Origin of the sequence: Pseudoalteromonas sp. S327 (genome assembly GCF_005886415.1) — a bacterium.
GTDB classification, from domain to species: domain Bacteria; phylum Pseudomonadota; class Gammaproteobacteria; order Enterobacterales; family Alteromonadaceae; genus Pseudoalteromonas; species Pseudoalteromonas atlantica.
Genome location: NZ_PNDP01000009.1, coordinates 57,672 through 107,479, shown reverse-complemented (window position 1 = coordinate 107,479; position 49,808 = coordinate 57,672). Strand labels below are relative to the sequence as shown.

Here is a 49,808-nt window from a genome sequence, read left to right as displayed (position 1 = left end):
GTAACAACCGAGCAACAAAGAGTTTATCGCCCCTAGGCAGAACCCGAAGGGCAGCGCATGTTTGGCATTTATGCTGCGTTATCGCCTATTTATGGGGAGTAACCACACTTCATAGGCTCTGCCTTGCCTAAAAACCAAACATACTGCTGCAAATTCAACCATCAAAGATCAACACGCCCTAGCATTACCATACGCTACAAAGAGCTAAATAGTTCTTTTAGCCGTAGGGCGTTTACCTTGTTATATAAAAACAAGGTAAACGCATTATTTGCTATGCTGCGGTTACTAACGGTTTTATTGCTCAGGCTCAAGGCGTTTAATTCCTTGTCCGTCAATGCCTAAGTAAATATAGCCATCACTGCCTTGTGCTAAGCTGCGGACGCGGCCTATTCCTTCTAAAATTTTATATTGCTTTGAAACACCTTTGTTAGATATTTCCAGTGCACTTAAAAACGAAAATTTCATAGACGATAGCAAAAGCTTGCCTTTTAATTGCGGGTACTTATCGCTGCTAACCAATAACATGTCAGAAGGGGCTATGGAGGGGGTCCAATGCAGTACGGGCGATTGCATGCCGTCTTTTTCTTGTATGTCGGTAAACGAAGTACCGCTGTAATTAATCCCATAACTAACCACAGGCCAGCCATAATTAGCGCCCGCTTTAATTATGTTTAGCTCATCGCCGCCACGTGGGCCGTGCTCATGAGACCATAACGTTTGTGTTGTTTTATCAAACCACATGCCTTGCGGGTTACGGTGTCCGTATGACCATATAGCGTGTTTAGCGCTGTTTTGATTTACAAACGGGTTATCTTTAGGAATATGGCCATCAGTGTGTAAGCGATAAATTTTACCGCCATCACGGGTTAAGTCTTGCGGGTTTTTATCGCGCGAGCCGCGATCGCCAATCGAAAAGTAAACATACCCTTGGTTATCAAACACAATACGGCTTCCGTAGTGCTGGCCTTTTGTGCTGTTATGCTCACCTTTGTATAGTAATTGTGTGTTTAAAAGCTCAGTGCGATCGTCACTAAGCTTGGCGCGCATTAGGGCTGTATTACTGCCACTTTTAGCGCCTTGGGTACTTGAGTAAGTTATGTAAAGCCATTGATTATTGTTTGCGTCGCTATGTAGGGCTAAATCTAGTAAACCGCCTTGCCCATTAGCATCAATTTGTGGCAAACCCGAGAGCTTAGTTAAGTTAGCTGAGTTTTTAGGCAGTAAATAAAGTGTGCCGCTTCGCTCGGTTATAAGTAAATCACCGTTACTTAACGGCTCAATAGCCCAGGGGATAGTTACCCCTTTAGCCACACTGACGGCCTTTACATTGAGCGGTAACACATCAAGGGTTTTGTAATCTACAGCTGCCACCGGCGTTGAAACGAGTACAGCTATAAACGCCGTTGATAATGTTTTAGCAATCGTTTTTATAGGTAAAAACACAGTTGTTGTCCTGTCCAATAAATAAGCAAGTAATACCTACATTAGCATGCTGTTGATGATTTTGCTAAATGTAGCGCTTTAATAAAAACCATATATATTTCAATCATAAAGAGTTTACCCGCAGTGCTGTATGGCTGTTTTTAATATTTTAAACAGCTATTTATTACACCTTAATTGAGGCTTTAGTACAGCGCTTTAAATTAGAGGGATGCGTAAAAATTGCGCTAAAAAACTGAATATTTACTCTAATACTATTGAAATTAATTTTTTTGGGCGTACACTTGTGCGCTGAAGTTTGAGCGTACACATGTAAGTTCAAATTCAATATTTAATATCCAAGAGATTAATAGTGATGATTACTAAAGTATTAGACCAATTTTCGAAGTGGTTTTTACACCATCAAAGCTTTGCAGGCTACATTGAGCCCATAATGCAAATGGTTAAGCCTGCGTGGCGTGCTGGTCTTTATAGAGCAAAAATAGAAGAGCTGACGCAGCACAATGGTGATTTTTTAAGTATTACCTTAAAGCCTACTCAGCACTGGCAGGCACACAATGCTGGCCAACATATTAGTTTAACGGTAGAAATAAACGGGCGTTTATTAACTCGTGTGTTTACGGTTGCCTCAAGCCCTGAGCAATTTAAAAAAACGGGCTTGGTGCGTTTATTAATTAAAACTAATGAGCAAGGGCGTTTTACAAGCCTTTTAAGCAGTGCTTTACGAGTCGGTGAGTGGTGCAATGTTTCAGCGCCTAGTGGCGACTTTGTTTATAAAAACACCCAAAACAATGCAACGTTTATAGCTGGCGGCTCGGGTATTACACCTATGCTTGCCATGATTAGTGAGCATTTAAAACATACCACACAAAAAGTATCGCTGATTTATTATGCCAAAGCCGCAGCGCACCAATGTGTAGACGAGCTAAGCGCATTAGCAAACCAGTTTTCGCATTTTTCGTTTTTACTGCTCACACGCGAGCAATCAGATGATATTACTCGCCATGTAAATGTATGGGAAAACCCAGATATATACTGCTGTGGGCCTGCAAACTTTATGAAAACGGTGTGTGACTTTGCTAAAAAACACCATTTAAATTACTACCAAGAGGCATTTGGTTTAACGCTGCCAAGCCAAAATGACGACAGCCTGTTTAACGTACAGATTAATAGCAGCGCTCATATCGTAAATGCTAACAATGCATTGTTAGCACAGTTTGAGGCAAAACAATTACCGGTTAAACGCGGGTGTGGCATTGGTATTTGCCACCAGTGCCAGTGCATTAAAAAGTCAGGCGTGGTGCGTAATCTAAAAACTGGTGAGTTGAGTGATAACGGCGAGCAGTTAATTCAACTGTGTGTAAGTCAACCTGTTAGCGACTTGGAGTTACAGCTATGAAAAACATAAACTTTGATCAGTTAGCCCACGATTTAGATAGCATAAAAATGGATACGCTAGGCAAAGTAGGGCAGCAAGATGCAAACTACATTCGCTCGGTTGTTAAAAAGCAGCGGCTATGTGAGTGGAGTGGCCGTATTTTACTTATGCTGGGCTTTATTCAGCCACTTTTATGGGTTGCGGGTGTACTGTTATTAGCGCTGGCAAAAATTTTAGACAACATGGAAATTGGCCACAATGTTATGCACGGCCAATACGATTGGATGAACGATAAGCAGCTTAACTCGCAGCATTATGAATGGGATATTGCTTGCGATGGGCAAAGTTGGCATCGCGTTCATAACTTTGAGCATCATACGTATACTAATATTATTGGTAAAGACCGCGACTTTGGTTATGGCTTATTGCGTTTAAGCAATGATTTTAAATGGCGCTTAAAAAATGTGTGGCAGTTTATTACATATATAAATTTAAGTGTGCTGTTTCAGTGGGGTGTGTCGTATCACGAGCTGGCAGCGGAACGCGTGTTTATTGGTAAAAAGAAAGAAAACCGCGAAGGGGGTGTATCGCATTCTACCCTAAAGCAGCGCTTTTTTAGTAAAGGTGCGCGCCAATTAATAAAAGATTATGTGATATTTCCTTTATTGGCAGGCCCTTTGTTTTTATGGGTATTAGCAGGCAACTTACTGGCAAATTTAATCCGTAATTTATGGACCTCAACCATTATTTTTTGTGGCCACTTTACCGAGGACACCGAAACCTTTAAACAAGAGGACTGCATAAACGAAACGCAAGGGCAGTGGTACTATCGCCAAGTTTTAGGCTCATCAAATATTAAAGGCCCGCACTGGTTTCATGTTTTAACTGGGCATTTAAGTTGCCAAATTGAGCATCACTTATTTCCTGATATGCCGTCCTCTCGCTATCAAGAAGTGGCCCCGCAAGTGCAAGCCGTTATGCAAAAACACGGTATTGATTATCATACAGGTGGTTTTTATAAACAGTACAGCTCGGTATTAAAACGTATTATTAGGTACTCGTTTAAATAAATTAGGTACTCGTTTAAATAAATAATGTGCCTTTAAAAAGCCGATTAATGAAGGTGCATTAATCGGCTTTTTTGTATGTGCTTAGCAATATGGCCAATTTATAAACAGCAGTTGCAAAAATTTCTTTTTGATAATTAAAAAAGCCTCAGTTTTGCTATGGTTAAATGATGCATGAATGTCATACAATGGAGAAAAATAGACCACACAAGAGAGATTAAAATGGCCGCATTCGGTACCGTGTTTATGCCGCAGATGATTCAAGCTCGTTTTTCTGATAACCAATGGAGCGAAAGCTCAATCGTCCCTTCCGATAAACTTGAACTTCATGCGGGCGCGCACGTCCTTCATTATTCAAGCACGTGTTTTGAAGGCTTAAAAGCTTTTCGCCACGAAGATGGCTCTATTTATATTTTTAGAATAGATGCAAACATTGCGCGTATGCAGCAAAGCTCTGCGCTATTAAGCTTACCAAGCTTTGACGGTCAAATGCTAAAAGACATGATTATCGAGATTGTTAAAGAGTATGCTGATGAAACGCCATTGCCACCGGGCTCTATGTACATTCGCCCAACTCACATAGGAACAGAGGCTGCCATTGGTAAAGCGGCTGCACCTTCAATGAGCTCGTTGTTATATACGCTTTTATCGCCAGTTGGCGATTACTTTACCGGCGGTGCTACTGCGCTGCGGGTATTACTTGAAGAAGATGGCATGCGCTGTGCCCCGCACATGGGCATGGTAAAAAGTGGCGGTAACTACGCCAGTGCACTTGCACCAATTAGCGCAGCACGCGAAAAATACCAAGCCGATCAAATCTTGTTTTGCCCTGGCGGCGACGTACAAGAAACAGGTGCTGCTAACTTTATTCTGATCGATGGTAACGAAATTATTACCAAAGCGCTTGATAGCACGTTTTTACATGGCGTAACCCGTAATAGCATTTTAACCATTGCAAAAGACTTAGGCATGACGGTAAGCGAGCGTAACTTTAGCGTTACCGAGCTTTTAGAGCGTGCTGCAAAGCCAGGCACAGAAGCTGCACTTTCAGGCACTGCTGCGGTGTTAACGCCGGTAGGCACGTTTATTCATAACGATAAAGAATACAAAGTAGGCAGTGGCGAGCCAGGCCCTACAACAGCGCGATTACGCCAAGCATTGAACGATATTCAATGGGGTAAAAGTGAAGACAAACACGGCTGGTTAACTAAAATCTAATTGATTTGAGCAGTTCGCAGTAAAAAGCCACCGACTAGGTGGCTTTTGTGTTTTTGAGTACATTTTGAAATGTTTAGCGCTTAAAACTTCATTTCTATTTTGCCGTACACGTAACGGCCATTAAATCCGTAGGGCGAAAAGCTCGAATAAGCAAACAAGCGAGAAAAAGTAGAGACTTCTTCTACATTTTCGCGGGTAGGATCTGGGTATACATCAAAAATGTTATTGGCACCTAAACTAAGCGTTAGGTTATCGGTAGCGGCATAGGCTACATCTAAATCAGTGATCCACTTAGGTTTTAATACCTCGTTTAGCTCGGGCGTTGATGAAGGGTCTTGGGTTTCACCATAACGCGTAGTTCTAAGTGTGGTACGCAGCGCATCATGGGTCCATGTAGCACTTAAATTGTATTTATTGCGCGGGGTGCTTACTTCAAAGCGGCGCAGCTCTGTACCTGAGAACAAGTTGTCTTGATCAAACCCAGCACCTTGCAGTTCAGCGGGCGGGTCAATAATATCAGTGACTTCATTTTTGCCGTAGTTATACCCTAAGTTAAAGGCAATATCGCCATAGCCATCGGTGATTAAGTTGTACGAGGCAACCACATCAACACCGCGCGTTTTACTATCTATAGCGTTTAAGAAAAAGCGGCCTTGGTTAGCGCCCGTGCCTGCTAGCAACTCTTCTATTGCTGCGCCCGATAAATTGTTAGATAAAACAATACGGTCATCAATTAGTATTTGATAGTAATCAACCGATAAGCTGAAATTAAAGTCGGTAGACCAAGTAAAGCCAACCCCGTAGTTAGTGGCTTCTTCGGCATCAAGGCCCGGTGAGCCAAGCGCTTTGGCTACATCGCTGCTTGGTGCAAAGGTGCCGGTTTCGGTCGGAACGCTATCAACAAATACGGTAGCAACCGAAGTAAAATATTGCTGTTGTAATGAAGGCGCTCTAAACCCTGTTGAGGCTGAGGCGCGTATGGCTAAATCTTCGGTTAACGAATAGCGCGTTGCAATTTTGCCGTTAAGTGTATCGCCAAAATCTGAGTAATCCTCATAACGGGCTGCCACAGCTATGTTCCAATCATCTGTCAGGTAGGTTTCTAAGTCTATGTAAAAGCTTACATTATGGCGGCTGTTGTCACCTTCTGATTCAGGTGTAAAGCCTGGAAATACCTGCGCACCTGCTGCACCAAATGGGCCATCTTCGCCTGTGACTACGCCACCTGGGCCAAATGAGCCTTGTGCGTATGAGGCTTCTTCGCCAGCTTCTATTTGATAGCCTTCTGTGCGGTACTCAGCCCCAATGGCAACACTTACCGCGCTTTCTAAAAAGCTGACATCCACTTCGCGGCTTAAATCAACATTTAAAGTAAGTTGATCGTATGTCAGCGTACCGGCATCAAAGCGTGTTTGGCTAGTGGGGCCGTACGACGTATTTAAACTATTGGTTACACCAAATTCGAACGCATCTTCACCATACACAGCCGATACATCGTAGTTCCAATCACTTATAAAGCCTTTAACACCTAACGCGAGTGAGTAGTCGTTTATATCTGAGGTGATCACAGGTAAAAAACCGTCGGGGTATATTTCTTCTATATTACGGCTATCGCTTGCGCGTCTATAAAAACCAGCGCCTTCACCTTCACGTTTAGAGTAAGAGCCAAATGAATACAAATCTGCATCGTTAGCTAGTTGATACCCTGCATTATAAAAAACCGATAGGTCTTCTACATCCCCATTACCAAAGTTATGGTTATAGCGGTTAACTGTAAACTCGCGAGGGTCGAGTGAGCCATCTTCTAATCGGTTGTAGTTTTCGCGTTGATCGTAATCGGCACGGTTAGTTGAGTGGCGGTCGCGGTATTCAGTCGAAATGTTTAAAAAGCCATTATCACCAAGCTCTAAACCAATATTACCTTGCAAAGTAAGCGTTTGCCCATCGGTTAAAGAGCGATCGCCGCCTTCGGTAAATGCTAGGTTGCCATCGCTACCCTCAGATACCGATTCAAGCTGAGGTACACCATCCATCTCGGTGACATTTGCCCCATAAATAGCCGCAAGGGAGCCGCCGCTGCTTGCGCTTTTAAGTACAATATTAATCACACCCGCTATAGCATCAGAGCCGTATTGCGCCGCAGCGCCATCGCGTAAAACTTCAATGCGTTCAATAGCATTAGCTGGTATTGCATTTAAATCTACAGAAGATGAGCCACGCCCCGTTGAACCATTTAAATTAAGCAGTGCGCTACTATGACGACGCTTCCCATTAACCAGCACTAAGGTATGATCGGGTGCTAAACCACGAAGTTGTGCAGGGCGTACATGATCACTGCCATCGGTAAGCGATGCCTGTGGAAAGTTAAAACTAGGTAACAAATTGCTCAGTAGCGCGTTTGTTTCCGTAAGGCCTGAACTGGTAAGCGCCTCAGCGCCAATAATATCAATAGGTACGGCGCTGTCTTCAACTGTGCGCCCTAAACGGCGTGAGCCAATAACGCTTATTTGCTCTATATCTTCTTGTGCTTGAGGTGTTTGCTGTGCCGCGTGGGCAGTAAACGCACCAAATAGCGAAAGCGATGCGCCCACAGCCACTGCTGTACTCACTTTTAAGTTATTTAACCTAAACGGTAGGCTTTTATTCATGTTGTTAATCCTCATTTGATCACCCATTGATTTAAAATTTTTGTTTTTATAGCTGCTACTTTTTAATGGAGCTGCTTTGAGAACATAAACCGCATTAACAAAATGAGTCAATTGAATAACATTCAATTAAAATTAAAGGGTATATAGTTACAAGGTTTAATTAACAAGACTAAATGAGGTAAAAGCTATAAATAGGCAGGAGTTTGTAAGTAACTGATGGAGCTTAAAATAATTGGCAACCATGAAGTTTACTTTTAGTTAACAGGTAAGAGCAGTGTGTACGCCTTTAATAATGGCTGTTACTCAGTGTTTTTTTAAATTAAGTGTATAACCCACCTTTTATATGTTAAATAAATTAACATATAAAGAGCAGATTATTTAAGCTGAAATTTGTATAGCGTTTAAAAAGGTTGCGAGTGATTTTTATAATAAAATAATATAAAAATTAAAATTTTATTTTACCGGTAAGTATATCCTTAAACATGACCCAATCTCCCCATAAGCTATAAAGAGGGTGTTTAAAAGTGGCGGGGCGGTTTTTTTCAAAAAAGAAATGCCCAACCCAAGCAAATCCATAGCCAATAATCGGTAATAACCACAGCAAGCTATATTGCTGCTTGATTAATGCAATAAAGATGACTGCAAGTACTAGCGTGCTGCCAATAAAGTGAAGTCTTCTGCAGGTTACATTGCGGTGCTCTTTTAAGTAATACGGGTAAAACGCTTTAAAGGAGTTAAAAGTGTGTGGTGTGTTCATAGTCAATGCTCTTATTTTTATAGTTTATTAAATATACAAGGGCCTGCTAGATTTTGCAGGAAAAATTTTTGCAAACAAGGGGCTATTTAATCGCGGCACTAAGTTTGTAACCGAGTGGGCTCGATAACGGCTTTTGCAAACGCCTATTTATTTGCAATAACCCCTTACACAGGCTCTACCTTTACCTAAACGCTTTACAGGATGTGCTCTTCGCTTTTTATTGTACTGGTGAGAATAACCGCTGATAGGTTTTATAAGCGTACTCATCGCTCATGCCGCTTAGGTAGTCGCATATTATGCGCATCCCTTGGTTTTGTTTTTCAGCGTCTATGTAAAGAGCTTGCGTTGTTTCGGGTAATAAACGCAGAGGGTCACTGGCAAAAGCGGTAAATAATTCAATCAGTAAGTTTTGACCTTTAAACTCTATTTGCTGCATTTCTGGGTCGCGTATTAAGCGATTAAATACAAAATGTTTGAGTATTTGTAAAACGCGCTCGTACTGTGGGTCTAGCTTTGCAGTGTACTTTAAAATAGGGCACTCAAAATCACCATGCTGAACATCTAAATGAATATGAATAATAAACATATTTACCAGCTCGCCAATGGCATCTTTACGTTCAAAATCGTTTTTTGAAAACAAGCGTTGGGTAAGCGAGTCTAATTTAGTGTTTAACCAATCGTAATTAAGCGCGTTTAAGTGGGGTAATGCATGTGTTTGCCAATCATCTAGTGTGAGCACTTTAGTGGCTATGGCATCTTCTAGGTCGTGCACTGCATATGCTATGTCATCGGCATGTTCCATTATGGCGCTATCTAACGATTTATAACGGGTTTTTGCACGGTACTGATCTACTGGCGTATGGCTTGTTAATAGGGCTTTGTCGTTGTCGCTTAAAGGGGCAATGATCCATTCAAATATTTGTGCATCGTCTTTGTATAAGCCTTTAGCGGGGCGCCAATCATCTGCTTTTATAAATGAGCGTGTGTTATTTACCTTCGGAATGGTGTGCCATAAATCGTCTATAAATGCGGGGTATTTAATAAAGCCAAGCAACGTGCGGCGCGTTAGGTTCATGCCGTGGCCGTTAGAGTATGGCTCAAGTTTAGCGACTATACGTAATGTTTGTGCGTTGCCTTCAAATCCACCGTGCTCACGCATCATATAATTTAAGGCTATTTCGCCGCCATGGCCAAACGGCGGATGGCCTATATCGTGGGCTAAACATAAGGTTTCTAATAAACCAGTAGAGGGGAAGTGTTCAAAATCGCTGTGCTGTGCTTTTAAATGCCGTAATATGCCGGTACCAATTTGCGATACCTCCAAAGAATGCGTTAAGCGTGTGCGATAAAAGTCGTTTAAGCCTATCCCCATAATTTGGGTTTTTGCTTGTAAGCGCCTAAAAGCTGCGGCATGAATTATACGAGAGCGGTCTACCTGCCAGGGGGAGCGATTATCATTAGGGCGATTTTTATACTGTTCTATTATTCGGCTTTGCCATTGCTTATCCATACTGCTTACTCACAAAACGTTGTTATACACGGTATAAGCTCAGTATACCCATGCCCTAATAAATTGCGAATGAACAAGTACATAACCTTAGCTGGTGGATAATATATTTATCGCAAGCAGCCACTTTAGCATTTTTTAGCAAAGCGTGGCCCTTAAAGGGTTACACACAGGGTGTTATTCGCGTTTATATAGTGGCTTAGGTATAATGGGGTTTCGTATGTGTGTGTATTACCCATGCATAATTGTTGTTTGAAAGAGAGACTACATGCTAAAAACCATTTTAAAGCTGTTACTAAGCGTATTTTTTTTATGGGCGCTTGCATATCCGTTTATGCAAAGTAATGAGCAAGAGGTTGAAGAACAAACCACAGGTGAACAACCTAAAAAAGTAAAGAAAAAAGAAAAACCCCTGCACAATGTTACTTTACCTAAATTTTCTGAATTTGCTGATGTAAAAGAGAAAAAACAGGCATTTTTTGATTTTATTCGCCCACATGTTGAGGCTGAAAATAAAAAAATATTACAGCAACGCGCTAAGTTAGAAATTGCGCGTATGATGCTTGAATACAACGAACCGCTCGAGAAAAAACAACAGCGCGACATCGTTAATATTTTAAAAGCCTATGGCTTACCTGAAACAGTAAACACCCTAATTTTAAGCCAAGCGCTGCGCCGTGTTGATATTATTCCTAAAGAGCTTGCGCTAATGCAAGCGGCGAATGAGTCGGCGTGGGGTACATCACGCTTTGCACGCATAGGGCTCAACTTTTTTGGCCAATGGTGTTATTCAAAAGGGTGCGGTATGGTGCCAAGACGCCGCAATAGCGGAGCGGCGCACGAAGTTGCTGCATTTAAGTCGGTACGCGCAGCAGTAAGCTCGTATTTTAGAAATATAAACACGCATAATGCCTACAAAGATTTACGCCTTATACGCGAAGATTTACGACAACAGCAAAAGCCCATTGCGGCAACGGCACTAACGCATGGTTTAATGTCGTACTCAGAGCGCGGCGAGGCCTACATAGAAGAGCTAAACACCATGATTAACCAAAACAGAGCTTACTTTGATGAATAAAAAACGACTTATAAATATTAACGCCATACTCATTTTATTAAGTTTGGCGGCAAGTACCGTCAATGCCAAAGAGTTTGTTATGTCGTACGATGGCTTTTACGATAGATTAAAAGTGGTTAACAAGGGCGACTTTCAATATGCACGGGTTAACTTTTACATTAGCGATATTGCCACAAACGAGGCATGTGCTATTAAAAGCGGCACAATTTTAACTGAAAATAACGAATACCCGCTCAACTTTACCGATAAAGCACAGTTACTTTTACCGTTTGATAAGCAGCTCGATACGGATAAAGCCGTTATTGTTGTAGAGCCACAAAATCCTGATCACGATTGTCAGTTAAAATTGCAAATTGAGGCCAGCGAATTTGAAGGGCTTAGCTTAACTAAAGATTCGTTGTACACAATTAATAACGAGTTAGATGAACTTTTAACAGATTTATCGGGCTTTTTTGTTAGTAAACTCATGTGGTTTTTATTGCCTGAGCAAAAAGGCGTTGCTGTGACATTTAAAGAGCCTGTGACCTTTAATAACCCACATATACAGTGCGAAAAATCAATCTGCTACTTTGCAGTACAGGATAACTGGGAAGATGACGTAAATCTGCTTGGTGATATAGAAAACGTAGTTAAAGTAACTCCCTGGATAGCAAAATAAGTTGCAGGGTTTAATAAAAACGGCGCTTAATATAGCGCCGTTTTTTTATGCGTTATTTTGGCAGTGCTTGTGTTGAGTCACGTTTTATAAGGGTGGGTTCAAACACGCGGTTTATGTGTAAGTTTTTATACTGATACACATCTTGTAGCACCATTTTTGCAGCCATTTCACCCATTTCTTCTACGGGGTTATCTATGGTGGTAAGTGTAGGGTAAAGATAATTGGCAAATATAACGTTATCAAAGCCAATAACCGACAAATCGTTTGGTAAATTAAAGCCATGTTCACGGGCGTATTTCATAGCACCTGATGCCATTTCATCGTTGGCACACACTAAAGCACTAAACGGAATACGCGTGTTGAGTAGTTTTTCAAGGCCTTTACTGCCGCCAATTTCGTTAAAATCACCTTCGTAAAACAGCGCCTCATTAAAAGGGATGTTTTTTTCGTGCAGTGCTTTTTTATGGCCTTTTAAACGGTTTCTGGCATCGGCTTTAACTTGCGGCCCCGCGATATAAGCTATATTTGTGTGGCCTTGTTCAACAATAGATTTACTGGCTAAGTAGCCGCCGAGTTCGTTATCTAGGCTAATGCAGTTACTTTCAAGTGAATGTACGTATCGGTTAATAAGGTAAATAGGGGTTTTACCTTTACTTAGCTCAATTAGGTAGTCATCACTGACTGACTCTACATGTAAAATTAGCGCATCGCATTTGCGGCTAATTAAAAATTCAATGCCGTCTTTTTCTTTATCGTCTTCACTGTGACCGGTGGTAATAATAACGTGCTTACCCGCAGCGCGTAGGGCTGACTCGATGCCTGCCATCATTTGAGCAAAGAAAGGACCATGAAGCTCTGAGACCAAAATACCCACGCTGTTGGTTCTGTTTGAGGCAAGCGATTGCGCAATAGAATTGGGCTTATAGCCCAGCTGCTGCATTGCATCGAGTACTTTTTTAGTGGTTTTTTCACTTACGCGGGTGTTTTTATTCATTACCCGTGACACTGTAGCTAACGATACGCCAGCAAGCTCCGACACTTCATAAATTGTGGCCATGTTATTGTTAACTCACTTATATCCTTTATTTTGGCGGGCAAATAATACCGTACCCACCAAATGTTAACTAGCACTAGTTTTTAGCGATGCCTGTATAGAGGCTAACTGCGCGTTATTGAGCGTGTATTTACGCATAATAAAAGCAACAAACAAAGAGCCAAACGCCGGTATAATAGTAAACGATAATAAAATACCCTGTTGCGTATCAAGGCTCTGCATTGTTTGCGCTTGGTAATTATAAAAAGACAGCAGCCAGCCTGCAATTGCACCGCCTAACGCCACACCCATTTTTATAAAAAATATAACGCCCGAATATACTAGGCCAGTAATTCTTACCCCAGTTTTGTGGTGCCCGTAGTCTATGGTGTCGGCCATTTTTGCCCATAGTAGCGGGGTGGCCATATCTAAAAAAAACTTCCACAGAATAAAGGCGGCAAATGCCAAGGTAATGTTATCAGGGGAGATAAAATAGCTCGCAATACATATGCCCGCAGCGATTAACTGCAAACTAATATAGGCTTTTATTTTACAAAATCGCTTAGCCAACGGCTGAGCACACGCACACCCAACCATACTGGCAACCACTCCTAGGGTCATAAAGGAGGTAATTAAATCTTCTTGCCCTAAATAGTATTTAACGTAATAAACCCCTAAGGTTAAACGTAATACTTGGCCAGTGAGTAAAAATAGCGCGGCAGCGCACAGGACTCGCCATTGATCGTTTTTAATCAAGGTTTTTAAACTTTTAAACAACGACAGGTTTTGCTCAGGCGGTTGCTCTACGCGCTCTTTGGTACCAAAAAAACACAGTAAAAATAACACTAAGCCAAGCAAGCTCATTGCCGTCATGGTGTATTGGTAGCCTTTGGCGTTATCGCCTTGGCCAAAGTATTCAACCATTGGCATTGTACAGCCCGCAACAATAACGCCGCCTAACATACCAAACACAAAACGATACGATTGCACGCTAACACGCTCTTTTACATCGTTAGTGAGCACGCCACCTAATGCGCAATAAGGAATATTTATGGCGGTATACGCCACCATAAGCAAGGTGTAGGTAGTAAAGGCGTAAATAATTTTATCAGTGCCTTCAAGCTCTGGCGTGGTAAAAGCTAAAATACTAATAAGCGCAAAGGGCAGGGCAAGCCACAACAAATAGGGCCTAAAATGGCCAAAGCGCGACTGGGTTTTATCGGCTAAGTTGCCCATCACTGGGTCGGTGATGGCATCAAACAACCTAACCACTAAAAACATGGTGCCTACCACCGCTGGAGAAAGCCCTACTACATCTGTGTAGTAAAGCATTAAAAACATCATAACTGTTTGAAAAATAATATTACTTGCCGTATCGCCAAGGCCATAGGCTATTTTTTCTTTTACACTTATCATGATGTTAGGTTCTCGCTTTTTGATTTTTATTTATGCGATTAATCGAATAGCTTTTATTGACTATTTACGGCTTTGTATCAAGCTTTTATAAGCTTGGCCACTGGCTTTTATAGTACGTTGCTGAGTTTTATAATCAACGTAAACAATACCAAAGCGTTTTAAGTAGCCCTCAGCCCATTCAAAATTATCCATTAAGCTCCACGCAAAGTAACCAATAATATTAACCCCTTGCGCTGTGGCATCGTGCACGGCATTTAAGTGGCTATGATAATAGTTTAGGCGATCTACATCGTTTACCTCGCCATTTTTAATGGTGTCGGGCATAGCCGCGCCGTTCTCGGTAATATAAATAGGCGGTAAGGTGTAGGTGTTATTAAGCGTTACAAGTAAGTCGGTAAACGACTGCGGGTAAATTTCCCAGCCCATGTCGGTTAAAGGCCCTTGTGGTGCAAGTGGCTCGTATATATCGCTAGGGTGCGCTTTGTATACTTGGCGCGTATAAAAATTAATGCCTAAGTAATCAATAGATTGTGAAATTATGTCCATATCGCCAGGGTGGATTTCAGGCTGCTGATTGCTAGGAAGCTGTTTTATAATTTCGGGGTATTGGCCATCCATTATTGGTTTCATATACCATTGATTTAAGTAATCATCGGCGTAGCGAGCTGCATTTATATCCTCTGCTGACTGCGTTAATGGGTAGCAAGGTGTAAAATTAAGCACAATACCATTTTGAGTATTAGGCGAGGTGTGTTTTAACACATCCATTGCCAAACCATGGGCAAGCAATAAATGGTGCGCTGCTTTTTTACCGTACTCTTTGCCCACTAAACCTGGGGCATGTATGCCTACTTCGTAGCCTAAAAAGGCACTGCAAAATGGCTCATTTAGGGTCGCGTACGAAAATACCCGCTCGCCAAATGCTTGGCTAATAAGCTTTACATACCGAGCAAATTCATAAGCTGTATCGCGATTTAACCAGCCGCCTTTATCTTCTAAATGTTGAGGTAAATCCCAGTGATATAGCGTTACAAACGCTTTAATGTTGCGCTTATTAAGCTCATCAAGAATATTAGTATAAAACTTTACGCCCTCAGGGTTTAGCTCGCCCGATAAGGTAATAACGCGCGGCCAAGAGATAGAAAGTCTATATGCATCTACGCCAAGCGAGTCTATTAATTCAATATCGTTTTGCCACTGATTGTAATGATCGCAGGCAACATGCCCATTTGAGCTGTCGGCTATTTTGTTGGGTGTATCGCAAAAGGTATCCCATATACAGGGCAGGCGATGCTCATACCCGCCTTCAATTTGAAATGATGCCGTAGCCACACCATAAACAAAGTTTTTTGTTAATAGAGGTGAATGAGATGGTAACGATAATTTTGTCATTAGTAACAAACCTTTTTAAACCTTAAATGCATAAATAGCCACTGTATTTACTGCGATGAAGCGTAAGGGCGCGTTTATAAAAAAATAAAACTTGTTGAAATATGTTACATGTTCGTATTTAATTACACGTGAAAGCGCTTACATTTTTAGATTAGTGTTAATTGATACGAAGGTCAACTCTTTAATGTTGCTGGGTTACACGGCAATTTTTAATAACGACTTTTGCATTAATTTATAATAATAAATTGCGGAGAGCCCATGGCCAGTTCAGCACCACTGACGACACACACACAGTCGCAAAACTACCAAGATAAAAACTATGGTTTTGCATTAACTTCTTTAACTACTTTATTTTTTATGTGGGGATTTATTACCTGCTTAAACGATATTTTAATCCCGCATTTAAAAGCGGTGTTTAACCTAACTTATGTTCAGGCAATGCTGGTTCAGTTTTGTTTTTTTGGGGCTTATTTTTTAATGTCACTGCCAAGTGGCTATATAGTTAAAAAATTAGGGTATAAAAAAGGCATTGTAGTGGGGTTACTTATAGCGGCATGTGGTTGTGTGCTTTTTTACCCAGCCGCGGCGCTACATAATTACCCGGTATTTCTGTTTGCTTTATTTGTACTGGCAAGCGGTATTACCTTGTTGCAGGTTTCTGCAAACCCTTATGTAAGTTTATTGGGCGCCCCTAAAACAGCGTCTTCTCGCCTTACCTTAACGCAAGCATTTAATGCGCTAGGCACGACGGTTGCCCCTACATTTGGTGCATTTTTGATTCTTGATTCTGCCTCTGAAGCGTTTTTAACACCGGCACAAAATGCAGAATCGGTACAACTTCCTTATTTACTATTAGCAGGCATGCTTATTTTACTAGCCGGTATTTTTGCATGGCTTAAATTACCAGACATAATGAATGAGCAAAAAGAAGCCGCTGAAAAGTCAGAGACAATTGAAGGTAGTGCATGGCAATACCGCCACCTAACACTCGGTGCTGTGGGTATATTTATGTATGTAGGTGCAGAGGTTGCGATTGGCAGTTTTTTAGTTAGCTTTTTAGCCCAAGAAAATATTGCTGGATTAAAAGAGCATGTTGCCGCTCACTACATCACATATTATTTTGGCGGAGCTATGGTGGGGCGTTTTATTGGTGCAGCGGTAATGCAAAAATTACCCGCTGGTAAAGTACTTGGCTTTAACGCAAGTATGGCTATTATTTTGGTGGTTATTGCTATGAGCACGTCGGGCCAATTAGCGATGTGGTCAATACTACTGGTTGGTTTATTCAATTCTATTATGTTCCCAACTATTTTTAGTTTAGCGTTAAATGGCCTTGGTAAGCATACCGCGCAGGGCTCTGGTATTTTGTGCTTGGCGATTGTAGGGGGTGCAATAGTGCCTCTTTTACAAGGTGCACTTGCTGATAGTGTGGGTGTTCAACTTTCGTATGTTTTACCTATTTTTTGTTACTTATTTATCGCGTTTTATGGTTTAAGCGGAAGCAAACCAGTTCAAGCTCAGGAGACTCTATAATGAAAACCCCTTTTTCACTTAATAAAATAGCACGTGCCTCATTAATTGCATCACTAGGCATTTTAGCGGCTTGTTCAAATGACGCGACAACCACTCCTGAAGCTAATAATGCGTTGTCTAAAACAGAGAAAATTTGGCCAAAACTTAATATTGCCGTAAAACAAAACCCAAAAATTGAAGCTAAAATAGCAGATTATTTAAAAACGATGACACTTGAGCAAAAAGTAGCTCAAATGATTCAACCAGAAATTCGTGATATTACCGTTGAAGACATGCGCAAATATGGCTTTGGCTCATACCTAAATGGGGGCGGCGCCTTTCCTAATGGTGATAAACACGCAACACCAATGGACTGGGTAAAATTGGCTGAAGATTTTTATCAGGCATCGGTAGATGATTCTATCGATGGCAGTAAAATACCCACAATGTGGGGCACTGATGCGGTACATGGTCACAATAATGTAATTGGCGCGACCTTATTTCCGCATAATATTGGTTTAGGTGCGGCAAACAACCCTGCATTGATTGAGCAAATAGCAGCTATCACTGCGGTTGAAGTAATGGCAACGGGTATTGATTGGGTATTTGCACCTACAGTGGCAGTTGTGCGTGACGACCGCTGGGGCAGAACCTATGAAGGTTATTCAGAAGACCCTCGCATTGTACGCGATTATTCTGCTGCCATTGTAAATGGTTTACAGGGCAAGGCCGATGGCGACTTTTTAAGTGATAAACGTGTTATTAGTACCGTTAAGCACTTTTTAGGTGATGGCGGCACAGTCAATGGCGATGACCAAGGTAATAATATCGACAGTGAGCAAGATTTGTTTGATATACATGCCCAAGGTTATGTAGGTGGCTTATCGGCGGGAAGTCAGTCGGTTATGGCATCGTTTAATAGCTGGCATGGGGTTAAAAACCACGGCAATAAATACCTGTTAACCGATGTGCTTAAAACCCGCATGGGCTTTGATGGTTTTGTGGTAGGGGATTGGAACGGCCACGGTCAAATTGAAGGCTGTACAAACGAAAGCTGTGCACAGGCTGTTAACGCGGGACTTGATATTTTTATGGTGCCAACGGGCGCTTGGAAGCCGCTGTACGAAAACACCATAGCGCAAGTCAAAGCTGGCGAAATTAGCATGTCGCGCATTGATGATGCAGTAAGTAGAATTTTACGCGTTAAATTGCGTGCTGGTTTATTTGATAAACCAAGCCCGGCTAAGCGTCAGTTTTCGGGTAAAACTGAGCTAATTGGGGCGCAGCAGCACCGCGAAGTTGCGCGTCAAGCAGTACGTGAATCACTTGTTTTACTTAAAAACAAAAACAATATTTTGCCTCTTGATGCAAACCAAACTGTACTTATTGCCGGCGATGGAGCCGATAACATAGGTAAGCAGTCGGGTGGTTGGAGTATTACTTGGCAAGGGACAAATAACAAAAATGCTGATTTTCCTGGTGCCACGTCTATTTACGCAGGTCTTGAAAAACAAATTACGCAGGCGGGTGGTCGTGCCATTTTAAGCGTGGATGGCTCATATGAGCAGCGCCCAGATGTAGCCGTTGTGGTATTTGGTGAAGAGCCTTATGCAGAAGGCCATGGCGATAGAGATAACCTTGAATTTGAGCGTGGTAATAAAAAATCGCTCGCGTTATTAAAGTCGTTAAAAGAGCAGGGTATTACGGTTGTATCGGTATTTATTTCGGGTCGCCCAATGTGGGTTAACAGTGAATTAAATGCCTCAGATGCATTTGTTGCAGCATGGCTGCCAGGTACAGAGGGCGGCGGTATTGCCGATGTTATTTTAAAAGGTAAAGATGGCAGTATTCAACATGACTTTAGCGGCAAGCTTTCGTTTTCATGGCCTAAAACAGCAGTACAAGCAACGGTTAATAAAGGCGATGACGATTACAGCCCATTATTACCGTACGGCTTTGGTTTAACTTATGGCGATAAAAATGTATTGGCTGATAATTTAGACGAAGACTCTAAATTAGATAACTCAGCACTCACTAGTATGGATATTTTAGTTGGCGCACCGGTTGCTCCGTGGCGTTTATTACTTAAATCTGGCGATGAGCTATTAGATGTATCAAGCAGTACTCATCAACTGGGGGCACTTAAATACCGTACTGAAGATAAAACAGTTCAAGAAGACGCGCGCCAATTTAATTTTAGTGGCGAGCAAAAGGCAAGTGCTGAAATAGTCACAAGCTTTGCAGAAGATACCATTACGTATTTAGAGGCTAATGGCGTTATTAGTTTTGATATTAAACTCAATGAGCCACTAACCGATGACGTAAACCTTGCTATGACTTGTTCAGGTGAGTGTGGTGGTGCGATTGCCTTGAGTAAAATGGTTGATCAATCAATCAAAAATAAATGGCAGTCGGTGTCGGTAGACTTACGTTGTTTTGCTAACCAAGGCGTAGACTTTGCTAGCCTTACAAGCCCGTTTAGTTTACATGCAAGCAGCAAAACCTCAGTGTCGGTAGCAAACATTCAGTTTGTGCCTAATAAGGCAGACTCTGCTGGGCTTAAATGTCAGTAATCATTTTGTTTTAGTGTGTATGTCAAAGCCCTTCAATTGAAGGGCTTTTTTATGTGCAAACCGGTTTGCTATTTATAAAAGGGTTTTGTGCAGATTCATATATAACTTTGTCGCGTCCTGTGGTTTTAGCAATATACAAGCGCTTATCTGCCGCACTAAGTAGCGATTTAAAAGAGCTTGTTTGAGTATCGCTGCATGCCACTCCTGCGCTTATTCTTAAATAAATGGTGTTGCCGTAATAGCTAAAGGGCTTGTTTTTAATGTTTTTTCTGAGGGTGTTTGCCGCGCACTGTGCCTCATTTAAAGTGCAGTGGCTAAGTAAAATTGCAAACTCTTCGCCGCCTACACGTGCGGTAACTGCGCTGTTAGAAAAAAGCGCTGCAATATGCTGCGAAACCCATTTAATTGCCTCATCACCTGCATCGTGTCCGTATTCATCGTTAACGCGCTTAAAAAAGTCTATATCGACCATAATAATGCTAAGGGGATGCTCGGCATTATTTTTATTAAATAACGTATTGGCCACTGCATTTAAACCGCGTTTATTTAATAGCTGGGTTAATGGGTCGCGATTAGCAAGGGAGTTGAGCGTATGCTCTGTATTGGCAAACACTAAAAAAGGCAGCAATAGGGCGGCGCTAGTGGCAAGTATTAAGTGTACAGCCAAAGTAAATTGCAAAACAGAGGCAAAATTAAAGTTGAGCGCAGTAAAAAACGGCAACAGTAATAAAACTCCCTGTATTAGCATAACGAGTGCATGCAGTAATAGGCAAAGCAATAGCATACGTTGCTGTAATTTTGCTATAAAGCGGGTGCTTAAAACAATATACGAGGCATACAAAAATAACCCTGCCACAGTTAAACTAACCAATACTTGCTCTGCTGCGGTGTTGTAAACTACGAGTAAAAAAACCGCAGCCACGATGAGCAAATAGCTAACTTGCCTGCATATGCTTTTATTTAAAGGGCTGAGTGCTTTTAATCCCATAATTAAAAAAAGTGGGCAAGCAATAATAAATAGACTGGCAAAGTAATGGGTAATAAACGGCCATGCAATGATCACGCGTAAGCTTGCGCATAGTATGGCGAATGTAAAGGTGGTACAAGCTAGGCCAAAATATAAAAAACTAGTTTGTTTTTTATATTGATAAATAGAGATAAAATACAGCCCAATTATAAGGTTTAAAATAAAAGAAAGGCTTATAACGGTTGGTAAGTGCAGCATAGAAAGGTTCTTTTATTATAAAACGACTATTTTAATGGAGACTAGATACTAAAGCTTATATTAATTACAGTAACCTAGCTTAAAGTAGTATTTTTATAACCTTTAGTAGGTGTATCTATGCTGAATACACCTACTTTATTAAACTTCTCAGAGCCGAATCTATATCCGTAAAATGAAAACGGTAATTATGCGCTAACGCTTTTTTGGGTATTACATATTGCCCAGTAGTGAGCAAATCAGACATTTCACCCATTAACACTTTTAACACAGGGCTTGGCATGGTTAGGGCCGCAGGGCGAGACAATGCTTTACCTAAACTTTTGCTAAATACTTTATTGCTAACAGGGGTGGGTGCAGTGACGTTAATTGGCCCGCAAAGCGACGTGTGTTTTATAATAAATAAAATCAGTTGAATCATGTCATCAATATGAATCCACGACATACCTTGCTCCCCATCACCAATGGGGCCACCTGCAAAAATTTTAAACGCAGGAAGCATTTTACTTAAAGCGCCGCCGTTTTTGCTAAGTACAATTCCCGTGCGTAATAAACACACCCGTGTTTTATCACTTTGCGCTTTTAGTGCCGCATGCTCCCACTCTTTGCATAGCTGATGGCTAAATTCATCATTTACATCGTCGGTGTCCTCATCTACAGGAGTATCGCCTTGGCGGCCATAATAGCCAATAGCACTGCCAGATATAAATGTAGCAGGGGGCGTGCTGCAATTTAAAATAGCATCGCTGATTTGCGTGGTAAGGTTTATTCTGCTGTTTTTAATTGTTTGTTTTTGTGTCTGCGTCCAGCGTTTGTTAACGATAGGTTCGCCGGCTAAATTAATCACAGTATCTACATGGTTAAAATTAACCTCATCAACGCTGCTTACTACATCAATATTATGACCAAGCAATACATGGGCTTTGGTTTTATTTCGGCTCAGTACGGTTACTTTATGATGATGCAGCAAAAAAGGCGTTAAGTGTTTACCTATTAGGCCTGTAGCGCCTGTAAAAAAAATATGCATAAAAATCTTACCAATTTTAAGTGTACGATTTGTTTAAAATGTATACTATTTAAACTATCTTAATGCAAATTATTACGTTAACTAAAAAACAACGATCACTTTGTAAATATTTCATTTAATTAGTTTTTGCCTTACACTAAAGCGAATTTCATAAGAAAAGGATTGGCGCGTTGGCAAGTTTAACTGGCGTAAATAAAAGCTTAATAATATTTGCAGCCCTGGTGGTTGTATTAGCCGGTATTAAGGCCGCAAGTGTTATTATTATTCCCTTTATTTTGGCGGCGTTTATTGCCATTGTATGCAACCCGCTGATCACATTTTTTGGTCGCTATCGGATCCCTAAAGGGGTTTCTGTTGTTATTGTGGTGCTTATCATTGTGGGCTTAGGTGTAAGCTTAGGCGGCCTTGTAGGACAATCAGTTAACGACTTTTCTCAGCAACTTCCTGAATATAAAGCCCAGTTACAAGAAGAGTTTGTTTGGCTGGTCGATCTTGCATCGCAATACAATATCTTAATCGATAGAGATCAAATTCTCTCTATGTTTGACCCAGGTAAAATGGTTGATGTAGCCACGAATATGCTTACCGGCTTAGGTGGCGTAATGGCAAACATGTTTTTAATAATTTTAACTGTGGTGTTTATGCTTTTTGAAGGGCCTGCATTAAGCAAAAAAATTCATATGGCACTTGCCGACCCAGATAGAAAAATGGAGCAAATTGACCGCTTTTTGGTTTCTATTAATTCGTATTTAGCAATTAAAACATTGGTGAGTTTAGCCACCGGTATTATTGCAGCATTTTATTTATGGATTTTAGAAGTTGACTACTTTGTGTTGTGGGGCGTGTTGGCCTTTATGTTTAATTATATTCCTAATATAGGTTCTATTATTGCCGCAGTACCAGCTGTATTGTTAGCACTGATCACACAAGGACCATTAACAGCCGGGCTTGTAGGTGCAGGGTATTTAATTATTAATACGGTAATGGGTAACATTGTAGAGCCTAAATTTATGGGTAAAGGGCTTGGGCTTTCTACCTTGGTGGTGTTTTTGTCGTTAATATTTTGGGGTTGGTTATTAGGCACTGTAGGCATGTTGCTATCGGTACCTCTTACCATGATTGTTAAAATAGCCCTAGAGGCAAGTGATGAAGGGCGCTGGGTTGCCACGCTACTTGGTACTGGAGAGTCGATAGACGATAAATAATATCAATTGGTTTTCATAGCTTAAAATTGCGTATTTGATTAAATATTTGATACAAAAAAAGCGATTAATTCACAGTATTAATCGCTTTTTTTGTAGGGGTTAATCCCCGTTTAAAGTGGCTTTTTAAGCACTTGAGTAAACTGTTCAATAAGTGCAAGTTCACATAATTTGTAATCAATAGCGGCTTGGCTGGCATTTGGCAGTTTTAATATGTAGCGCCATTGGCAGCTTGCTTCAATATACTTTTGGTGGTTGTCGACGCTGCGCTTAAACAACATCAGTATTTGCGTATTTCCGCTTTGCTCTTCTAATTTAGTGAGTTCATATTTACGTTTTTGAACCCAAGTACCCTGATTGTATTTAGCCTGATTTATTTGGGTGTCTAAACACTGCGTATAGCGTTTAGTTTGGCTTGGCGTTGCGTTTTGCTCAAGCGTACACTGTGCTTGCGCACTGACATTAGCACTTAGTGCTAATAGGCTCGCAAGTGTGATTAAAAGGCTATTTTTTATCATTGTAATTAAACTCTAAAATAAATTGTGCGCCGCCCAAGGTGTCCGACTTATTAATCGTTAAGTGTCCGTTATAAGATTTAACCAAGTCCGAGACTATCGCCATACCAACACCGTGGCCGCTTTCGTAAGTATCAAGGCGGGTACCACGGGTTAATAAAGACTCGCGTTTATCCTCGGGTACACCGGGTCCATCGTCACTAATGCCTATGCACAGTGTTTTACTTTGAATGACTTGTATTTCTACTTGTGAGCGACACGCTTTACAGGCGTTATCAATTAAATTACCCAGTAATTCCATTAAATCTGTTTGGTCACCTAAAAAGTAATCTTTATCGGTCACGGTACAATTAAATATAATGTCTTTATCGCGGTATACCTTGGCCATTGCACTTAAAATAGAATCAACCACAGGTTTAACTGGGGTTTGTTTTTTCCATGTATCTGAGGCGCCAGTAGCTGCACGCTTTAACTGATGCTCGATCATTACATTTATTCTATCAAGTTGCTCTTGGGCATCGGCATCATTAGCAAGCGGGCTTGATTTTAATACCGCAAGGGGCGTTTTTAATGCATGTGCTAGGTCACTTAAAGAGGCTCTGTAGCGCTCTTTTTGACGTTGCTGCGACTCTAGTAATAAGTTTAGGTCTGATTTAATTGTTTGTAGCTCTACAGGGTATAAGCCTTTAATTTCTTGAATATCGCCCGACTCAATGGCTTTTATTTCTTTATCAAGACGTTGTAACGGCCGGCCGCTCCAAATAAATCCAATTGCCATTAAGCCGGCAATCGCAATACCCATTATAAACATCCAATCGACTAGGGTTTGCTTAAAGCCATCCATTAATCTTATCAATGCATCGTTTCGTTTGAGTAATATAAAACGTGCCTGCTCAGATTGGTCAATATTATTTAAAATGACCGTTAGGCTTAATTGCCAGTAAACCGCATTGTTGTAAACCACACGTCTAAAGTCGGCCGCACCTGCTTTAGGCTCTATGTACTCGGGTTTAAAGTTTACGTTTACTGCCGACTCTGAGTGCCACACAGGTACATCATCGCGGTAAATCATGGCGTAGGTATCTGAATTTAAGTTATTAAGCTCAGGCGTTAAAATTGTGCTGGGCATAATAATGCCGCGCTCAGTAAAGTCGACTTCAGAAATAAGGGAGTATAAGTGGGCTTCTAGATTTTTTTCGGTGGTTTCGACTAATGAGGCGTAATACGCTTTACCAATCGAGTAAAACAAAATAGGCAGTGCCACCAATAAAACAAAGACAAGGATAAATCCTTGCCTTATTTTAAGCGATATTTGCGATGCTACCACTGACTTTTAAGCCTGTAACCACGCCCACGTAGTGTTTCTACTGGGTTTAATGTGCCTTCAGGGTCTAATTTTTTACGCAGACGAAGTACAAATACTTCGATAACGTTAGAATCAAGATCGAAATCTTGGTCGTAAATGTGCTCAGTAAGTTCTGATTTAGAAATTACTTTTTGCGGGTTAACCATCAAATACTCAAGTACTTTGTACTCATAAGCCGTAAGGCTAAGTTCTTTGTCGTTAACCCAAACTTGTTGTGAGCGAGTATGAATTTTAATTGGACCCGCTGTCATTTCAGGGTTTGCTTTACCCGCACTGCGGCGAATAAGTGCGTTACAACGCGCAATTAATTCTTCAACATGAAACGGCTTGGTTAAGTAGTCGTCGGCACCAGCATCTAGGCCTTCAACTTTGTCTTGCCAGCGGTCGCGCGCCGTTAAGATTAAAATAGGGATCGTCACGCCTTGTGCACGTGCTTTATTGATTAGCTCAATACCGTCAATTTTTGGTAAGCCTAAATCAACCACCGCCATATCTAGCGGGTATTCTGTAATATGGAATAGGCCAGCTTCGCCATCGTGACATAAATCAACACTGTAACGTTCTTTCTCTAAAGCATTACGTAGGTTGTCTGCTAAGTGTAAATCATCTTCTATAACTAAAATTCGCATTTGCTAATCCTTTTTCACTTCGCCGGTTTTTTTATTTATATGTAAATCAACGACGTGGCCGTCAGATTTGAGTATACGTACAGTATAAAATTTTGCTTGTTCTGTAATTTTTAAGGTTTTACCGTCAGTTTCTTCTTTTGCAAGTATTACGGCTTTCTTTTTGCTGATCTCAGTTTTTTTAACTGCTTTGGTAACAGTCGTACTTGCGTGTACGGCGCCACTGACGCTAATACAGGCAATTAAACCAAGGGTTAATAATACACGCATGACGGGAACTCCTAGATCAAACCCAGCTATTCTAATTAACTAAGCTACTAAAACTCAAGTAAAAACGTCCAATATGCGCTTTTACGTTCGCCAGCTTAATTAATTAGCAGTGAACCAACCCTGAATTAAATAACGTTTTAAATTCAGGGTGTTCGTTACGCTGGTAATACTTTTTTATATGGTTTTACAACGGTGTTTGCGTAAACGCCGGCTGCAACGTATGGATCAGAGGCTGCCCATTCACGTGCTTTTTCAAGTGAATCAAATTCGGCAATGACTAATGAGCCTGTAAATCCAGCATCTTGCGGGTCTTCACTGTCGATTGCAGGCAGTGGGCCGGCAACAAATAAACGGTTTTGAGAGTCAAGTTCGCTTAAACGTGCTAAGTGGGCGGGACGGACTTCTTTTCTAAGCGGTAAGCTGTTTTCAACGTCGGTTGAATAAATCATGTACAACATAGTAATTCTCAAAAAAATGTTAAGTTTAATAACGCAAATACTAGCACAACGTTGATAGTTGGTGAACAAATTACCGTTAAAGCTAGGTTTACAGTTATTAATTATTTTTAGTGTGTAATTGCTTGAAAAGCGCGGCACAACACTGGTAGAGTCGCTTGAATAACTTAAAAATAACAAGGTTAATACATGAGCAATAATAGAGAGCATTTTAGCTCCCGTCTTGGCTTTATACTGGCTGCAGCAGGTTCGGCAGTGGGTATTGGCAACTTAGTAGGTTTTCCTGTGTCGGCAACTAAAAATGGTGGTGGTGCATTTTTACTTGTATACGCTTTGTTTGTTGCTTTTATTTGTTTACCGGTAATGATGGCTGAAATGGCCATGGGTCGTAACGCGCAAAAAGATCCACTTGGTTCGTACAAAGCGCTGGCAAATAACGACAAAAAATGGAAGTTTGCAGGCTTTTTGGCTGTATTAACGCCGTTTATGATTGCCGTATTTTACATGGTTATTACCGTGTGGATTTTTGGTTACTTAAGCCAAACCGCCATGGGTAATTTAGATGTATTGGCAGATCCGAGCCATTTTGGCAGCTTTATAAATAGCTACACTGTTTTTGGCTACATGGCTGTGGTGGTTATTATTGTTAACCTTATTTTATTGGGTGGGGTTAAACAAGGCATAGAAAAAGCCGCTAAGTTTTTAATGCCGGCTTTATTTGTTATGTTGCTTGCCCTTGTAGCGTATGTATTAACGCTTGATAACGCCATGGCTGGTGTTAAATATTATGTTATTCCTGATTTTTCTAAAATGAGCGCCAGCGTGCTTAATGGTGCACTAAGCCAAGCGTTTTTCTCATTATCGCTAGGTATGGGTATTTTAATGACGTACGCTTCTTACATATCTAAAAAAGATGACATTGTTGGCAGTGCTAAAATGGTAGCTATTACCGACTCATTAGTGGCATTTGTTGCCGGTTTAATGGTGTTACCGGCAATATTTAGTTTTGATCCTAATACCGACCCAGCCGCACTTTCTGATTCGTCTGTATCGATGATATTTGTATACTTACCTAAAATTTTATTAGCACTACAAAATGACATTGGTTACTTTGGCGCGTCTGCAGTGGCGTTTTCGTTCTTTTTATTAGTGTTTTTTGCAGCGATTACTTCGCTTGTATCAATTGTAGAAGTACCTACAGCGACCCTTAGCGACCGCAAAGGGATCAGCCGTAAAAAAGCCTTAGGTATTTTAACGCTAGCCACCGGTGTGTTAACTATATTATGTACTATGTCGTTTGGTATGGTTGATAGCCTAACGTCGTTTACTAGTTACGGCAGCGGTAATAAAAGCTTTTTTGATATTGTTTATGATGTATTTTACGACACTATATTGCCACTGAATGGTTTAATGGTGTGTTTATTTGTTATGTACCGCTGGAAAAAAGCGCGCCTAACAGATGAGCTAAGCCAAGGCTCACCTAATTACGCCGGTAGCTTTATGGAGAAATACGTTAACTTTTCGCTTTCTACGTTTATTCCGGTTATTTTATTAGCCATATTTATAAACACAGTAGCGACTAAGTTTTTTGCCTTTAAGTTATTTGGTTTTTAGGCTAAAAAAGTTTTCAAAAGCCGCGTATTAACGCGGCTTTTTTGTGTTTAAAATAGCGGCTTAGCTTGTTAGCTTATAGCTCCTGAGTCTAATGAAGTGCCAATCCCCAGTGTAAACATCCATAATCCCCATAAGCTATGCTCAATTACACACACTATGGTTGAGCGGCTTTGCGCGTAAGTAAACGAAAATAATAGCCCGCCTAAAAATGCTAAGCCTACAGCCACCCAATTGGCATACACAATATGGGCAAGGGCAAACACCGTTGCGCTTACCACTATACGCACTCTTTTTTTGGGCATAATGCGTTTATAGCGATGAAAAAAGTAGGTCCTGAAAATTAGCTCTTGTGGTAATACCGACAGCAGCGGGTATAGAAGCAGTAAAAGTAACCAGTTATAAAATGAGTGCAGCGGCATACTAAACCAATTTTCTTGGTGAATAATCCCGTAAAACACGCCTGAAAAAAGCGCTCCTAAAAAAAAGAAACTAAATAAACGGCGCTTTACCGCAGAAAACTGCCCCAGGCTTGTGAGTCTAAATCGCTTAAAGTGAGGGTCGTTCAGTAATAACATGCAGCACACACTCATTAAAACAATCAGTGCGGGTATGAGCCAGTTAGCTAGGTAACTGCGAAGGGTAAAGCCTATTAAAGGCAATAAAACAAATATTAGGGTAAATTCAAACCAGCGGTATTGATTGGCGTTCAAGGTCGTCTCTGATTGATTTTTTTTACACGCTATCAAGCAAAGACGACATTTTTATGACGAAGGTGTTTTACTTTGCGGGTTCTTCTTCATCAGGGAAGTACTTATACAAAGCAAATATAGTGATCAAAATACTCACAAAAGTAATGGCCATTAAGCCAAACACTTTAAAGTTAACCCAAAAATCGAGTGAGAAATTATACGCAATGTAAATATTCAGCACTGCAATACCTGCGGTAATGGCAACCCACATTAAGTTAAGCTTATTCCACACCGGCTCAGGTACCTCAATCGCCTGTTTAGAGTCGTTGGCGTTTTCGAGGATTGAGCTAAGGGCTTTTTTAACAAGATTTTTATTCAGTACGTAACGGCTAATTAATAAGGTAAGGCTTAAGCCGGCATAAATTAACGTGGCTTTCCATTTTATATACTGCTCATCGTGGAGTACTAAGGTTAATGTGCCAAACACCGCTGCAATAGCAAAAAATAGCCATTGGCGGGCAGGTACATGGCCGTGCTTAAAGTAGCTATACGCAACTTGAATAAGCGTAGTGACCATTAAAAGGCCTGTTGCCCAGTAAATATCAACTAATTTAAATACCGCAAAAAATAATATTAGCGGGATGTATTCAATCAATGCGTGCATATACTACCTAAATTATACAAAAAGAAGTCAGGGAAGTTTTTACCACATAACACTAGGCAACTACAAGGTTGACTTGTTGCCCTGTAAGCCTTAGCCTGCGTGGCTTTAATTATCCATCATCATATTCCCACGCTTAACCAACACTGATTAAGTGTGCATTTAGGAGCCTACAATGAACAAAGCACAACTTGTTGCCCAAATAGCCAAACGCAGTGAACTAACAAAAAAAGACACACAAGCAGCCCTTACTAGCTTACAAAAGGTAATTACTAAATCGTTATCTGAAGGCGACCAAGTGCAAATTAATGGATTTGGTACATTCGCTTTAAGCTACTACCCAGCGCGCACTGGCCGTAACCCACAAACAGGCGAAAGCATTGAAATAGAAGGCGCTACCAAACCCGTATTTAAACCAGCCAAAGCATTAAAAGATCTCCTTTAAATAGCAACTTGCATTGAGCGGTACCGGTGATCAGTACCAGCGACTAGTTCCTGCAACCAATACTTGCTAATAGCCCGGTTACCTTTTTAGGTTTAGTTAGCGCTATTAATCACAAAATTACAGTTCGGCGCACCCCGCTAATAGGGTGCGTCTACAAAATAAATACCCAGCTTTTAGTTAATGCCTTACTACTTCATCTTGTAAGCAAAGCTTGTGTGCTGGTTTTTAATACGCACTTTAAATTAAGCTATGTAGATTGTTCAAACCCTCTAAATGATTTACATAGCTTTGACAGCTTTAATTTATATTATCCATTATTTTCAATAGGTTAAAATTGGCATCGGTTATGCTTTTAATAGGGTGATTGAAACAATTTATTAAACGCAATAAGGAGATCTATATGTCTACATTACAAACAAGCACTCGTTTACAAGGCAAAAAAATTGCTATTTTAGCCACCGATGGCTTTGAGCAAAGTGAGCTATTATCTCCACGTGATGCTTTACTTAATGCTGGCGCCGATATCGATATTGTGTCGGTAAAAGAGGGTGAAATCACCGGCTGGGATGAAGATAAATGGGGCGACAAAGTAAGCGTAGATAAACTTGTTACAAATGCCAGTGCCAGCGATTACGATGCGCTTATGCTGCCAGGTGGCTTATTTAACCCAGATACGTTACGCCAAGATAAGCACGCAAAAGCGTTTATAGACGGCTTTTTTGGCGCTGAGAAAAACAAACCCGTCGCAGCTATTTGCCATGCCCCTTGGTTACTTGCCGAAATTAATAAATTACGCGACCGCACCGTTACATCATTCCCGAGCATTAAAAGTGACTTAATCAATGCTGGTGCAAACTGGGTTGATGAAGAGGTGAGTGTAGACCAAGGGTTAGTAACAAGCCGCAGCCCTGCAGATTTAGAAGCATTTAATGCAAAATTTATTGAAGAAATTTTAGAAGGTAAGCATCAAGCTCACTAAGTTTAGAGCTTAATAAAAAAGGGCATTTAAAATGCCCTTTTTTAATGTGTAAATTTTAAGCTTTTACAACACGGTGGCCGCTTTCATATCAGCTACAAACGCTTTTAACTTCGTTGTCATCGCGTCTAAATCATTTAGGTTGGCCTCAATAATTTTAACAACGGCTGAGCCTGAAATAGCACCAGCTGCGCCGGCATTTAGGGCGGCTTTTACATCATCGGGCGTAGAAATACCAAAGCCTAATAAAGCAGGGGCTGCATGGTATTCTTTTAGCTTAGTTACTATGTTACCCGCTGGCATTTGCGCTTTAGTATCGGTGCCGGTAACACCCGCACGCGATAATAAATACGTGTAGCCACGGCCGTAAGATGCACATTGGCGCAGAGTATCGTCATCGGCATTGGGTGTGGCAATAAATATTGGGTCTACACCGTTTGCTACGGCTGCTTTTCTAAACATTTTAGACTCATGCAGTGGTACATCAGCAACTAAAATAGAGTCTACGCCCGCCGCTTTAGCATCTTTATAAAATGTTTCTAAACCGCGTTTAAACACAAGGTTTGAATACAATAATAAGCCAATTGGAATATCTGCATTGTAATCGCGTATTTCTTTAATAATATCAAAGCAATCTTGCGTGTTAATGTTTACATCGAGAGCACGAATATTCGCCGCTTGAATAACGGGGCCATCGGCGATTGGGTCTGAAAACGGAATACCTAGCTCCAGTGCATCCGCACCGCCATCAATTAAGCTTTTAATAATGGCAATACTTTGCTCTTTACCTGGGTCGCCAATGGTAACAAATGGTACAAATGCACCTTGTTTTTGCTCATTAAGTGCAGCAAAGGTTTTACCGTAACGATCTGTATTTAACTGACTCATAGTTGACCTCCTTGTGATAAAACGCTGTGTACGTGGGTTAAATCTTTATCGCCACGGCCACTTAAGTTAACCACTAAAATGCTTTCTTCTGTTTGCTCTTCGGCGTATTTAAGCGCATAAGCAAGGGCATGGCTTGATTCAAGAGCTGGAATAATACCTTCGTTTTTAGCCAGTGCTTGGAACGCGTCAAGGGCTTCTGTATCGGTAATACCCACATATTGAGCACGGCCTGTTTCGTGTAAAAACGCGTGCTGTGGTCCAACTGCAGGGTAATCAAGACCGGCAGATACTGAGTATGACTCTTCTATTTGGCCATCGTCATTTTGCATAATGTACGTATAGGTACCGTGCAATATACCTTTTGTACCTTTACAAATTGTAGCGCCGTGCTCCTGGGTATCTAGGCCTTTACCTGCAGGCTCTACACCAATAAGTTTTACACTTGGCTCGTCAATAAAGTCAGTAAACATACCAATGGCATTAGAGCCACCGCCAACACAGGCTAGTACGGCATCCGGTAAGCGTCCTTCTGCTTTTAACACTTGTTGTTTAGCTTCTTCACCAATGATTTTTTGATACTCTCGTACAATTGTTGGGAATGGATGAGGACCCGCAGCGGTACCAAGTAAGTAGTGAGCGTCTTGGTAGTTTGCAGACCAGTCGCGTAGCGCTTCGTTTACCGCATCTTTTAATGTGCCAGAGCCGGCGGTTACCGGAATAACTTCTGCGCCCATTAATTTCATTCTAAATACATTAGGCTGTTGGCGCTCAACGTCTTTAGCACCCATATAAATTCGGCATTTTAAGCCAAGTAATGCACAGGCTAGGGCTGTTGCCACGCCGTGTTGGCCCGCTCCAGTTTCGGCAATAACTTCTTTTTTACCCATACGTTTAGTTAGCAACGCTTGGCCAAGTACTTGGTTGGTTTTGTGTGCGCCACCGTGCAGTAAATCTTCACGTTTTAGGTAAAGTTTTACTTTAGGGTTTTTAATTAAATTACGCGTTAATGTAAGCGGCGTAGGGCGACCGGCATACTCGTTTAATAATTTTGTAAACTCAGCCTGAAACTCAGGGTCTTTTTGTGCTTTGTTAAATTCGTTCTCTAACTGCTTAAGCGCAGGGACAAGTAGCTCAGGTACAAACATACCGCCAAACTCGCCAAAATAAGCTGGATTTTGCATTATAACCTCAATAATTTCTGATGCTTGTAAAAGCATTTTGTAATTTGATAGGGCACTTTTTACCCGCAGATTCTTCAACGCCTGAATTTAAATCAAGGCCTAGGGCACCTTGAGAAAGCGCGTCTTTTATATTGTCTGGATTTAAGCCACCCGCTAGCATAAAGGGGGTTGTTGCGTCGCGCAGTACTGCCCAATCAAATGCTTTACCTGTACCACCGGCTTGTGTATCGCTGTGGGTATCATAAAGATGGCGGTCTACGCCCGTAGCTGGGGTTGGCAATGTATCTTTAATTGCCTGTGCTTTCCAAATTTCACAACCTTCAGGTAACTGTGTACGTAATGCGGCAATGTAATCGTCACTTTCTTGACCGTGTAATTGTACTGCGGCAAGTTTTAGTTCGTGCGCGTATTGTACTACTTGCTGCGGGCTTGCATTAACAAAAACACCGACAAATTTAAGTGGCGCACTTTGGCTCAGCTCAATCGCACAATCTAAATCAACATAACGAGGCGATTTAGGGTGAAAAATGAGTCCACCGTACACTGCGCCGTTGTTGTAAGCGGCCTGTACGTCTTGTGCTCGGGTTAAACCGCACACTTTGTTATCACCTAAAATCACTTTTTTGCAGGCTTGTTCTAAATCGCGCTCAGCCATTAAAGAACTGCCAATTAAAAAGCCATCACATAATGGCGCTAGGCGTTTAACATCTTGATGAGTGTAAATACCTGACTCTGAGATAACCACTTTATCTTGTGGGATGAGTTTACGTAGTTTTTCGGTGGTTGCTAAATCAGTGCTTAAATCGCGAAGGTTACGGTTATTAATACCAATAATTTGCGCATCGAGTGCAAGGGCACGGTGCACTTCTTCTTCGTTACTTACTTCGGTTAATACCGACATGTTAAGCGAGTCGGCAACTGCATGTAGCGCTTTATATTGTTCATCATCAAGTACTGAAAGCATTAGTAATATAGCATCGCCGCCATAAATACGTGCCATGTAAACTTGGTACTCATCAATAAAAAAGTCTTTACAAATAAGTGGTTGCTCTACTTGGCTACGTACAAACTCTAAATAATCAAAGCTACCTTGAAAGTATTTAGTATCTGTAAGTACGCTCATGCAGCTAGCATATTTTTTATAAACAGAGGTGATCTCGGTTAAATCAAACGGCTCTCTTATTAGCCCTTTTGAAGGAGATGCTTTTTTACATTCTAAAATAAACTGCGTACCCGGCTTTGCTAACGCTTTATAAAAGCTGCGGCTAGTTGGCACTGCTAGGTGTTTAAAGCTCTCTAGTGGGCGCGCGGCTTTACGCTCTATTAGCTCTTGTTTTTTATCAGCAACAATTTTGTCTAATACATTAGCCATGACTTACCTCAATAATTGCATTTAATGTGTTCATGGCTTTGCCTGAACTTAGTAATGTTTGTACCTGTTGTGCGCCTTCTTTTAATGACTGTACTTTACCGCTTAGGTATAAAAGTGCAGCCACATTGACTACGATTGCAGCATTGTGCGCATCACTGCCTTTACCTTGTAAAATAGCAAGGCTTGCATTTGCGTTATATTGTGGGCCTTCACCGGCTAGTTGTTCAAGTGAATAGTTTGCAAGGTCAAAGTCGCTTGGGTTTAATGTGTACTGCGTTATTTCGCCATTGTTTAGCTCAACTACGTTAGTTGGGCCGTGCAGGGCTATTTCGTCAGTGCCAGAACCATGCACTATCATCGCGCGCTTAGTGCCTAATGTTTTAAGTGTTTGCGCCATTGGCATACATAAAGACTCATCGTAAACACCCAGTAATTGCACGTGTGGTGCAGCAGGGTTAGCAAGCGGGCCTAAAATATTAAAAATGGTACGTGTTTTAAGCGCAGTACGTACGCCCATCGCGTGGCGTACACCACTGTGGTAATGCGGTGCAAACAAAAAGGTAAAATGGGTTTTCTCAAGGCACTGTGCAGCTTGTGCTGGGCTCATATCAATATTAATGCCCAGTGCTTTTAATAAATCAGCAGAGCCCGAATTACTCGATACACTGCGATTACCATGTTTTACCATATTAATACCCGCGGCAGCTGCAACAATAGCCGCGGTAGTACTAATATTAATCGTGTTTGAGCCATCGCCCCCGGTGCCGCAGCTATCGGCAAGTTGCGTGCTAGCGGTTGGAAAGGCAACGGCGTTTTCTCGCATTGACGCTGCAGCGCCGGCAATTTCATCGCTTACTTCGCCTTTTATTTTAAGGCTGATTAGCAATGCAGTGAGCTCTATTTCGCTCATGTTACCTTGCATTATTTGGTTAAATAATGCGTTTGATTGGGCATAGTTTAACGACTTGCCTTGAATAAGTTGCTCAATAGCGTATTGAACATTTATGGTCTCTTGTGCTTGGGTACTCATAATGTCCTCTATTAGTTGGTGCGCGTTAAGTACGCAACACTTTGTTGAAGTAGCATTGCACCATTTGGCGTAAGTATTGACTCAGGATGAAATTGATAACCTAACGCTTTATCGTCGTGGTGATATATGGCCATAGGAATATCGTCAAATTGTGCAATTACCTCAATATTTTCAGGTACCTTGGTTGCCATTAATGAATGATAACGTGCTACGGGCATGGTGTTGCCCATTCCTTCAAACACCGGATGCGGGTTTAAATTAATGATTGATGACTTACCATGTACGGTTTCGCCCGCGTGGCCGATTACTCCGCCGTAACTTTGTGTAAGTGCTTGTTGCCCTAAGCAAATCCCCAGCATGGGGAAGTGGCCTTTAGCCAGTTCGATTAATTCCATTAAGCAACCTGCATCACTGGGTGCACCAGGGCCTGGCGAAAGCACTAATAATACTTGCCCAGCCTCTTGGCGCATTTTATTAAAAATAACCTCTGCGCTTATGTTATTTCTGTATACCACAAGCTCACAGCCCAGCATGGTTAGTTCATCAACAAGGTTGTAGCTAAACGAATCAAAGTTATCTAAAAAGTATATTTTCATTGGGTTTGCTGTGCTCATTTTATACCGCCTCATAAGTCGATTTTATGGCGGTGATCACCGCTTGGGCTTTAGCGCGGGTTTCGTTAGCTTCGGCTTGTGGATCAGAATCGTAAACGACACCTGCACCAGCTTGCACATACGCGGTATTATTTTTAACAAACGCTGAGCGAATAACAATGCAGCTATCCATTGCACCATCGCCTGTTAAATAGCCTACTGCGCCACCGTAGCTGCCACGGCGTTTGCCTTCGGTTTGGCGTACAAGTTCGGCAGCGCGTACTTTAGGAGCGCCTACCAGCGTGCCCATGTTCATACACGCTTGGTAAGCGTGTAGTGCATCAAGCTCAGGCTTTAATGTGCCCACCACGCGAGAAACCAAGTGCATTACTTGCGAGTAGCGGTCTACTTTTAAAAGCTCTTTTGCATGGCGCGTGCCGGCTACACTGATGCGTGCCACATCGTTACGAGCTAAATCAACGAGCATTAAATGCTCAGCACGCTCTTTTTGATCGTTTCTTAGTTCAAGCTCAATACGGCTGTCTAAATCTGGGTTGATTGTGCCATTGGCAAATTTTCCACGTGGGCGAGTACCGGCAATAGGGTAAACTTCAACTTGTTTGCTTTGTACTTCGTATTTAAGTGCAGACTCAGGTGAGGCGCCAAATAAAGCAAATTCTTCATCGCGCATATAAAACATATAAGGGCTTGGGTTTTGCTTTTTAAGCTGGCTATATGCGTGCAACGAATCAGGGCAGGGCAGTGAAAACGTACGCGAAGGCACAACCTGAAAAATATCACCATCAACGATGTTCTTTTTAAGTTTAACCACTTGCTCGCAGTAAGTTTCATCGCTTATATCAACACTTACATCGCAGGTGCCAGTTTGCATAGGCGCACTAAACTCTTCTGCTTTGTCGCATAGGGCATTTAATCGTTCTAGCTCTTTACCTACCTCAAAACAATTAGCGTGTACGTCTGGGCCATTAAACACATTACCAATAAGCTCGGTAGTTTGTTTTTGATGGTCGATAACCACTAAGGTTTCGGCTAAGTAAAATACGTAGTCTGGGCAGGTGTTTTCGCCATCGGGTACGTCGCTTAGCTGCTCAAAATTAGCCACCATGTCATAGGCAAATACACCGCCCAAAAATACCGAGAACGGGTTTTCGGTGGTGCTTTTGATACTGTTTATGCAGGTACGTAGTGCGCTAAATGCATTATCGGCAACCAGCTTGCTTGCCTCGTCAATGTCATTAGAGCCGCCTTTATAAACAAGGGTTAGGCTTGTGTCGGTTAAGGTTGCATCGCAGCTTTGAACATTGGCTCTTAAATATGGCAGTAACTGTTTACCGTTATTAGATTGTGCGCTTACCGTGACGGTTTTACCTTGGCAAACAATGCGCAGCGCGCAGTCAACTAAAATTAAACTTTTAACACTGTCTTTAGAATCAATTTCGGCTGATTCAAGCAGTAGCGAATTAGGCTTATCAAGTGCTGCATAAAGTGCAAGTGGGCTACTAATGTAGTCGCGCACTTGCGTTATGCTAGTAACTTCGCCTGGTGTGGTAGTTATATGACTAAAAATCAAACCTCATTCCCTCAAAAAATAAAACCCCGCAATGCTTTTGCAATGCGGGGTTTGAATAACGATATCTAAATTACAAACAGATCATTACCGTCCCGCTATATCAGGCGCCACCACCAACGATGTGTAAGAGTAAGACCGTTATTCATGTTTTTTTGCCTCAAAATAAAAAATTAAATACGTAAAATTTAGTTATAAAAAAACCCGCATAGTTGCGGGTTTTGAATATTTGCTAGACACGACAATTCATCACCCAAAAATTATGAGTGCCACCACCAAATAGTGTGTTGAATTGAATTGATCATTTTTATTAATTCTTAATGTGTCTTAAAGTGACTACAGTAAAACGTATTTAGCGCTTTTGTGTCAAGTGTTTATTTAAAACAATTTAGTCAAAAAAGTTGTTATACTTATATAAACATCTATTACCCTTAAATTTAAGCAGTTTTCTTTTGATAAAATACGATTTACACAGCCATACAACGCATTCAGACGGACATTTAACAGTTGAGCAATTATTAAACCGCGCCGTAGAAAAAAACATTGATGTGTTTGCGATAACCGATCACGACACTGTGGCTGCTATTACGCCGGCAAAAGCGTTTATCGAAACAGAAAACCTACCGCTTAAGCTTATATCTGGCGTAGAAATTTCTACCAAGTGGGAAAGCTTTGAAATACATATTGTTGGGCTAAATATTGATATAAACAACAATGCCCTTACATCATTGTTATCGGCGCAGCAGCAAAAGCGTGACGAACGCGCCATTGAAATTGGCAAAAGGCTGGCAAAAAACGGTTTTGATGGCATTTACGAACAAGCCAAGGCGCTGGCAGAAAACGCCCAAATAACACGTGCTCATTTTGCACGTGCATTGATTGAAAGAGGCGTAGCTAAAAATTTTCCTGGGGTATTTAAAAAATACTTAGGGCGCAGCAAAACAGGTTATGTTCCAAGCAATTGGTGTGATATGCAAACAGCTATTAGCGCCATTCATGCTGCGGGCGGGGTTGCAGTACTTGCACACCCAGGGCGTTATCAAATGTCTAATAAATGGTTACGTAAGTTACTTGTGCAATACAAAAGTGACGGGGGCGATGCCATGGAAGTTGCGCAACCGCAACAAGCGCCTACTGAACGCCAATTTTTAGGGCAATTGAGCCAAGAGTACGGTTTACTGTGCTCGCAAGGTTCTGACTTTCATTTTCCAACTAGTTATTTAGAGCTAGGTAAAAACTTATACTTACCCAAAGACTGCCAAGGGGTTTGGCAAGTGTGGGAAGGGCAAGAAGGAGCATTATCATGAGTCAATTAATTCATATTCACCCAGCAAACCCACAGCCACGACTTATTAGCCAAGCGGTTGATATTATTAAACAGGGCGGGGTTGTTGTATACCCAACAGATTCGGGATACGCGATAGGGTGTAACCTCGGTAATAAGCAAGCAAAAGAGCGCATTGAGCGTATTCGTGGAATAGAAAAACACCATAACTTTACGCTGGTATGCCGTGATTTATCTGAGCTGGCAACTTATGCCCGTGTAGATAACCAAATGTTTAGGCTTATTAAAAATAATACGCCAGGGCCATACACCTTTATTTTTAAAGGCACAAAAGAGGTGCCAAAGCGGTTATTAAACGATAAGAAAAAAACCATTGGTATGCGCGTTATAGAGCATCCAATTGCATGTGCATTACTTGCAGAGCTTGGGGAGCCGTTAATGTCGTGTTCGTTAATTTTACCTGGAGAAGAGTTTACAGAATCAGACCCAGATGAAATTTTAACGCGTTTAGATAAACACGTAGATTTAATTATTGACGGCGGACACCTTGCAGAGCAAGCAACCACGGTTATTGACCTATCAGAAGACGATATTCACATTTTGCGTGTAGGGTGTGGCGATACCAGCCCGTTTGAGTAACCTTGGTGAGTGATACAACACAGGGCGAAAAAAATACTCAAAGTGAGCCAGTGCAGCAAAAGCTGCCACTAGCTTTTTTGCATGGCAAAGCCGTTGTAGATAAACCTGAAGATTTGTACATTCCGCCCGATGCACTTGAAATTATTTTGGAAACCTTTGAAGGACCGCTTGATTTACTGCTGTATTTAATAAAAAAGCACAAGTTAGATGTGCTCGAACTCTCTATTTTTAGCATTACTGAGCAATATGTCAGTTATGTAGAAATGATGAGTGAGTTTCAGTTAGAGCTTGCCGGTGAGTACTTAGTAATGGCAGCGTTATTGGCGCAAATAAAATCGCGTCTGTTATTGCCTGTTCACGAGGAGCTAGAAGAAGAGGAAGACCCCCGCGCAGAACTGATCAAGCGTTTACAAGAATACGAGCAGTTTAAAAAAGCAGCCGAAAATATAGATGCCATCCCCCGTGTAGGCCGTGATATTTTTGTCGCAAATGCAACTATGCCGGCTATTGAAAATGCCGCTCAAAACCTGCCAGAGCTAGAGTTAAAAGATTTAATGTTAGCTCTGAGCGACGTGATGGCGCGTGCCAAAACATTTGAGCATCACCAAGTGACAGCAGAAACCCTCTCTACCCGTGAGCGGATGAGCAAAATTTTAGCCCAGCTGAGTAACGCAAAAAAAGCGCTGCCGTTTAACGATTTATTCACCCTTAGTGAAGGGCGAAGCGGTGTAGTGGTTAGCTTTATTGCTATGCTTGAGCTTATAAAAGAAGGCTTAATTAGCTGTTTGCAAGTCTCACCTGATAGCCTAATTTACATAAACCTTACCAACACGCCAAATAGCTAATTAGTAAAACTTGTAGCTCAAGTTGTATGTGCGTATATGCACAGATGCTGTTTGTATACGCTATTTTAGTTTTTCTTCACCCTCTATATTCTTAAATTATTGAATTTAGAGGAACCCACATGTTTAAAAATACGCCCACATCTTATGGCCTTATTGCCATTATTTTACACTGGTTGATGGCTTTTACCGTGTTTGGTTTATTTGGCTTGGGCTTATACATGGTTGAGCTAACCTATTACGACAGCTGGTATAAAGGCTCACTGGATTTACATAAAAGTATAGGTATAACGCTCGCCGCAGTGCTTATTTTTAGAATTTTGTGGCGCGTATTCAGCCCCAAACCTCGCCCCCTTAGTCAAAATAAAACAGTAAACCACATTGCACATACCGCGCATATTGTTATGTACCTAATTTTAGCAGTCATTGTAGTGGCGGGTTATTTGATTTCTACCGCCGATGGCAGAGCAATCGCTGTTTTTTCGATATTTAATGTACCTGCTTTGGATTATAACTTTGATGGACAAGCCGATATTGCCGGAAAAATTCATTACTACGGTGCGTGTACATTAATTGGCTTGGCTGTTTTGCATGCACTGGGGGCATTAAAGCACCACTTTATTGATAAAGATAAAACCTTAACGAGAATGATCAAACCAAAGGAATACTAACATGAAAAAACGACTAGTAACTGCAGCTCTATCGGGTGTAATAATGTTATCGGCTACTGCAAATGCAGCAGATTATGTAATTGATACGCAAGGGGCGCATGCATTTGTTACCTTTAAAATTAAGCATTTAGGCTACAGCTGGCTGCACGGGCGATTTAACCGTTTTGATGGCAGCTTCAGTTACGACGCTAAAACGCAAACAGGGTCTAATATTTTAGTAAATATAGATACAGCAAGTTTAGACTCTAACCATGCGGAGCGTGATAAACACTTACGCGGTAAAGACTTTTTAAATGTGGATAAATACCCAACAGCAACATTTAAAAGCACCGATGTGAAATTTACCGATGATGATACAGCCACAGTAACGGGTGACTTTACTTTACATGGCGTAACTAAACGCATTACGTTTGAAATGGATAAAGTAGGTGAAGGGCAAGACCCTTGGGGTGGCTACCGTGCTGGTTTTGAGGGCGAAACCAGTTTAAAACTCACCGATTACGGTATTGATTATAATTTAGGCCCGGCGTCTACCCATGTTGATATTGGACTGTCTATTGAAGGTGTGCGTAAATAATAAAGCGTAAATTAAATTAAACGCCACTTTAGTTAGTGGCGTTTTTGTTTTTTGTAGCGTGAATTCTTGATTCTAATAAGGGTTTTAAATGTGGGGGCAACCAGCGTAACATTACTTGGTGGTATTGCTCGGTTTGCTTAATTTTTTTTAATTGCTCATCTAATAGTTGAATATTTTTAGCACCTTGCTCATTTTTAGTGCAGCCAATGTAGCCATAACTTAGCGGTGGCGCTTCAACAATCGCTCGCTGAGTTAGGTTTTCTTCAAAGTACATAGATTTAGCTAAGTAATGGTGCTCACTTGGGTAACCTAATAAAATATCTAAGCGCTTTAAATTAAGCATATAGGTAAGGCTGGCTAAACTATTTCGCGTTGGGCGAATAACAATATCAACATCGGGGGTGTTATTTATTACGCTGTCGAGTTGCTCGCCGTATGAGCGGTTCATAGATACACCTAATGTGAGCTTTTTTTCTGCTAGTAAATCCTGCAACGACACCGCCTCTGAGTTAGGCACTTCAAGCGAATGCGCCAAACCTTTATGCATAGCAATGGAAGGTGAAAGGCCCGTGGTTGAGCTTTGCTCGCTAAAGTGAATAAACTTTTCTCTAAATGCATTTTTATAAAGTGATAGGGCGCAATGTGTGGCTGATTTATTGGCTAGTTCTTGCGTTACTTTGCCAGAGGGGATAACAAGGCGATTAAACGTGATGTGCTCAAGTTGTTGCTCGAGTAAGGTTATAACGCTTTCATCACGCCCCTGGTGTTGGTATTTTCCATTTAAAATGTAATAGGGCGCAAAGTCGTGCGTTAGCCAGTTAATCGTGTGGGCGTAACTGACTGAAGAAATGCTTAAATATAAGGTGATACACAAAAATGCACGGAGCATTACTACAACTACCTAAAACAATGAAAGTATCGCTATTGTAGTCAATTAAGTGCAACAAAGTAAAATGCCAGCTACAAAGCTGGCACATTTTATTAACATTAACTGCTTAATCAGTTAATTGCTCGCAATGTTTAGTTGGCTTTTAACCATTTTACAAATTCGCGCGCTTCGCTTGCTTTTTGGAACATTGCGTTTTTCAAACCTTGTGTATCACTAAAAATAACACGTTGTTTGTTTACGGAAATTGATTGCACCGGATGGGCAATTTGGATCATAGATCCATTGTATTTATAAGACATAATAAAACTCACTTTATTCTTGTTATTTACTCTGCGCTATTTTTTATAGCCAAATGCAGTTAATAAATTAACGATGTTGTGTTTAGCTTCATTACAGTGTTGACGATCTTTATGACACTTTTGCGATGATATTAAAAAATCATCAAGGTATTAATAGGGGTTCTCGCCGTACAATAACTTAGCTTTAAAATATACGTTTTGCGGGGCTTACTGGATCAGGGTAAAAAGGTTAACCGCGGTGGTTTTTTAAGACCAGAGAAGAAAGGTAACCTAAATAAAAAATGTGTGCAAGCTATTTATTTAAAAATTATTTATACTTAATTTTATCAACTGCTTAAACGCATGGATTTTGACCTTAAAAAGGTAAGTATGAATTACATAATAGTCAGCGATATTTATGGTTTAACAGCACCTTTAATGAGGTTGTTAGATATTATGCAAGCCAATACAGAGGTTATAGACCCCTATAAAGGAGAACTGCAACCTCTTGATAGTGAAAAATATTATTATAATAAATTTATAAATGACTGTGGCCATGACAATTACGTAGCTAAGCTCTTAAATGTATTTAATAACCTTACAGAGCCAACAGCTTGTATAGGGTTTAGTGCAGGCGCAAGTGCCGCGTGGCGCGCGCAGTTATTAACAGGCAATCCACACCTAAAAAAGCTGATTGGCTTTTACCCTTCACAAATTAGAAATCATTTAGATATTGCGGCAAAAGTACCTTGTACGTTTATTTTTCCACATACCGAAGTGCATTTTAATGTAGATGAAGTGATAAGTACTTTAGATAGTAAAAGCCAAGTTACGTGTAACAAAACACCGTTTTTACATGGTTTTATGAATACTTACTCTACTAATTACAATGTAAAAGCATATGATGAGTATTGCGCACTTATTAAAAGCACTTAAAGTGTATTTAACTGCGTTTTAGTAATAACAGGAAAGTCGGTACGCGTATTATATTGCGCGTACAAGGTAGTAAAAATACTACTGCGTGAGAGCTTATCTAGCTCTTTTATGAGCGTTTTAGCACTTGTGCGCGCAGCTCTGCAGCATAGTTGGTATTGTTTTATTATAGCGGCAACGCTTTTACCTTGTTTTTGAAGGGCTAAATCGGCTTCTACAAAAAATGCTGCCCCTGTCCAATAAACCCGCTGTTGTGCACGTTGCTTCCACATATCACTTGAAAGTTTATTAAGTGGCTGTTGCTTTGTTTTAGTTTGTAAGCGTGCTCGCTCAAACCCTGCGTTTAGGCGCTGAACAAATTGCGCTTGGCTAATGACACCGCTGTTGCGCATTATTACGTTTTGCATGTAACTGGCAAACCCCTCGCTTAACCAAAAGCCAGAGTAAGGCAGTAGTGGCAAATATAAATGAGAAAGCTCATGGTAAAGCGTCCAATCTTTTGTAAATGCATTTAAACTTGCGTAGCGGTCAATATGCAGCTCTAACCCATCGGGGTTATTTCGTTTTACGCTAGCCCATGGCACGGGTTCAAAAGCAAAATATTGTGGCTTTAAATAAATAGGGAGGGTGCTTTGTTGTAATGGGCCTAAGGTATTTTGTGTTTTTTTAAGGCTTTGATTTACCCAAGTAGCTACCGTTTTTTGACCCTTAGTAGTCAGTGCGTCTAAATTATGAATAACTACATCAACAGCTAAGGCTTTTAAGGAGCACATTAATAGCAATAACAGCCAAAATAACTTCATTTATACCTCCTAAATACGCGCTTAATACTTGACCCACTATTTACGTAATTAAGCACATGTTATTCGTTATTTTTTTAACTAATATCAATTATAAAAAGCAAATTGCATACATGCTCAATCAAGCATGATTTAATCAGGTAACACTATTTTTAGTATAGGTATTAACCATGGCTTATCAGCATATTAAAATCCCTGAGCTCGGACAAAATATTACTATTGATGCTAAAGGCCAATGGCATGTGCCTGTAAACCCTATTATTGCTTATATTAATGGTGACGGGGTTGGGCAAGAGGTCACACCGGCCATGCAGCATGTGGTGAATAATGCCATTACACACTGTTATGCAAAGGAGCGAAAAATTCACTGGATGCAAGTATATAACGGCGAGCAAGCAGCAAAGTTATATGATGGCGATTGGTTCCCAGAGGAGACGATTAACGCAGTACGTGCGTGCAAAATAGCAATTAAAGGGCCGCTAACTACACCTCTTGGCGGCGGTTTTCGCTCATTAAATGTGGCGCTAAGGCACGAAATGGATTTATTTGTAAATATGCGCACTGTTAAAGGGTTAAGTGCGTTGCCATCGCCGTTAAAAAATCCATTTTTAACTAATATAACAGTGCTGCGTGATAGCAGCGAAGATGTATATTCAGGAATAGAGTGGCAAGCTGGCAGCGTAGAGAGCGAGAAAATGCTCGACTTTTTATGTGAAGAAATGGGAGTAACGCGCCTAAGGTTTTCTCAAGAGTGTGGCATAGGTATAAAAAATATATCTAAAGAAGGCTCCGAGCGCTTAGTACGCTATGCAATTAATTACGCCCTTAAAAATAACAGCGAATCGTTAACGCTTGTGCATAAAGGAAATGTACTTAAATTTACCGATGGTGCCTTTAAACGTTGGGGGTTTGCCTTAGCCCAAAATGAGTTTAACGCTACCCCACACGAAAACGGGCGCTGGCTTGAAATAGCACGCGCTAATAAATCGCCTTTAATTATTAAAGAAGTGATAGCCGATAACATGCTGCAACAATGTTTAATGAACCCAGAGCAATTTGATGTGGTAGCAACCACAAACCAAAATGGCGATTTTTTAGCAGATATGCTCAGCGCACAAGTTGGCGGAGTGGGCATTATGCCGGCTGCTAATTTAAATAACGATGTGGCATTTTTTGAACCAACTCATGGTACGTTTGAGAGAATAGCAGGGCAAAATAAAGCAAATCCAAGTAGCAGTATTTTAAGTGCCGTTTTAATGCTTAAGTTTATGGGCTGGGATGAGGCAGCAACGCTGATTGAACAAGCGCTCGAACAAGCACTCAAAAGCAGTAATGTAACCTTTGATTTAGCGCAAAATATTAATAACTCGACAACCCTAAGCTGCAGTGATTTTGCACAAAAGGTTATCGAGTATTTTTAAGCAACTCCATTATTAGGCCGCTGTGGCTGTTTTTGCCTTGTGTACACATGGGCGATTAGTAAGCTGTGCAGCGCGGTGGTAAATATCGTGTGCATTAGGTTCATCGCACTGAGTACCGCTAAGCGTATCCATTAATGCAACTACAATAATAGCCGGTACTTGGCAGCAGTATTCATCAAGTACTGCCTCGGTTGTTTGTGCATCTACATGGCAAAGCGGGTGGTTTTTACGCTGATACGCATGCAGTAGTGTATCTACTTCTAAAATGTCATCTGGTTGGTGCTTTGTTTTACGGCACTTACAACCAAACTCATCAACCAAGGTAGCAAGTGCTTGGTATGTCTCAGCGGCATTGGTTTTAGTGCATAACTGCTGGGTAATAAACTGATGTAAATTAGCGTCAATAAATAACCCGTCTTGTTGTGTGAAGCTTGATGTTGTCATAATCATTACTCTTAGTTTGTTGGCTTAACTTCACTTTAGCGCTAAGTGTATTATTAATGAAATTGTTGTTTTCAATAACTGATATTGATTTTATCAATAGTAAATAGCAACTAACCAAAAACCACCTAGCATGCTTATTTAAAGTGGTGCAAAAACCTATAAAAATGCACAAAACTGGGACACACTAAATAATAATTAAAAGCATAACTTAGTTAGGTGATTGATTTTAAATCTGTTTTATTTTTGTGGTGGGTTGGCATCAAGGTTGCTAAATATAAAGGGTAGGGTTCACTCCTATTTCTACGATTTCAAAAGCGCCGTGGTATTTTCCCAAAGTTGAATACCATGGCGCTTTTTTATTTTTAAAAGAGCAATGCGCATATAATAGTTGTGATAAAAACGACAAAATAAAGTTTATGATGCCAGTTTTTCTTATAATTTTTACGATACTGTTTGATCATAATATCAACATCTTCTTTAGAAAAAACATGTTCACACCGATAGCACACGTGCATTCCCTTTTTAATAAATGCGCCACATTTTATACATCTATAAATATAGCTAAGGCGGCTTTCGCATAGGTAAGGATATTCTTTTTTATTTTTCATAATTGTTATTTTTGAGCGCTTTTTTTTGTTTTACTATCGTTTCTATACCGTGCGCGACGGTTATACACCCTAAGCCTATTGCACCAAAAATAAAAAAATAGAATTTTTTAGGGCTCGATTCGATAGAAGCAATTACCCGTTCCCCTCCTTTATTATGTATAACGCCATCATTATAAGTAAAGTAGCTCCATAGAATGAAAAACAAGCCTAGTAAAATAGTTACGTATGCTTTGGCTTCTTTCTTTGAGTTTTGCTCTGTTATTTCTAATTGCTTTATAACCTTAGGATCCACTCTCTTTGGGTTGTTTAGCTCTTCTATTAGACGTTTGTATCTTTGCGGGTATTTGTTTGCATCAATAGTTTCAAGTGCTTCATGTAATTCTTTAAGTGAATAATTAGAGTAATCAATGTTGATAGTGATTTTCCTTAAATCTTTTTTAATACATTTTGAGCTGTAATCAGAATTTTAAATTAAAGAAAATTACTAATTACCTATCAGCAATTGTTTTAGCAAACTCAAGCAACTCACGGCGTAACCACTGGTGTGCGGGAGCATGCTGAAGCAGCGGGCTCCATATCATTTTTACCTCAATAGGAACTATTTGAAACGGTACTGGGCTAATGACTAAATCGGTATGTGTGGTTAATAATTTAGCCTGCCTGCGCGGTAAAGTAGCAATAAGTTGCTCTGATTGGCATAGCAAACTTGCAATCATGTAGTGGCGTGTAAACACCCGTATTTTACGCGTTTGTTCTAGCTGCCAAAGTGCTTCATCTACCCAACCTAGTTTTTGCTTGCCTGACTTATTGGTAACGGCGGCTTCTGGCCCCCAGCCTGCACGGTTTACCCAAACATGTTCTTTTTGCAGGTAATCATCAAGGCTTGAATGCTGTAAAAAGGTATTTTTAGGGTGGGTTAAACAGCAGTAATTATCGCGCCAAACACTGGCTTGATGAAACGAGCGAGGCAAGCCATTAAAACGGTTTATGGCTAAATCAATAGTGCCTTTTTCCATATCTTGCAGGTTTACATCGCTTGGACTCAGTACATCAAAATTAACCCCCGGGTTTTTAGTTAACTGCTCAGTAATAAAGGGGGCAATTAAGGTCGACTCTATGTAGTCGTTTGCCATTATTCTAAAAGTCACCTCTGCCGTTGCTGGGTTAAATTGCTCACTGGGCTGAGTAATCGCCTCTGCCATTTTTAAAAGAGACTCTATTTCAGGCTTTAAGCTAAGTGCTTTGCTGGTGGGGGTCATAGAGCCTGCGGCACGCACAAGTAGTGGGTCGTCAAATAAGTCACGTAATCGTTTAAGTGCGTTACTCATGGCAGGTTGTGTTAGTGCGAGTTTATTAGCCGCTTTTGAAACACTTTTTTCATCAATGAGCACATTTAAGTACACTAATAAGTTGAGATCGACGTTACGTATATTCATATGATCAATTTTATTTATATGCTTTATTAATTACCTAAATTAAAGCCTGCTTGCTAAGGTGTAAACAATTAATAAAAAATAACCGCTATAAGTGGTAAAAATAAAAGTGTTGTAACCATGTCAAAATCGTTAACTAATCAAACCAATAATGCGCTACAGCAAGTTATTGCTACTAAGTTGGCCCGCGCTGTTTTTGCAGGCTTTGAAGCAATGTTTGCGCAGTTTTTAAATATTACCCTAGGTGCGCAAAGCCGGTTTGAACAACAAAAATATCACGATGTGCAAACTGCCATGCGCGAACGCTTACAAGTGTACGAACGGGAAGTAAAAAATGTCAGTGAGGCTGTGAGAGTAATTGCTTACGCTGAACTGAGTTGCCCGCAAACATGGCAGCTAGCTAAAAATATATACGGCGATATGGTGCAAAATCATGAAAACAAACCCATAGCACATACCTTTTTTAATTCTACCTTTGGTGCAATTTGGGACGATAAAAAAATTCGTACCGTACATTTGTTTGTATTAAAAGCAAAATACAGAAGCGAGCCGCGTTCGTATGAAAATTTAGTAAGGCGAATATCGTTTAAAGATGGGTTTAACCACGCTGTAAAAACGCTCATTACCCGCCAAGCATTTAGAGTGCCTTTTAGTCAATTAAATGCCGATTTACAGGCATTGCAAGCAACGTTAATGGCCGGTGCAAAGCAGCAATGCAAACAAGTGTATGAGCTTATAAATTTAAACGACGGGTTTATAGAATACGCAAATTCATTATTTTTTAGAAACAAAGCCTGTTACTTAATAGGGCGCTGTATCGCTAAAAATGGCGATAATATGCCTTTTGCTATCGCCATATTAAATACTAATAAAGGGTTAAAGCTTGATGCCGTAATGATGGGCGCCGATCAGTTAAGTTTGCTGTTTGGTTTTGCTCGTACCTATTTTATGGTTGATACCGATCAACCCGCGCGCTATGTAGATTACTTAAGCGTGCTGATGCCACATAAAAAACGCTTTGAGTTATTTAACGCCATTGGCTTTATTAAGCACGCTAAAACAGAGTTTTATCGTTACAAAGTTGATACCACTAAAAATAGCCCTAATAATTTTAAATACGTGACAGCCCCAGGTACTCCCGGCATGGTTATGCTGGTATTTACCATTGAAGGGCTAGACTACGTTTATAAAGTAATAAAAGATAAATTTAGTGCACCAAAAACAGCCACCAAAGCGCAAGTAAAAGCCAAATACAACTTTGTAAAGCAAGCCGACCGCGTAGGGCGCTTAGTAGATACACACGAATTTAGGTATTTAGCGTTCGACCTCAGCCGCTTTAGCGACGAGTTACTTAAGCAAATGAAGGCACAAATTGGCAGCAGCATGGTTATATCGGGTAAGGCGCTTATTTTAAAGCATGTGTATGTTGAGCGAAAAATGACGCCGCTTAATTTATACATTAATCACTGCTCTAACAAAGCATTACAACAGGTTATGACCGATTACGGTAAAGCGATTAAAGACTTAGCCGGCGCAAATATATTCCCAGGCGATATGCTAATGAAAAACTTTGGCGTAACCCGTTGGGGGC

General features: G+C 40.8%; 47 protein-coding genes (1 of these 47 only partly in view). 19 read left to right on the top strand and 28 right to left on the bottom strand.

The genetic code is table 11. The features are described from left to right. Positions 1-294: 294 nt before the first annotated feature. Positions 295-1,395, bottom strand: a complete 1,101-nt coding sequence (locus CWB60_RS04265) for a PQQ-dependent sugar dehydrogenase (protein ID WP_249318331.1) — start codon at positions 1,393-1,395, stop codon at positions 295-297. A gap of 400 nt (positions 1,396-1,795) precedes the next feature. Here CWB60_RS04265 and CWB60_RS04260 point away from each other — a divergent pair, with 400 nt between their 5' ends. From CWB60_RS04260 to CWB60_RS04250, 3 genes are all read left to right on the top strand, one after another. Then, complete coding sequence (locus CWB60_RS04260; RefSeq protein WP_138576842.1) at positions 1,796-2,839, top strand: flavin reductase family protein; 1,044 nt, start codon at positions 1,796-1,798, stop codon at positions 2,837-2,839. Then, on the top strand, positions 2,836-3,888 hold the full coding sequence (locus tag CWB60_RS04255) for a fatty acid desaturase family protein (RefSeq protein ID WP_138576840.1): 1,053 nt from the start codon (positions 2,836-2,838) through the stop codon (positions 3,886-3,888). Before CWB60_RS04260 ends, CWB60_RS04255 begins: the two co-directional genes overlap by 4 nt. Before the next feature lie 171 nt (positions 3,889-4,059). Then, complete coding sequence (locus CWB60_RS04250) at positions 4,060-5,103, top strand: branched-chain amino acid aminotransferase (RefSeq protein ID WP_083901793.1); 1,044 nt, start codon at positions 4,060-4,062, stop codon at positions 5,101-5,103. Positions 5,104-5,183: 80 nt separating this feature from the next. On the opposite strand, the gene CWB60_RS04245 is transcribed toward CWB60_RS04250, so the two are convergent. The 3 genes from CWB60_RS04245 to CWB60_RS04235 form a co-directional block, all read right to left on the bottom strand. Next, positions 5,184-7,751 (bottom strand): TonB-dependent receptor plug domain-containing protein, encoded by a 2,568-nt coding sequence (locus tag CWB60_RS04245; protein ID WP_121637609.1) that lies wholly within the window; start codon positions 7,749-7,751, stop codon positions 5,184-5,186. A gap of 445 nt (positions 7,752-8,196) precedes the next feature. Further along, positions 8,197-8,508 (bottom strand): Mpo1-like protein, encoded by a 312-nt coding sequence (locus CWB60_RS04240; protein WP_121637608.1) that lies wholly within the window; start codon positions 8,506-8,508, stop codon positions 8,197-8,199. Positions 8,509-8,725: 217 nt separating this feature from the next. Continuing rightward, the gene (locus CWB60_RS04235) at positions 8,726-10,018 is read right to left on the bottom strand and encodes an anti-phage deoxyguanosine triphosphatase (RefSeq protein WP_121637607.1); all 1,293 of its coding nucleotides are present in this window, start codon (positions 10,016-10,018) and stop codon (positions 8,726-8,728) included. A gap of 265 nt (positions 10,019-10,283) precedes the next feature. Here CWB60_RS04235 and CWB60_RS04230 point away from each other — a divergent pair, with 265 nt between their 5' ends. Beyond that, positions 10,284-11,093 (top strand): glucosaminidase domain-containing protein, encoded by an 810-nt coding sequence (locus CWB60_RS04230; RefSeq protein ID WP_029772709.1) that lies wholly within the window; start codon positions 10,284-10,286, stop codon positions 11,091-11,093. Continuing rightward, positions 11,086-11,751, top strand: a complete 666-nt coding sequence (locus CWB60_RS04225) for a DUF2987 domain-containing protein (protein WP_031289865.1) — start codon at positions 11,086-11,088, stop codon at positions 11,749-11,751. The genes CWB60_RS04230 and CWB60_RS04225 overlap by 8 nt, the downstream gene beginning before the upstream one ends. 52 nt (positions 11,752-11,803) lie before the next feature. Here the strand turns inward: CWB60_RS04225 and CWB60_RS04220 are convergent, their stop codons facing one another. From CWB60_RS04220 to CWB60_RS04210, 3 genes are all read right to left on the bottom strand, one after another. After that, a complete protein-coding gene (locus CWB60_RS04220) occupies positions 11,804-12,808 on the bottom strand; it encodes a LacI family DNA-binding transcriptional regulator (protein WP_096739481.1) in 1,005 nt (334 codons plus the stop codon). 63 nt (positions 12,809-12,871) lie between these two features. Beyond that, complete coding sequence (locus CWB60_RS04215) at positions 12,872-14,200, bottom strand: glycoside-pentoside-hexuronide (GPH):cation symporter (RefSeq protein ID WP_054982646.1); 1,329 nt, start codon at positions 14,198-14,200, stop codon at positions 12,872-12,874. Between the two features lie 60 nt (positions 14,201-14,260). Beyond that, positions 14,261-15,592: a GH1 family beta-glucosidase gene (locus CWB60_RS04210; RefSeq protein WP_096041555.1), complete on the bottom strand. Its 1,332-nt coding sequence runs from the start codon at positions 15,590-15,592 to the stop codon at positions 14,261-14,263. Positions 15,593-15,850: 258 nt separating this feature from the next. Here CWB60_RS04210 and CWB60_RS04205 point away from each other — a divergent pair, with 258 nt between their 5' ends. After that, the gene (locus CWB60_RS04205) at positions 15,851-17,125 is read left to right on the top strand and encodes a sugar MFS transporter (RefSeq protein WP_024033438.1); all 1,275 of its coding nucleotides are present in this window, start codon (positions 15,851-15,853) and stop codon (positions 17,123-17,125) included. After that, positions 17,125-19,677, top strand: coding sequence for a glycoside hydrolase family 3 protein (locus CWB60_RS04200; protein ID WP_138576838.1), 2,553 nt, complete (start codon positions 17,125-17,127; stop codon positions 19,675-19,677). The genes CWB60_RS04205 and CWB60_RS04200 overlap by 1 nt, the downstream gene beginning before the upstream one ends. Positions 19,678-19,726: 49 nt before the next feature. Here CWB60_RS04200 and CWB60_RS04195 read toward each other — a convergent pair whose 3' ends face one another. Next, positions 19,727-20,902: a GGDEF domain-containing protein gene (locus CWB60_RS04195; protein ID WP_138576836.1), complete on the bottom strand. Its 1,176-nt coding sequence runs from the start codon at positions 20,900-20,902 to the stop codon at positions 19,727-19,729. A 130-nt stretch (positions 20,903-21,032) separates the two neighbouring features. Beyond that, complete coding sequence (locus CWB60_RS04190; protein ID WP_138576834.1) at positions 21,033-21,926, bottom strand: TIGR01777 family oxidoreductase; 894 nt, start codon at positions 21,924-21,926, stop codon at positions 21,033-21,035. Positions 21,927-22,096: 170 nt separating this feature from the next. On the opposite strand from CWB60_RS04190, the gene CWB60_RS04185 reads away from it, so the two are divergent. Beyond that, positions 22,097-23,131 carry an AI-2E family transporter gene (locus tag CWB60_RS04185; RefSeq protein WP_138576832.1) on the top strand — a complete coding sequence of 345 codons (1,035 nt, stop codon included), beginning with the start codon at positions 22,097-22,099 and terminating at the stop codon, positions 23,129-23,131. Between the two features lie 110 nt (positions 23,132-23,241). Here the strand turns inward: CWB60_RS04185 and CWB60_RS04180 are convergent, their stop codons facing one another. The 5 genes from CWB60_RS04180 to CWB60_RS04160 form a co-directional block, all read right to left on the bottom strand. After that, positions 23,242-23,646, bottom strand: a complete 405-nt coding sequence (locus CWB60_RS04180; protein WP_029772701.1) for a hypothetical protein — start codon at positions 23,644-23,646, stop codon at positions 23,242-23,244. Then, positions 23,633-24,970: an ATP-binding protein gene (locus CWB60_RS04175; protein WP_138576830.1), complete on the bottom strand. Its 1,338-nt coding sequence runs from the start codon at positions 24,968-24,970 to the stop codon at positions 23,633-23,635. Before CWB60_RS04175 ends, CWB60_RS04180 begins: the two co-directional genes overlap by 14 nt. Further along, positions 24,964-25,638 carry a response regulator transcription factor gene (locus CWB60_RS04170; RefSeq protein ID WP_004586804.1) on the bottom strand — a complete coding sequence of 225 codons (675 nt, stop codon included), beginning with the start codon at positions 25,636-25,638 and terminating at the stop codon, positions 24,964-24,966. Before CWB60_RS04170 ends, CWB60_RS04175 begins: the two co-directional genes overlap by 7 nt. Before the next feature lie 3 nt (positions 25,639-25,641). Continuing rightward, positions 25,642-25,905: a PepSY domain-containing protein gene (locus CWB60_RS04165; protein WP_121637587.1), complete on the bottom strand. Its 264-nt coding sequence runs from the start codon at positions 25,903-25,905 to the stop codon at positions 25,642-25,644. Positions 25,906-26,060: 155 nt separating this feature from the next. Further along, positions 26,061-26,363, bottom strand: coding sequence for a YciI family protein (locus tag CWB60_RS04160; RefSeq protein WP_054982640.1), 303 nt, complete (start codon positions 26,361-26,363; stop codon positions 26,061-26,063). 186 nt (positions 26,364-26,549) lie between these two features. Here CWB60_RS04160 and CWB60_RS04155 point away from each other — a divergent pair, with 186 nt between their 5' ends. Further along, positions 26,550-27,974, top strand: a complete 1,425-nt coding sequence (locus CWB60_RS04155) for a sodium-dependent transporter (RefSeq protein WP_138576828.1) — start codon at positions 26,550-26,552, stop codon at positions 27,972-27,974. A gap of 68 nt (positions 27,975-28,042) precedes the next feature. Here CWB60_RS04155 and CWB60_RS04150 read toward each other — a convergent pair whose 3' ends face one another. Then, on the bottom strand, positions 28,043-28,684 hold the full coding sequence (locus tag CWB60_RS04150; RefSeq protein ID WP_096041561.1) for a CPBP family intramembrane glutamic endopeptidase: 642 nt from the start codon (positions 28,682-28,684) through the stop codon (positions 28,043-28,045). Positions 28,685-28,751: 67 nt separating this feature from the next. Then, entirely contained in the window at positions 28,752-29,327 is a 576-nt protein-coding gene (locus CWB60_RS04145) for an inner membrane-spanning protein YciB (RefSeq protein ID WP_004586799.1), read from the bottom strand. A 172-nt stretch (positions 29,328-29,499) separates the two neighbouring features. Here CWB60_RS04145 and CWB60_RS04140 point away from each other — a divergent pair, with 172 nt between their 5' ends. Together CWB60_RS04140 and CWB60_RS04135 are read left to right on the top strand one after the other, a co-directional pair. Further along, complete coding sequence (locus CWB60_RS04140; RefSeq protein ID WP_138576826.1) at positions 29,500-29,769, top strand: HU family DNA-binding protein; 270 nt, start codon at positions 29,500-29,502, stop codon at positions 29,767-29,769. Between the two features lie 400 nt (positions 29,770-30,169). After that, positions 30,170-30,748, top strand: coding sequence for a type 1 glutamine amidotransferase domain-containing protein (locus CWB60_RS04135; protein ID WP_004586797.1), 579 nt, complete (start codon positions 30,170-30,172; stop codon positions 30,746-30,748). A 63-nt stretch (positions 30,749-30,811) separates the two neighbouring features. Here the strand turns inward: CWB60_RS04135 and trpA are convergent, their stop codons facing one another. From trpA to CWB60_RS04105, 6 genes are read right to left on the bottom strand one after another with little or no spacing between them, the layout of a single operon-like run. Beyond that, positions 30,812-31,633, bottom strand: a complete 822-nt coding sequence (trpA, locus tag CWB60_RS04130) for a tryptophan synthase subunit alpha (protein ID WP_138576824.1) — start codon at positions 31,631-31,633, stop codon at positions 30,812-30,814. After that, the gene (trpB, locus tag CWB60_RS04125; protein ID WP_138576822.1) at positions 31,630-32,814 is read right to left on the bottom strand and encodes a tryptophan synthase subunit beta; all 1,185 of its coding nucleotides are present in this window, start codon (positions 32,812-32,814) and stop codon (positions 31,630-31,632) included. Before trpB ends, trpA begins: the two co-directional genes overlap by 4 nt. Before the next feature lie 7 nt (positions 32,815-32,821). Continuing rightward, the gene (gene trpCF / locus CWB60_RS04120; RefSeq protein WP_096739489.1) at positions 32,822-34,186 is read right to left on the bottom strand and encodes a bifunctional indole-3-glycerol-phosphate synthase TrpC/phosphoribosylanthranilate isomerase TrpF; all 1,365 of its coding nucleotides are present in this window, start codon (positions 34,184-34,186) and stop codon (positions 32,822-32,824) included. Then, positions 34,179-35,216, bottom strand: a complete 1,038-nt coding sequence (trpD, locus tag CWB60_RS04115) for an anthranilate phosphoribosyltransferase (protein ID WP_138576820.1) — start codon at positions 35,214-35,216, stop codon at positions 34,179-34,181. Before trpD ends, trpCF begins: the two co-directional genes overlap by 8 nt. A gap of 11 nt (positions 35,217-35,227) precedes the next feature. Then, positions 35,228-35,830 (bottom strand): aminodeoxychorismate/anthranilate synthase component II, encoded by a 603-nt coding sequence (locus CWB60_RS04110; protein ID WP_138576818.1) that lies wholly within the window; start codon positions 35,828-35,830, stop codon positions 35,228-35,230. 1 nt (position 35,831) lies between these two features. Beyond that, positions 35,832-37,400, bottom strand: a complete 1,569-nt coding sequence (locus CWB60_RS04105) for an anthranilate synthase component 1 (protein WP_055255700.1) — start codon at positions 37,398-37,400, stop codon at positions 35,832-35,834. Between the two features lie 449 nt (positions 37,401-37,849). Here CWB60_RS04105 and rnm point away from each other — a divergent pair, with 449 nt between their 5' ends. The 5 genes from rnm to CWB60_RS04080 all read left to right on the top strand — a co-directional run bounded on the left by rnm (position 37,850) and on the right by CWB60_RS04080 (position 41,411). Then, positions 37,850-38,704 (top strand): RNase RNM, encoded by an 855-nt coding sequence (gene rnm / locus CWB60_RS04100; protein WP_004586790.1) that lies wholly within the window; start codon positions 37,850-37,852, stop codon positions 38,702-38,704. Then, positions 38,701-39,321, top strand: a complete 621-nt coding sequence (locus CWB60_RS04095; RefSeq protein ID WP_004586789.1) for an L-threonylcarbamoyladenylate synthase — start codon at positions 38,701-38,703, stop codon at positions 39,319-39,321. The genes rnm and CWB60_RS04095 overlap by 4 nt, the downstream gene beginning before the upstream one ends. Before the next feature lie 5 nt (positions 39,322-39,326). Further along, positions 39,327-40,166: a segregation and condensation protein A gene (locus CWB60_RS04090; protein ID WP_138576816.1), complete on the top strand. Its 840-nt coding sequence runs from the start codon at positions 39,327-39,329 to the stop codon at positions 40,164-40,166. A 119-nt stretch (positions 40,167-40,285) separates the two neighbouring features. Further along, a complete protein-coding gene (locus tag CWB60_RS04085; RefSeq protein ID WP_054982631.1) occupies positions 40,286-40,834 on the top strand; it encodes a cytochrome b in 549 nt (182 codons plus the stop codon). A gap of 1 nt (position 40,835) precedes the next feature. After that, positions 40,836-41,411 (top strand): YceI family protein, encoded by a 576-nt coding sequence (locus CWB60_RS04080; RefSeq protein ID WP_138576814.1) that lies wholly within the window; start codon positions 40,836-40,838, stop codon positions 41,409-41,411. A gap of 28 nt (positions 41,412-41,439) precedes the next feature. Here CWB60_RS04080 and CWB60_RS04075 read toward each other — a convergent pair whose 3' ends face one another. Both CWB60_RS04075 and CWB60_RS20720 read right to left on the bottom strand, forming a co-directional pair. Then, on the bottom strand, positions 41,440-42,300 hold the full coding sequence (locus tag CWB60_RS04075; protein ID WP_138576812.1) for a transporter substrate-binding domain-containing protein: 861 nt from the start codon (positions 42,298-42,300) through the stop codon (positions 41,440-41,442). A gap of 131 nt (positions 42,301-42,431) precedes the next feature. Continuing rightward, complete coding sequence (locus CWB60_RS20720; protein WP_024033460.1) at positions 42,432-42,599, bottom strand: hypothetical protein; 168 nt, start codon at positions 42,597-42,599, stop codon at positions 42,432-42,434. A gap of 369 nt (positions 42,600-42,968) precedes the next feature. Between CWB60_RS20720 and CWB60_RS04070 the strand changes: the two genes are divergently transcribed. Next, positions 42,969-43,514: a dienelactone hydrolase family protein gene (locus tag CWB60_RS04070; RefSeq protein ID WP_138576810.1), complete on the top strand. Its 546-nt coding sequence runs from the start codon at positions 42,969-42,971 to the stop codon at positions 43,512-43,514. Here CWB60_RS04070 and CWB60_RS04065 read toward each other — a convergent pair. Next, positions 43,511-44,314: a M61 family metallopeptidase gene (locus CWB60_RS04065; RefSeq protein WP_138576808.1), complete on the bottom strand. Its 804-nt coding sequence runs from the start codon at positions 44,312-44,314 to the stop codon at positions 43,511-43,513. The two genes, CWB60_RS04070 and CWB60_RS04065, sit on opposite strands and share 4 nt — an antisense overlap. A gap of 167 nt (positions 44,315-44,481) precedes the next feature. Here CWB60_RS04065 and icd point away from each other — a divergent pair, with 167 nt between their 5' ends. Next, complete coding sequence (icd, locus tag CWB60_RS04060) at positions 44,482-45,732, top strand: NADP-dependent isocitrate dehydrogenase (RefSeq protein WP_138576806.1); 1,251 nt, start codon at positions 44,482-44,484, stop codon at positions 45,730-45,732. A 12-nt stretch (positions 45,733-45,744) separates the two neighbouring features. On the opposite strand, the gene CWB60_RS04055 is transcribed toward icd, so the two are convergent. From CWB60_RS04055 to CWB60_RS04040, 3 genes are all read right to left on the bottom strand, one after another. After that, positions 45,745-46,176 carry a hypothetical protein gene (locus tag CWB60_RS04055; protein ID WP_004586781.1) on the bottom strand — a complete coding sequence of 144 codons (432 nt, stop codon included), beginning with the start codon at positions 46,174-46,176 and terminating at the stop codon, positions 45,745-45,747. A 597-nt stretch (positions 46,177-46,773) separates the two neighbouring features. Then, entirely contained in the window at positions 46,774-47,076 is a 303-nt protein-coding gene (locus CWB60_RS04045) for a hypothetical protein (RefSeq protein WP_055255712.1), read from the bottom strand. A gap of 196 nt (positions 47,077-47,272) precedes the next feature. Beyond that, positions 47,273-48,220 (bottom strand): LysR family transcriptional regulator, encoded by a 948-nt coding sequence (locus tag CWB60_RS04040; protein WP_138576804.1) that lies wholly within the window; start codon positions 48,218-48,220, stop codon positions 47,273-47,275. A gap of 117 nt (positions 48,221-48,337) precedes the next feature. Between CWB60_RS04040 and aceK the strand changes: the two genes are divergently transcribed. Further along, positions 48,338-49,808 carry the 5' portion of a bifunctional isocitrate dehydrogenase kinase/phosphatase gene (gene aceK, locus CWB60_RS04035; protein WP_138576802.1) on the top strand. The gene runs 305 nt beyond the window's last position, so the window shows 1,471 of its 1,776 coding nt (coding positions 1-1,471); it begins with the start codon at positions 48,338-48,340; its stop codon lies off the right edge, out of view.

Coding starts and splice junctions, on each gene's coding strand:
- CWB60_RS04260 (WP_138576842.1), top strand. CDS start 1,796: ATGATTACTAAAGTATTAGACCAATTTTCGAAGTGGTTTTTACACCAT.
- CWB60_RS04255 (WP_138576840.1), top strand. CDS start 2,836: ATGAAAAACATAAACTTTGATCAGTTAGCCCACGATTTAGATAGCATA.
- CWB60_RS04250 (WP_083901793.1), top strand. CDS start 4,060: ATGAATGTCATACAATGGAGAAAAATAGACCACACAAGAGAGATTAAA.
- CWB60_RS04245 (WP_121637609.1), bottom strand. CDS start 7,751: ATGAATAAAAGCCTACCGTTTAGGTTAAATAACTTAAAAGTGAGTACA.
- CWB60_RS04240 (WP_121637608.1), bottom strand. CDS start 8,508: ATGAACACACCACACACTTTTAACTCCTTTAAAGCGTTTTACCCGTAT.
- CWB60_RS04235 (WP_121637607.1), bottom strand. CDS start 10,018: ATGGATAAGCAATGGCAAAGCCGAATAATAGAACAGTATAAAAATCGC.
- CWB60_RS04230 (WP_029772709.1), top strand. CDS start 10,284: ATGCTAAAAACCATTTTAAAGCTGTTACTAAGCGTATTTTTTTTATGG.
- CWB60_RS04225 (WP_031289865.1), top strand. CDS start 11,086: ATGAATAAAAAACGACTTATAAATATTAACGCCATACTCATTTTATTA.
- CWB60_RS04220 (WP_096739481.1), bottom strand. CDS start 12,808: ATGGCCACAATTTATGAAGTGTCGGAGCTTGCTGGCGTATCGTTAGCT.
- CWB60_RS04215 (WP_054982646.1), bottom strand. CDS start 14,200: ATGATAAGTGTAAAAGAAAAAATAGCCTATGGCCTTGGCGATACGGCA.
- CWB60_RS04210 (WP_096041555.1), bottom strand. CDS start 15,592: ATGACAAAATTATCGTTACCATCTCATTCACCTCTATTAACAAAAAAC.
- CWB60_RS04205 (WP_024033438.1), top strand. CDS start 15,851: ATGGCCAGTTCAGCACCACTGACGACACACACACAGTCGCAAAACTAC.
- CWB60_RS04200 (WP_138576838.1), top strand. CDS start 17,125: ATGAAAACCCCTTTTTCACTTAATAAAATAGCACGTGCCTCATTAATT.
- CWB60_RS04195 (WP_138576836.1), bottom strand. CDS start 20,902: ATGCTGCACTTACCAACCGTTATAAGCCTTTCTTTTATTTTAAACCTT.
- CWB60_RS04190 (WP_138576834.1), bottom strand. CDS start 21,926: ATGCATATTTTTTTTACAGGCGCTACAGGCCTAATAGGTAAACACTTA.
- CWB60_RS04180 (WP_029772701.1), bottom strand. CDS start 23,646: ATGATAAAAAATAGCCTTTTAATCACACTTGCGAGCCTATTAGCACTA.
- CWB60_RS04170 (WP_004586804.1), bottom strand. CDS start 25,638: ATGCGAATTTTAGTTATAGAAGATGATTTACACTTAGCAGACAACCTA.
- CWB60_RS04165 (WP_121637587.1), bottom strand. CDS start 25,905: ATGCGTGTATTATTAACCCTTGGTTTAATTGCCTGTATTAGCGTCAGT.
- CWB60_RS04160 (WP_054982640.1), bottom strand. CDS start 26,363: ATGTTGTACATGATTTATTCAACCGACGTTGAAAACAGCTTACCGCTT.
- CWB60_RS04155 (WP_138576828.1), top strand. CDS start 26,550: ATGAGCAATAATAGAGAGCATTTTAGCTCCCGTCTTGGCTTTATACTG.
- CWB60_RS04145 (WP_004586799.1), bottom strand. CDS start 29,327: ATGCACGCATTGATTGAATACATCCCGCTAATATTATTTTTTGCGGTA.
- CWB60_RS04140 (WP_138576826.1), top strand. CDS start 29,500: ATGAACAAAGCACAACTTGTTGCCCAAATAGCCAAACGCAGTGAACTA.
- CWB60_RS04135 (WP_004586797.1), top strand. CDS start 30,170: ATGTCTACATTACAAACAAGCACTCGTTTACAAGGCAAAAAAATTGCT.
- trpA (WP_138576824.1), bottom strand. CDS start 31,633: ATGAGTCAGTTAAATACAGATCGTTACGGTAAAACCTTTGCTGCACTT.
- trpB (WP_138576822.1), bottom strand. CDS start 32,814: ATGCAAAATCCAGCTTATTTTGGCGAGTTTGGCGGTATGTTTGTACCT.
- trpCF (WP_096739489.1), bottom strand. CDS start 34,186: ATGGCTAATGTATTAGACAAAATTGTTGCTGATAAAAAACAAGAGCTA.
- trpD (WP_138576820.1), bottom strand. CDS start 35,216: ATGAGTACCCAAGCACAAGAGACCATAAATGTTCAATACGCTATTGAG.
- CWB60_RS04110 (WP_138576818.1), bottom strand. CDS start 35,830: ATGAGCACAGCAAACCCAATGAAAATATACTTTTTAGATAACTTTGAT.
- CWB60_RS04095 (WP_004586789.1), top strand. CDS start 38,701: ATGAGTCAATTAATTCATATTCACCCAGCAAACCCACAGCCACGACTT.
- CWB60_RS04085 (WP_054982631.1), top strand. CDS start 40,286: ATGTTTAAAAATACGCCCACATCTTATGGCCTTATTGCCATTATTTTA.
- CWB60_RS04080 (WP_138576814.1), top strand. CDS start 40,836: ATGAAAAAACGACTAGTAACTGCAGCTCTATCGGGTGTAATAATGTTA.
- CWB60_RS04075 (WP_138576812.1), bottom strand. CDS start 42,300: ATGCTCCGTGCATTTTTGTGTATCACCTTATATTTAAGCATTTCTTCA.
- CWB60_RS20720 (WP_024033460.1), bottom strand. CDS start 42,599: ATGTCTTATAAATACAATGGATCTATGATCCAAATTGCCCATCCGGTG.
- CWB60_RS04070 (WP_138576810.1), top strand. CDS start 42,969: ATGAATTACATAATAGTCAGCGATATTTATGGTTTAACAGCACCTTTA.
- CWB60_RS04065 (WP_138576808.1), bottom strand. CDS start 44,314: ATGAAGTTATTTTGGCTGTTATTGCTATTAATGTGCTCCTTAAAAGCC.
- icd (WP_138576806.1), top strand. CDS start 44,482: ATGGCTTATCAGCATATTAAAATCCCTGAGCTCGGACAAAATATTACT.
- CWB60_RS04055 (WP_004586781.1), bottom strand. CDS start 46,176: ATGACAACATCAAGCTTCACACAACAAGACGGGTTATTTATTGACGCT.
- CWB60_RS04040 (WP_138576804.1), bottom strand. CDS start 48,220: ATGAATATACGTAACGTCGATCTCAACTTATTAGTGTACTTAAATGTG.